Here is a 57,671-nt window from a genome sequence, read left to right on the forward strand (position 1 = left end):
GATGTTATTTTTTGATTTAAAATCTCTTCAAAAAAATAAACAATTTTAACATATCTTGATAAACCACCATTGATTCTATGATAGTTAATTAAATTATCTACATCATTTTTTTTATAAGCTTTAAAAATTTCTCGGAATCCAAAATCTCTTACTTTCATGGAGTCTAATATAACTCCATCAAAATCCCATAAAATTGTTCTCATTTTTTTCCTTCTAGCTTTAATAATTCCTCTTCTACTTTTTTAACATCTTCAATAACATCAACAGCATATGAACTACCCGAAGTTTCTACCATTTTAATAGGAATATTCAAATCAAAAAACCTTAATATCTCAATATCTTCAAAATTCTCATAAACAGCCTTTTGTTCTGTTCTACCGAAAGCCGCTAATTCAATCTTATTAAACCCGTAAATACAAACTTGTTTCTTAAAAACCCTATCTTTAGCTATGGCGGGGCTTTTAGATCCAGGAATTGCTAACCTAGACATGTATATTAAAGTATTGCTTTTATTAACTAAAACCTTAGGAATATTAACATTATCTGGGTTTTCGTCTTCTGATATATCACACATTCCATTAATAACACATTCAAAATGATCTTTCTTTACATTAACTATTTTTAATATATCAAGATAGTTCAGGAGTGGCTCATCCCCTTGTATGTTTATGTAAATGTCTGCATCAATTTTTTTTGAAAAATCATAAACTCTATCGGTGCCTGTTAAGCAACTTTCTGAGGTCATAATAGCATTATAACCATACGATTCTACTAAATCCTTTATTTGATTATCATCCGTAGCAACATACGTGTTTTCTTTACCTAATGCTTTTTCAACAATTCGAACAACCCTAATAATCATTGGGACACCGTTCAATCGAATTAATGGTTTCCCTGGAAATCTTGATGATTTATATCTAGCTGGTATTACGCCTACAACTCTCATTTTAACATGTTATAAATTGAAGTTACTTTTATATTTTTATACTTTGTTGGTGTTATAGCTTGAACAGAAATATCTTTTACTTTTATAATATCATTAAGTATATTTTGATTCTCTTGAGCTAATGCAAATTGAGCTTGGTCAATTTCTGTATCATAACCATCAAACCCTGATAATAGAATTTTAGAGACCCCTAAATCTATAGCTAATTGAAGTGATATGGCTAAAAGTGAATCAGAAGATACCGCTGTAAAGTTAATAGCTTCTAACTCCTTTGAAAGATGCTTAATTGAGTCCGGAATAATGGTGCCCATGGCCCTAGGAAAAGGTGGAAATACACATGTGTTTTTCAACTTAGAAACATCACTTCCTATATTTGTCAACAATTTTTCACTTTCAAAACCTACCAAAGTATAATACTGTTCCGATTTTATGTTTAGGTACTCTAAAACATTTCTTCCTCCAGCATGAATAACACATGTTGTATCATCGGAATCTGCGACCTTCATTATAGCTTCGCTATGATTTAAAGCAGATTTGCCGCCACCTAAAATTAAAGCTGTTTTGAAATTAGACTCTTTACTTAAACTAGGCAGTTTTATATTATCTGCAATATCGTCTTTTTGATTATTCAAAGCTGTAATTATTGAACTTATTGGATACCTATTCTTCCCAACCCATTCCATTACTTGCTTTTGTGGCAATGAATATGCTCCAGAAAACATATATGGAAGATTTGTACCCCAATTATATGTTTTTTTAAGACTCTCAAAATCTGATACAACATTTCCTAATAACGAATAATTTATATTAAACTTTTCCTTACTATTCAGATAAATTAATAATAGTTCGGTACGTAAATTGCCAGCCCCTCTGCCCATACCTGTTATTGTGCTATCCACAATACTACATCCTTTTTTAATAGAGGTAATTGTATTTATTAAAGCCATTTCTAAATTATTATGACCATGAAAACCTAACGGCACATTTGTTTTAGATTTTACTAAGTCTATAATATTAATAACCTCATCAGGACTCAGCCCCCCAAAGGAATCTACCATATAAAAATAATCAATGACCTCATCTAACCCTGTAAGTAATTCTAAAAAAGATGAATCCTCTAGCCATTCCGACATATACATTACATTAAAACCAACTTCAAAACCCATTGATTTAACAGCTTTTGCCAATATAATTGCTCTTTCAAAATTTTTAGGGTCTATAGCTATCCTCACTAACTTGATGTAAGATTTGCATGGCGCTAAAACTTCTTCCAAATGTTCTGGTCTTATATCTTTTTCGTTAAGTATAATAACAAGTTTTTTAGAGGGCATTAGCTCCTTTAAATCTTTAAGTATATATACTGGACAATAGAAATATTTCCCTAAATAACCTTTTAAAGGAATGCTACGGTAACCTACTTCAATATAATCTATAGGTAATGTTTCCATTAGTTTACAATAATTACCTACTAATTCTTTATCGAAATCCCAATTAGTATAGTAACCCCCGTCTCTTAACGTACAATCTAATATTTTTGTGTTGTTTATCATTTAATAATTTTAATTGATACTTTTCAAAATCCCTATTAGTTATAGTTGAACAATCTTCTAAAGATTGATAGCATTATAACCATTTTATTTAACAAAACCCTTTATTTAAATATCATTTGATCTGATACTAGATACATATTCATGATACAAATAATTTTTCGGGTGTTTGGTTCAATATAGTAATAATTAGTAAAACATTTGCATTGGTCTATTTGGAAAACTTAAAAATTTAAATTTCGATAACTTCTATTAAAGTTCACATTTTAACAAACTATAAATAAAGTCTTTCTTCAATTAATAAACTTGAAGGAATAATGTTTACATCACACAGAGTTTTCGTATTTCCTTCCCATTCCCAAATGTCCTTTTCTATAGAGGTTGCTCCTAAAATAATTCTTACATTATCTGCAGCAACCTCTGCACTTATTGCACATTTATACCAATCGCCAGATAATTTTTCTATGGTTGCCAATGGTTTTTCAAAATCTTGAGATATTTTATAATCAACTATTATTCCTTGCTCTAAATCGAAAATAGCATCCACTCTATCTGGATAGTTTCCCTGAATTCTTAAACCCAAACGACTTCCCTTACTTCCTTTCTTTGCAAATACACTTACCCTATATTCACTTGCATAAATTACTGGAATTAATTGTGAAGCTAAATAAGCTGGTTCTGTAGTTGTTGCTCTTACAACATTATAAACTTGATTTCCATTCTCGAACTCTTCTGTTGCAGCTAAATCTACTTTTACTTTTGAAATCGTTAGAAAATCGGTATCAGAAAATTGCTTACCCACTTTAAATTGTTTTTCAACAACTTGAAGCTCTTTAATTGTTTTCACCTTTTTCTCGTCCTTACAAGAAAACGTTACTACCAAAATTAAAAGCAAGGTTATTCTATTCATCACATTTATATATTTACTGTTATATATTTTGTTTATCTAAATACCAGTCGTAAGCCTTTTTTATGCCATCTTCTAGCTCTAAATTATGTTTCCAGCCCAAGCCATGTAATTTAGACACATCGGTTAATTTTCGCATGGTGCCATCTGGCTTATCTGTATTAAACACTAAATTGCCTTTAAAACCGATGGTGTTTTTAATAGTTTCTGCCAATTCTTTTATGGATACATCTTTACCTGTACCAATATTTATATGTGTATTTCTAATATCTTTATCACCTTTGTTATAAGTGTCTGAGAAATCTCTGTTTTCCATGATAAACACACAAGCATCTGCCATGTCTTTACTCCATAAAAACTCACGCTTTGGTTTTCCAGACCCCCAAATTTCAACACTATTTTCATTAACCCCAAAACCTTTTAAATAGGTTTTAGCCTCTTCAATACTACCAACCTTTAAATTACTTACCACTTCATTAAACTTTGATTCTGATAATAATTTAGCCAGATGAATTTTTCTAATAAGCGCGGGTAATACATGCGATTTTTCTAAATCGAAATTATCATTCGGGCCATACAAATTAGTTGGCATTACCGAAATGAAGTTTGTGCCGTATTGTAAATTATAGCTCTCGCACATTTTTATGCCTGCAATTTTAGCTATAGCATAAGGCTCGTTGGTATACTCTAATGTATCGGTTAATAAACTATCCTCTTTCATTGGTTGAGGTGCATTTTTAGGATAAATACAGGTGCTTCCTAAAAATAATAGCTTTGTTACCTTATTTAAATAACTTTGATGAATCACATTATTTTGAATCATCATGTTTTCATAAATAAAATCTGCTCTATAAACATTATTAGCAATAATCCCTCCCACTTTAGCAGCTGCTAAAAACACATATTCCGGTTTTTCTTCACTAAAAAAATTAGCAACGTCTAACTGGTTTGCTAAATCTAATTCTTTGTGCGTTCGTGTAATAATATTAGTGTACCCTTTACTCTTTAGGTTTTCTAATATGGCACTTCCCACTAAACCTCTATGTCCTGCTAGATAGATTTTAGAATTTTTATTCATGACATTTATTCGAAGTAATTCATAATTTTATAGCCTCCTTCTTTAAGGAAATGATCTTTTTCCATCAACTTTATATCGCTAGACATCATATCTTCAACCAAGGCTTTTAAATCATATTTAGGAACCCAACCTAGCTTCTCTTTAGCCTTAGTAGCATCACCAATTAGTAACTCCACTTCGGTTGGCCTAAAGTACTTAGGATCTACTGCTACAACTTCTTTTCCAATCTCTAATTGATATTTAGGGTTATTACAGCTTTTAACAAATCCTTTTTCTTCCTCGCCACTGCCTTTAAATTCTAATTCTACCCCAACATGAGCGAAACACATTTTAACAAAATCTCTAACAGTAGTTGTTTTATTAGTTGCAATTACCCAATCTTCTGGCTCATCAGCCTGAAGTATCATCCACATCATTCTAATATAATCTTTAGCATGTCCCCAATCTCTTTGAGCATCTAGGTTACCTAAGTATATTTTTTCTTGTAAACCCATGGCTATTTTTGAAGTTGCTCTGGTAATTTTTCGAGTTACAAAAGTTTCTCCACGTATTGGCGACTCATGGTTAAATAAAATTCCATTACAAGCAAACATGCCATAAGCTTCTCTGTAATTAACCGTAATCCAATAGGCATACATTTTTGCTACAGCATAGGGACTTCTTGGATAAAATGGCGTAGTCTCCGTTTGCGGAACCTCTTGTACTTTACCATATAATTCTGAAGTTGAAGCTTGGTATATTCTTGTTTTCTTTTCCAAACCAAGGAGTCTTAAAGCTTCAAGCAGTCTTAAAGTCCCAATTCCATCGGCATTTGCCGTGTATTCTGGCATTTCAAAAGACACGTGTACATGACTCATGGCTGCCAAATTATAAATTTCGTCTGGCTGAACCTCTTGAATAATCCTAGTTAGGTTAGTGCTATCGGTTAAATCGCCATAATGCAAAAAGAAGTTCTGATTATCAACATGAGGATCTTGATATAAATGATCTATTCTATCGGTATTAAATAATGAAGAACGTCTTTTAACACCATGAACTTCGTATCCTTTTTTAAGTAGAAACTCACTTAAATAAGCACCGTCTTGTCCGGTAACTCCTGTTATTAATGCTACTTTTTTCTCCATATTAATTGATCCTGTTTTAATTAACATTTATGTGCGAATTCTTTAAAACCGAACTCTTTGGTCGCCGTGCAAAAGTACGATAATTGTTTACTTTAACAAGATATATATTATTAGACAGGTTGTTTTCTATAAGTATTTGTTCAGCAAAATCATACCAAGTCATTACTTTGTCATCACAGAAGTGAATAACACCATAAGCTTGATTGTCTTCTTGTATTAATTTAAAAATGAATTTTGATAAATTAACCGTATCTGTTGGACAACCTTTCTGTTCGGTAGTAATTGTAAGTTGTTTTTCTGTTTTTGCTTTTTCTAGAATAGTTTTATAAAAATTTTTTCCATACTTTTTACTATATAACCAAGACGTTCTAACTATAAAGTACTTGGTTAAGGTATTTTTAATGTGATTTTCTCCTTCTAATTTAGATTTCCCATATGCATTAATAGGATTTGTTTTATCATTAACCGTATAAGCCGCTTCTTTTTCACCATCAAAAACATAATCGGTGGAGATATGAATCAAAATAACATTATTTTTTTCGCATATAATAGACAGGTTTTCAACGCCTTCTGTATTAATTTTATAAGCTAATTTAGGTGTTTTTTCTGCCTGTTCAACATTAGTATATGCTGCACAATTAATACAATAATCAAAATTAAAGTCTTTAAAATAACTATGAAGGTTATCTTTATTCGAAATATCTAATTTCGCTTTATTCGCAAATACAAAATCTAACCCAAAGTTATTTTTAAGGTATAATTCCTCTATCGTTTTTCCTAACTGACCACCAGCTCCTGTAACCAAAACTTTTTTTTTCATTGAAATAGATTTTTAAAGGTTACTAGGTTTTTGTCTTTTTCAGACACGATTATTTCTTCCTCCGGAACCCCCCAATCTATGCCTATAGTTTTATCATTAAAAATTATCCCAGATTCTGAAGCTTTATTATAATAATTATCACATTTATATGAAAAAATAGTATCGTTTTCTAGCACTATAAAACCATGAGCAAACCCTCGTGGAACATACAGTTGCTTTTTATTTAATCCATCTAATTGTATAGAAAAATGCTTTCCAAAGGTTGGTGAATCTTTTCTAATATCGACACACACATCCAAAACACTACCTACAATTACTTGAACTAATTTAGCTTGCGCAGAAGCTCCTTTTTGAAAATGAAGCCCTCTCAACACGCCTTTTGATGACTTTGATAAATTATCTTGAACAAAATTGGTTTGTATTCCGGTTTCTTTTGAAAATACTTTCTCATTAAAGGTTTCTAAAAAATAACCTCTTTCATCTTTAAATACTTTAGGAGTAATAACAAAGCACCCTTTTAAATATGTTTCTTCAACTTTCATTTTGTTTAACTTAATTGTTGAAGATAATCGCCATAACCACTCTTTAGAAGTGGCTGCGCTAAGTTATGCAATTGAGCCTTGTTTATATAGCCCATTTTATAAGCCACCTCTTCTATGCATCCTATTTTTTGGCCTTGGCGTTCTTCAATAACCTGAACAAACTGAGACGCTTGCATTAATGAGGTAAAAGTACCGGTATCTAACCATGCTGTACCTTTATCTAAAATCTGAACATTTAGCACACCATTATTTAAATACATCCTGTTTATATCTGTAATTTCCAATTCCCCACGCTTGCTTGGTTTTATTTTTTTCGCTATTTCAATTACAGAATTATCGTAAAAATAAATACCTGGCACAGCAAAATTTGATTTTGGTTCATCCGGTTTTTCTTCTATAGAAATGGCCTTATTATTTTTATTAAATTCAACAACACCATAGCGTTGAGGATCTTGTACATGATAAGCAAAAATAACACCGCCTTTAGGGTCAACATTTGCTTGTAAAGTTTTATCTAACCCCGAACCATAAAAGATATTATCGCCTAATATTAAAGCTACACTATCATTACCAATAAATGCTTCACCAATTAAAAATGCTTCTGCTAATCCTTTTGGTTCTTCTTGCACAGCATATTCAAACGTGCAACCATAATCCTTTCCATTACCTAAAAGCGCTTTAAAATTAGGTAAGTCTTTTGAGGTTGAAATAATTAAAACCTCTCTAATTCCTGCTGATAAAAGTGTGGTTAATGGATAATAAATCATAGGTTTATCATACACTGGCATAAGTTGTTTACTTACTACTTTAGTAAGCGGATACAGTCTTGTGCCTGAGCCTCCAGCTAATATAATACCTTTCATTATCCCTGATATTTCTTAATATACCAATCTATGGTTTTTCTTATTCCTGTTTCAAAATTTTCTTGAGCCTTCCAACCTAATTCACTTTCAATTTTAGAAGCATCAATAGCATATCTATAATCATGCCCTGGCCTATCTTTTACAAAAGAAATTTGTGTTTTATAAGATGTACTTTTTGGCAAAACATTATCTAATATTTCACATATTGTGTTTGCAATATATAAATTATTTCGTTCATTTTTTCCGCCAATGTTATAGGTTTCTCCTGCCATACCATTATTAAAAGCTAAATCTATACCTTTACAATGGTCTTCAACATACAACCAATCTCTAATATTTTTACCATCTCCATAAATAGGAATATTATCACCTTTTAAAGCTTTTCTAATTATAGTTGGAATTAATTTTTCATCATGCTGTTTTGGCCCATAATTATTAGAGCAATTTGTTGTAACCACATTTAATCCATAGGTATGAAAATAGCTTCTAGCAATGAAATCTGATGATGCTTTAGAGGCACTATAAGGACTATTTGGTGCATAAGGTGTTTGTTCTGTAAACAGGCCTTCTTCCCCTAAAGTTCCATAAACCTCATCTGTTGATATATGAAGAAACCTAGATTCTAAATGATTTTTTTTAAATTCATTTGGAGAAGTCATCCAATGGTTTTTGGCTACATCAAGCAGGTTAAAGGTTCCTAAAACATTTGTATTAATAAACTCATTAGGTGATTTTATCGAATTATCTACATGTGATTCTGCAGCAAAATGAATAACGCCACTAAAATTGTATTCTTTAAACAAGTTTTCAATTAGGAGTCGATCACAAATATCACCTTTTACAAAAGTATAGTTCTTGTATCCTTCTACTTCTTTTAAATTAGAAAGCTCACCTGCATAAGTGAGCTTATCTATATTTACAATGTTAATAAGCGGATGCTTCCTAAGAAGAAATAGAATAAAATTTGAGCCAATAAAACCAGCCCCACCGGTTACTAATATATTTTTAATCCTCATAATTATTTACAAACCTAATCAATCTATTAAACAAGAAAACCAATGTAAGTAACACAAAGGCAACCAAAGGAAAGATTAGAGAGTATTTAGACCAAATATGATTATCCTCCGAACCAACATCTTGGAAACTTGAAAGCGTATCAAAAAACACATCTTCTTCAACTTTTTCAGATTCTAATACAGCTAACTGCTGTCTTAACTCCAATTCCTTGTCCAATAATTCATACTCCCTGGTATCTACACGTTCCTGAACAAGAGACATGCCATCTTTTAGTGTTATTGTTCCAGCATTTTTAGAGCTTGACTCCTCTTGTAATACTTTGATGTATACCTTTTGAAGAGAATCTACTTGTTTTAAAGATTTCAAAATACGACTTTTATCAATCGCTATTAATGAATCCCGCTTTTCCATTTTCTTAACAGAATATGTGTTGGTAAAAGTAGAATTTAACCCTTCTTCTAAAGATCTAAAAATATCTTTTTTAAATGACCTTACAGCAATCTCATATAAAGTTCCTGAATATATACTTCTGTTTTCAATAAAATCTTTAAAATAAATTTCTGTAGCTCTTGTACTATCCACTTGTTTGATAAACTCTTCGTATTCTAAAATTCTATCATTTTCTGTTTCAGGCCCAGGGCTTATTTTAAACTCAATAATGTCTTCAGCAAAATCTTCTTCTATATCAAAAAGACTACTTAATTGTTTAAAATCTTTATCTTCAATTAGTGCATTGTAGTAATTTATATTAGTAACTAATTGAAACTTAGAATCAAAATAAGGTTTAACAAGCATACTTGAAGTATATACTGGTTGTTTGGCTTTCTCTAATCCAAAACCTATAGCACCAGCCACAACCATGGAGATAAATATTAATTTAAAATTTTTAATTAAAGCTTTAAGAATGTAAATGATTACGGAAAATATTGAGGTAAAAATATTGCTTACAAACTGAAAAAACCTATCGAAAGCATTTCCTATTAATTTAAACAATTGACCTAAATCCACTTCTTCAGACTGCTGTGGTTGTTGTATATCTTTACTCATTTTTAATTTAATTTAATATTTGTTCTAATATAGTTCTTGTAATTAAATAGGTTGGCCTAACTCCAGAAGTTCCTAAACCACCCGATGCTAATGTTGCCCCTGTTTCTAAAGGGTTATCACTAGCATAATACGCGTATCTAACTTTTACATCTGTACTTATGCTACCGCGTACTTTCGATGCCGCTTGAATCGCTTTTTGGTAATGGGCGCCTTCCATTTCTAAGCCAATGACATTCCAAGTTGAGTTGTAAAAGAATTTTAAAATATCTTTATTTTGAAGCGATGTACCTAAAACGGTAATCATAGCCCCTTCGTAAACATTAACGCCTTGTCCTTCTAGATCTTCTCTTTTTAATTCGTTTTTAAAAGGGTAATTATCGGCTGTACCTTCAAATATATGTGCCGATGGAATCATAATATCTCCTTTTCCACCTTCTAAAATACCTGCTTTACCCATTATAGAAACCGACTCCACATTTAAATGTGTTTTTTTGCCCTTTTGTTTATAGGGTTTTAACAACTCATCAATAGTCTCGTAAGCCTGTTCTCCAAAAGCATAATCCATAACCAATATAACAGGTTTTTTTTGTCTTAAACCTGCCTCGTCTATTTTTATATCTGCTCTTGACGTATCAAACTTAGCTGTATCAAATATTTGCACATCAATATTAGCTCCAGATGAATCTTTAATATAAATCATACCCTTCTGCAACGCTTCCTTTGTCACTTTATTACGAAGGTCATTATTATCTTTTTTACTTAAAGCCTCGTAAACTTGAAAAATATCCTTTTTAGCAACTATAGATTTTAATGCGCTTGGGGTAAAAAGGGTGTTCATAACACTGTGCATATTAGCACTAATGATATGAATAGGACGCTCTAACAAATTATTATTAGCCAAAATATCCTTTATGGTATCTGCCCAAATCTCGCCATGTATATGGTGCCCTATGCGCTCTCTTAAAACAGGGCTAAAAGTTACTGTACGTTTGTTATTATTTACTACTTCTTCGATAGCTAACTTACCTAACCAATATACAATATGCAATAAGCGTTCAGGTTGCGTTGGGGTTGCAAACTCATTATAAACACTAGTTAACTCGTTAAAGGTTCTCCCTAAAATATTAGCAATATGAGTAATAGTTACCTCGCGCTCCTCTAGTGTAAGTTTCTTTTTGGCTAATACTGCTTTTTCAAGTTTTATCCAATCTCTAGTTGTTGCTCCATCTTCATTAATTAATACACGTTTACTAATTTTATGAGACTCAACAAAAAGAAAAGTAAGGTGGGTTAAAATATCATAAATCTCAGATCGCCCACGGGTAATTTCAATGTTCATCTGTTCGTCATCTATTCGATAACAATTACGCCGTCGCTTTTCTGGAATTATAGGTTTAAAATGTGAGGTAGAGTAACCTTCATCGCTTGTTAAATTAATAAACATGCACTCCTCAATACCTTGAGGCAATCTATCTATTACATAAAGCAAGCCTTCTAATTCGGCTTTTTCATCACCAATAGACCCGTAAATTTCTGGTCGTAAAAGCAATAATGATTGTATTAAAGTTTCTCCAGAAATGCCCATCGGCTTATAAAAACCTCTATTAAACAGGTGGCGCATAGTGACATACATGCGCTCAATTGCATTCGAGCTTTCTTGAGCCCGGGTTCTAGCATGATGTTTTTTATTGCTCATAGTATAATTTGGTCGCGCAAATATAACACTATTTGTATTAATTTTTATACGCTAAAATTTATCCGCAATTTTGCGGTCGTTTGACAATCTTGGAAGTTTATTTTGTCCTCCCAACTTTCCTACAGACTTCATATAATCTTGAAATCCATCTTTTTTAACTTTTGTAATCTTTAACGGTTGTAAAACTTTACCTTGAATTAAATCAAAATAATATGAGTTTTGTTTTTGCAGAGAAGCATCTAGTTTTTTCGCTAAAGCGGACAAATCTTCTGGTTCATTTTCAAATTCTATAAACCATTCATGAAAAGGCAGTCCCTCTTTAGGATTTATTTGAGGCGCCACCGTAAACTCCGAAACTCTAATATTTGTTTCCGCTGTTGCTTCTTGCATCGCTTGTTCTACTTCTTTCCCAATAACATGTTCACCAAAAGCCGAAATAAAATGTTTAATTCTACCAGAAACAATTACACGATAAGGTTTAGTTGATGTAAACATAATGGTATCGCCAATGTTATAAGCCCATAAACCAGCATTTGTAGAAATTATCATTACATAATTTACTCCAACTTCAACATCTTTTATGGTAATTCGTTTAGGTTGGTCCTCAAAAAATTCATCGGCATTAATAAACTCGTAGAAAATGCCCGAATTAAGCTGAAGCAACATTCCTTTTTCCTTTTGTTTATCCTGAAATGCAAAAAAGCCTTCACTTGCCGGATACAGCTCTATACTGTCTACCTTTCGTCCTATTAAATTTTCGAATTTACTACGGTAAGGTTCATAATTAACTCCTCCAAAAATGAATAAATTGAAGTTTTTAAATATATCACCTACCTTTTTTCCTGTTTTTTCTTGAAGCCTTTCAAAATACATTTGTACCCAAGATGGAATTCCAGAAATTATAGTCATGTTTTCTGGTAAAGTTTCTTCAACTATAGCATCTACTTTTGTTTCCCAATCGTCAATACAATTGGTTTCCCAAGACGGCAATCTATTTTTTTGCAAATATTTAGGAACATAATGCGCCACAATACCAGATAAACGGCCCAATTGAATACCGTTTTGCTCATTTAATATTGGGCTACCTTGTAAAAAAATCATTTTACCGTCTACAAATTTAGCATTACCGGTTTCATGGATATACAATAAAATAGCATTTCTAGCTGCTTCAACATGACTTGGCATACTCTCTTTTGTAATAGGAATGTATTTTGAACCAGAAGTCGTACCAGATGTTTTAGCAAAGTATAAAGGCTTTCCTTTCCAAAGTATATCTTCTTTTCCTGCAACAACCTTTTCAACATAAGGCTTTAGTGCTTCGTAATCTCGAACAGGTACACGTTTAATAAAATCGTTATGATTATGAATATTTATAAAATCATGATCCTTTCCAAATTCGGTGTTTACAGCTTGTGTAATCAACTCCTGAAACACTTTTTCTTGTGTTTCAACAGGGTTATTCGCCCATTTTTGGACTTTCTTATAAATAAGCTTCGCAAAAGGTTTCGCTAAAACAGATTTTAATGATAGCATTTATTTTTAATGTGTTTTAAACCAGTTAATAATTAAATTATCGCTATTGTTTTTAACATTTTACAAGATATGATTTTAAGTCTTAAAATTTACTAGATTTTAGAGTCATTCAAAATCTATAAAATTTGTTGGGTTAATTGGGAACCCATCATTCCAAAGTTCGAAATGTAAATGCGGACCAGTAGACAATTCTCCTGTACTTCCCACAGTTGCAATAACCTCTCCAGATTTAACTAAATCACCCTGCGATTTAGTTAAAGAAGCATTGTGTTTATAAACAGAAATAAGGCCATGACTATGCTCAATGATAATAACATTACCTGTGTTTGCAGTCCACTCTGCAAAAATAACAATACCATCGGCAGCCGCTTTAACCGGTGTATCCTTGGCAACAACAACATCGATAGCATAGTGTTTCTCCTTTGCATTATAGGGCTCGCTAATTGTGCCACTTACAGGAGGAAATAATACAAAATTGGTGGTAGATGTTGCCGATTCAAATAAATTATACTTATCCTCTTTATCTACTTTTTCTCTTAGTAAGGAATCTTCTGCAATTGGATTTAAGTCGACCTCACTCACTTCTAATTTAACCGCTTGAATAATAGAATCTTTATTAAAATCTACGGTATTTACATCGCCTTTTAAAACCTTCTTTATAGATTCGTAATAGCGATCGTTTAAACGAATAACACGTTGCAAGGAATCGGTTTTATAACTTAATTCGGTAGCTTTCTTTTTTAATGCGGTTGATGAATAACCAGGAATATACTCACGAAGTGGCGTAAAGGCAATTAACAAATACGTTAATGTAATTAGAAAAATAGCCAATAAAGACATAAACACAAATACGTTTAATCGCGTTAACTTAAAGGATAAACGCTCTTCAAAAGTGTTCTCATTAAGTACCATTAAACGATACTTATCGAGTAATTTTCGTTTTATCCTTTTAGGTTTCTTTTTTTTGTCTGCCATGTTAAAACAAAAATAAATAAATTTATCACAAGACTTTACTATCAGTATGCTAAAGTTATGTTTAAAACGTTTTTATTGAACTTTAATTATTAACTTTGTACTTTAAAATCACTATTATGAACTTATACATGTTACCATTAGCAATAGGACCTTGGCAAATAGCATTAATTGTTCTAGCTGTTTTACTTTTATTTGGAGGTAAAAAGATACCAGAATTAATGCGTGGATTAGGTAGCGGAATTAAAGAATTTAAAGACGCTAGTAAAGAAGAAGAAACTACTGAAGATAAAAAAGGATAATTTAAAACGTATCTTAAAATAAAAAAACCAGCCTTTAGGGCTGGTTTTTTTATTTTATCACATCGTATATTACTATTCTATTTTTACCGATTTTATAACAGACTCCAGCTCTAGCATATAATTTCTTTTCTCTACCGATGGTGCAAAAATAAAGCCTTCAACTACAACCCATCTTTTATTCACCTTGTCTTCAATCATATAATTTATAAACGGGCCACCCATAAAGTCGTTTGTTAATTCCCATAATCCTTTAGTTACCAAAGCAGGTTTATTATCCAAAATAGTTTCCCCAAAAAATGGTGTGTAAGCCGACTCTGTTACCATAAAAGAACTTATCGTATCGCCATTGGCTTTTACTGTACCGTCTAATCGCCCTTTAAAATATGCTTGCCCTATAGAATCTCGAATCTTAATTATTTGCCCCACAGTGCTATCATTTCTTGATATAGCGTCTAAAGGCAGCTCATAAAGCATAATATGCGAATGTCCTGTGGTAATGTCTTTTCTAAACCAAAAGAATTTACCTTCTTGCTTTGCCTGTTCGTAAATTGAAGAAAACTTAACCGTTAAGCCTAACTTTTCCTTTATAGTGCCAAAACTATGTGGCGACTTTGCCATTTGGCGTTGCCTCTCATCCAACTCCGAATTTCTAAATGTTTCAATAATTTTGGCTTCATTGTCCTTAACCACTTCAATAATCTCTTCTTTCGTTTTACCAGAAACCACAATTACTTTTTGAGGTTTTGCATATACATCTTCAGAAAATGTTATGCCTGCTGGTTTATTGGTTTCAATTTTTAAAACCGTTCTGTTTTTAGTAACAAACCCCGAAAAAACAGATGGCGGAATTTGGCTTATTGTAAACATAGGCTCATCTTGCGGTAACCCATAAATTGGTTTTGCAAGTACATGCCTTATTGTCTCACCAACACGACCATCCCAATAATCGTTTTCTGTAACAACAGATACATTGTTAATGGCACCAGAAGCATCTGGCAAAAACTTTTCAGTTTTTTCTTTATTATCAACACAAGACATATAAAGTGTTAACGTAAGTAATGAAAATAGAAAATATCGCATAATATTTTTTAAGTTTATTTAAAATTTAAATCTTAGCTATTTTAAGAATCATTCCTGGTTTTAATTTATTACCACTAATACCATTCCAATCTTTAATATTTTGAACAGAAACTCCAGGAAATTTTTGAGATATACTCCATAAGGAGTCTCCGCCTTTAACTTTATAGTTAATAGTTTCGCCTTTAATAGGCACTGGTTTTACGGCCTCTTTCGCAGAAGACGTCGCATTTACATTAGGTTTACGGGGAAAAATAGTTAAACGCTGCCCTATTTTTAAATTGTTGCTTCGTAACCCATTCCATTTTTTAATGTCGCTAACCCTAACACCATATAATCTTGAAATTTTACCTAAATAATCACCAGATTTTACTCTGTATGTAGTCTTAGAATCTGCATTAGAAAATTTCGGCATTGGTTTTTCGCGTTTATCAAATTCTGCTTTAGCAAACGCATAGATTCTATCCTCGTTATTTACAAATGTACCAACCACATCTCGCGGTAATCGCAACACATAATTTTCACCCTTTATAAACGGAATTATATCTAACTTATAGGATGGATTTAAAAACTGAAGCTCTTCTATTGGCGTTCCAGTAGCCTCTGACACCTGGTCGAGAGTTATCATTTGCTTAACCCTAACCGTATCGGTTTCAAAGTATGCAAATTCGGGCTTATAATTTTTAAAACCATGTTCTTTAGCGTATTCAAAAATATACATATTAGCTAAAAATGCAGGCAAATACCCCGCTGTTTCCCGTGGTAAGTTATGACGAATATTCCAGTAATTTCTGTAACCACCAGAACGACGAATGGCCTTACCTACATTACCAGGACCAGAATTATAAGCCGCTAAAGCCAAATCCCAATCACCAAAAATTTTATATAAACGTGCTAAATACTTTGCTGCAGCTTCGGTCGATTTTATAGGGTCGCTACGTTCATCAACATAACTACTAACATCCAATCCATATTCTTTTCCGGTACCAAACATAAATTGCCATAATCCGGTGGCACCTACCCTCGATCGCGCTCTTGGTTTTAATGCCGATTCTACAATGGCTAGATATTTAACTTCTAATGGAATATCGTATAAATCTAATTCGCGCTCAAACATAGGGAAGTAAAACTGACTTAATGTTATAAGCTTTTGGATGGATTTACGCCTGTGTTTCAAATACGATTTAATAACACTTTCTAACGATGGGTTATACTCCACATTAAAAGGCGTTCTAGCATCCAATTCCTTTAAACGCGCCTTAAGTGTATCGGTATGTAATTCTGGGTAATCAACGAGCTTGAAATCAAGCTCTGTAACGGTTTTATAAATGGTGTCGTACAAGCGGTTGCTATACAACTCATCATACCAAGCTTCGTCTAACCTTAAAACGTATTCGTCGTCTTTTAAATTAGTTATAGATATGCTATCTATTGTAGCCTCAATAGTTTTTACCGTAAACGTATTGTCGGTAACAACAGAATCTTTCAGTATTACCGTTGCCCCCGAAATAGTATCTAAAACAGTGCTTTTCTGAAGAACTAAAGTATCTTTAATTTTAATATTCTGAATAGAAATTGTGTCTTGAGTTTGCGCAAAACAAGATGGAAAACAGAAAATATATACTACCACAAAAAATCGAAAAGCCATAAAATCTATTCATTAATGAATGATGTTATGGCTAAAATCGTATTTATTTTACTAAGAACAAAATATATTAAGACCTGCGAAGTTTTAAATCTACCGTAGGCCCGTAGTTTTATTCTAATATAGCAGCAATTCCAGGAAGTGTTTTTCCTTCTAAACTTTCTAACATAGCGCCACCACCTGTACTTACATAGCTCACTTTATTTTCGAAACCAAATTGCTTAACAGCCGCAACAGAATCGCCACCACCAACTAATGAAAACGCTCCGTTTTTAGTCGCTTCGGCAATCGAATTTCCTAATTCGATCGTGCCTTGAGCAAAACTTTCCATTTCAAAAACACCTAATGGTCCATTCCAAAGGATAGTTTTACATTGCATAACCACATCATGAAATAAGGCTCTAGATTTTGGCCCAGCATCTACACCTTCCCAACCATCAGGAATTGCATTAATATCAAGCGTTTGTGTATTAGCATCGTTACTAAAATCGTCTGCAGCAACAGTATCAACAGGTATATGAATTTGAACGTTTTTTTCTTTTGCTTGCTTTAAAATATCTAAAGCTAAAGGCATTTTATCGTCTTCGCAGATAGAATTTCCAATTTTTCCACCTTGTGCTTTTACAAACGTAAATGCCATACCACCACCAATAATTAAGTGATCGACCTTATCAAGTATGTTTTCAATAATCGTAATTTTAGAAGATACTTTAGCACCACCCAGAATAGCTAAAACAGGTTTTTCTCCAGTTTCCATTACCTTATTAATACTTTCAATTTCTTGAGCTAGTAAACTTCCAAAACATTTTTTGTTTTCGAAAAACTGAGCCACAATTGTAGTAGACGCATGCGCTCTGTGAGCTGTTCCAAAAGCATCATTTACATAAATATCTCCTAGCTTAGATAATTTTTCAGCAAAGTCTTTATCACCAGCAGTTTCTTCTTTGTAAAAACGTAAGTTTTCTAATAACAAAACTTCTCCTGGTTGTAAAGCTGCCGCTGCTTCTTCCGCTTTAGCCCCTATACAATCTGTAACAAACTTAACTTCAACACCTAAAACATCCGATACTTTAGCTGCTATATGCTTTAATGAAAACTCATCTTGAAATCCTTTAGGGCGCCCTAAATGCGACATTAAAATACAGCTTCCGCCATCTTCTAAAATTTTAATAATTGTAGGTTTTGCTGATACAATTCTAGTTGCATCGGTAACTTCAAATTTATCATTTAAAGGCACATTAAAATCTACTCGTATTAATGCTTTTTTATCTTCGAAATTAAAATCGTTAAGCGTTTTCATGTATATATGGTTTTATTTTTTAACTATTTGAAACACAAATGTAACTAATTAAAAAGCGATAAAAAATGACTTTTTTAACGAAAACGATATAGCTTGAAAAGATTTCATTAAAATTATTGACATTGGACTTTCACCTTTATCTTTCGTTTGGTTAAAACTTATTAATTACTCCAAAACAAATAAAGTTACTTAACTAAAGTTTTAAAACGTATTGGTTTGTCTTTTGGATTTGCAGAAAATTTCGACTATTTTAGTTAAGCTTTGGAAGTAAAATACACGCGCTGAACTTAATTCAGTATTGAAAACAATTTTTAAATCTTGAAACATCAGTATTCTCATTAAATGAAACTCGATTCTATTAATATTGCTCAGATAAATAAGGAAACAACCTTGAAGCATCACAATAATGATTTTGCTATTTGTTGGATAAAAAACGAGGTTCAAGGCATTGAAATAAACCGCGTTTTATATAAAAATATTTCGAATTCCATTTTCTTTCTTCACCCTAAATATGAATGGAAGATATTCAAAAAAAACGATTCTACTTCTTCTGGATATATTTTGTACGTAGCAAATGAGGTTTTAAATAACCCTATATTAAGCAACCTTCATATTAATGAAGTAAGGTTTTTAAATTCGGGCGAAATCCCGTTAATTAAATTAAGCCCAGGAATTGAAAAAAGAACACAAGCAATTTTGGAAATGATTGATGAGCTTTTAGGTTCTCACCTTAACCATAAAGACGATGCTATACTATCTCTATTAAACACATTTTTTGTTTACTGTGATGGACAATGCAATATTAAATCTATAGTTTCAAACAATAACTCCAAAACTAACATCGTCTATAATTTCAAAAAACTAGTTGACAAACACGTATTAAAAAATCATGAAGTAACCTACTATGCAAACCTTCTTAACGTATCTCCAAAATACTTGAATGAATGTGTACAAGAAGTATTGAATGTAAGTTCAAAAAGTATCATTATCGAACAATTACTCATGAGATCTAGACATGAATTAAAATTTTCAAACAAATCCATAAAAGAAATAGGTTTTGAATTAGGCTTTTCTTCTCCTGACTATTTTAGTTACTTTTTTAAAACCCATACAGGAGTTACACCGACAGCCCTAAGAATAAAATAAATTAACTTTTCCAAAAATCTAAGAATTTACCGTGATTTTCACATTGTAACAACCTAACTTATAAGGTATTTTGCAATAAAACTTAATCATGGATAGAAAACAATTTATACAAACTTCAGGAATTGGTTTAGGAAGTGCATTCATCCCCGGAATACTTCGAGGCCAAAACTCAAAAACCGATAAGGTTCACTCAAAAAATATTCAACCAAAAATCATTAAAGATTCAGAAGGCGATGTTTTAAATGTAATTGGGGATATCCAAACTCATAAACTGATTGGTAGTGAAACGGGAAACCAGCTAGTTGAATGGGTAGACAATGTTGAACCAGGAGTTGGAATTCCTCCACACATTCACACCAAAGAAGATGAAATATTTAGAGTAATTAAAGGTCAGGTTGAAATCATGATTGATGGAAAAAGCACCATTTTAAATGAAGGAGACGTAGCTTTTGCACCAAAAGAAATACCTCACTCGTGGAAAGTTGTTGGATCAGAAAAAGCTAAAATGATTACGTCTGCTTTCCCTGCTGGAATAGAACACATGTTTACAGAATTATCAAAACTACCAGCAGGTCCACCTAATTTTGAAAAGGTTTCTGAAATTTGTGCAAAACACGGTATTAGGTTTATCTAACCATTAAACACAATCTAAAAACTTAATCCTCAGAGTGTTATATACATTATTTTCAAAAAAACACATGTGAAATTTCCTTGTATTCTTTTCATTTTTCTAAATGATTACTATAACAAAACAACCTACCGAATATCAACGATAAACGAAACTTGTACCAAAAATAAAACCGCTTCAGTATTAAAACCAAACCCTGCAAACAACCGCAATAGCGATTGCAGTGAAGCAGTTATGTGCATGAATCCATTAATGAGTAATAGAGAAGCATGAATAAAAGCCAACAGCCCGACCAAGGTACTTCGCATACTTATAGGCAAAACCCTATTTCTAGTGGTAATGTCAATACAAAAATCTATAAAATTTTACTGGTTTGTTAATGTTTAACATCTGATAAAATTCATTTACTTTTGCCTTTATGCTTTTTAAAGATATTTTAGGACAAGATCATATTAAAAACCACCTCACGCAGAGTGTTGATAACGGCAGATTGCCACATGCCCAATTGTTTGTTGGTAAAGAAGGCTCTGGCACTTTACCCATGGCACTAGCCTATGCGCAGTACATTTTATGTTCAAATTCTGGTGGTGAAAATACTACCGGAAACGAATCTTGTAATTTAAAGTTTAATAACTTTTCGCACCCCGATTTGCATTTTGCTTTTCCGGTAACTACTAGCGATAAGGTTAAAAGCAAACCGGTGTCTAGTTTCTACATGGAAGAGTGGCGCCAGCTTTTAGACCAACAACCTTACGGAAACCTTTTTGACTGGTATAAATTACTTGGTGTTGATAATAAACAGGGGCAAATTGGTGTTGAGGAAGCGCATGAAATCGTAAAATCACTTACACTAAAATCATACGAAGGCGGCTATAAGGTGATGCTCATTTGGATGGCCGAAAAAATGAATACTTCTTGTGCCAATAAACTTTTAAAACTAATTGAAGAGCCACCAAATAAAACTATCTTTTTACTTATTGCAGAAGACGAAGAGCAAATAATAAACACCATTAAATCGCGTTGCCAGATATTACATTTTCCGCCGTTGGCTGAAGATGTTATTAAAACAGCTTTAATTAAAGAATACAATCTAAATGCAAGTGATGCCACAAAGATTGCACATCAGTCGAACGGAAATTATAATAAAGCTTGCGATTTGGTGTATCAGGATACCGAAGACGCACAATTTGAAACTTGGTTTATTTTCTGGATTCGTAGCGCTTTTAAAGCCAAAGGCAATAAGGCAGCCATACACGATTTAATTTCTTGGAGCGAGGATATTGCTAGAACAGGACGAGAAACCCAAAAGCAGTTTTTAAACTTTTGTATAGACTTTTTTCGTCAGGCTTTATTGATGAATTATAACGCCACAGATTTGGTGTTTTTTGAACCTAAAACCGAGAAGTTTAAGCTTGAAAATTTTGCGCCTTTTGTGCACGGCAATAACATTATGGATATTAGCAACGAACTACAAGATGCTATTTACCATATTGAACGTAATGGAAATTCTAAAATTATATTGACCGATTTATCTATTAAATTAACTAGGTTATTACATAAGAAACCGGAGTAAACAAAAAGCCCTATTAAATAATTTAATAGGGCTTTTTGTTATTTGTTAGTCTTAATACACTACTCTTTTTTATAATCTGCATTTAACGCTTCTAATATAGTTTGTGTTAAATCACTTTCCTCAGCACCATACATTACTGTAGCTGCAGCATCACTAGTTCCTAAGATGTAGTTATAACCATTCTTTTTTCCGTAATCTTTTACAAAATCTTTTACATGAACAATAACCGAATCAATTTCTTCTTGAAATTCTTTGGTTAATTGCTGTTGCTCCATTTGCATTTGCTGTTGCAATTGTTGTTGCTTTTGTTGTAAGCCGCCCATTAATTCTTCAGCTTTCTTTCTATTACTTCTAGCTAAACGTTGTGCTTCCGCTTGTCCCTTTTGCGCTTCTGCTTGAAAGGCTTGACTAATACTATCTGCTCTTTTTCTAAAAGCATCATCTTTTATCTGAAATGCTGCTTCTACATCTTTCTTTTCTTGAAAATCGTTAATTAAAGTTCCGTTATCTATAAAGGCAATTTTATTTGGTTTTTCACAAGATGCTAAAACAAGCATCGCTAAGGCAACATAAATTATGTTTTTCATTTTCTTATTAAATTAGTTAATTGTTGGTTAATTTTAAATCCGAACAAATGTAATAAAGTAGCTTTTAAAATAAAGCGAATTTATTTTCAATTTAACATATAAGGAATCTTTATGGTAAAAAGAAATTAAAATAAAAACTTTCTATTGGTTTTAAGGGCAAATAAAGCGTTTTAAGCGCTTTTTAGAAAATCGACTAGTATTTGGATATTCACACGGCCAACAATAGGCTGAAGCAACTAAGAATTGATTTTAGCTGTTTTTTATGATATAAATTAACGATGAAGCTTCTTTTGTTCCTAAGGCTTTTAAATTTGATCGCAATCCTATCCAAAAACCTTTAACCGGATTCATGCTTCCTGTTTTATATTTTTCTGAAAGCATACTCACATAAAACGAATCAAACCACATAGGCTTAACTTGATCTACTTTAAAAGATTGTTTTGAAATTAAATTTGAAACCGATGTTTTATTAAAATGCCAAAGATGCCTAGGCACATCATAAGCAGCCCAAAACGCTTTATAATATTGAGCGTCGTAACTTTTATAATTAGGAACCGCAATTATTAAAGTACCCTTTGGTTTTAATAGTTTTTTAAAGGTAGCAATCTGCTCCTCTAAATTTGGTAAATGTTCTAACACATGCCAAAGCGTAATAACATCAAAACTGTTTGTGTTGAATTTTAATAATTGATCAAGATTAAAAACAGATCCATTTGTTTTTCTATTAGCAATTCCTCTTGCTTGTGGATTGGGTTCAATTCCTGAAACGACCCAATTGTTTTGTTGTGCTATTTGTAAAAAATCGCCTGTTCCACACCCAATGTCTAAAAGTTTTTTTTCTTCGGAAGCGAATGAATTGATTAAATTTAATTTCTTTTTTAATGAAAACGATCGAACTAAATGATATGCTTTTTCGAACAGATTTCTTTTAGAATCTGTATGCGAAATATAATCTTCGCTTTCATAATAATCAGACAATGTATTTGAAGATGGTTGTGGAGTTGTTTCCAAAAAACCATATTCTGAATTCTGAATAAGCTCGAATACTTCTCCAGAAACAGAGTAGTCTTTTACCTTTAAATTTTCTTTAGTCACGAATACTCGAATGGTTTAGTAATTAGTTTTTTTTTAAAATAAATAAAGCTTTGGCGACCTTAATCTATTTCCTTTAATAGAATCCTGCCTTGGCAAATATGATAAAAAAACCACTTAAAACTTTAAACGTTCCACGTGGAACGTTTAAAAAAAATTAAATTATTCATTATAAAATTTCAATATACACATGAAATTAACGCCCCATGTAAACCAGCAAAACAGATATGTCATTAGGAGACACACCGCTAATTCTTGATGCCTGAGAAACCGTTGCTGGTTGGATTTTTTTAAGCTTTTCACGCGCCTCAAAACTCATAGACTTAATTTGCGAGTAGTCAAAATTCTCAGGTATTTTAACATACTCTAACCGTGTTAATTTATCTGCGTTGTTTTTTTCTTTAGCAATATAACCCGCATATTTAACTTGAATTTCTGCCTGCTCTATCACTTCCCTATCCAAGTTATTTTCCTGTATATAAGACTCAACACTTTCTACTTTTCTAATATCTTCCATTTCAATATTAGGCCTTGCAAACACCTTAAAAAGCTTTCCAGATTGTTTGACAACCGCGGAATTTTTAGACTCCAAAATAGGGTTTATAATCTCCGGCTTAACGCTTTGATTTTCGAAAAAGCTAACGAACTTTTCTGCTGCATCATGTTTTTCCTCCATTCGTTTTAAACGTTTCTCAGAAGCTAATCCTAATTCGAAACCTTTTGGTGTTAATCGAATATCTGCATTATCTTGTCTTAGAAGCGTTCTATATTCTGCTCTTGATGTAAACATACGATAAGGCTCTTCTGTACCTTTTGTAATTAAATCGTCCACCAAAACACCTATATAAGCCTCGTCTCTTTTTAAAGTAAAAGACTCTTTCTCTTGTACTTTTAAAGCCGCATTTATTCCTGCCATTAAACCTTGAGATGCGGCTTCTTCATATCCAGTTGTTCCATTAATTTGGCCAGCAAAAAACAAACCTTCAACCAACTTAGTTTCTAATGTATGCTTCAATTGTGTAGGCGGAAAATAATCATATTCAATAGCATAACCCGGTCTAAAGAACTTCACATTTTCAAAACCAACAACAGAACGCAATGCTTTAAATTGAACATCTTCTGGTAACGATGTTGAGAAGCCATTTACATAAACCTCGCAGGTATTCCAACCCTCCGGTTCAATAAACAATTGATGACTATCCTTATCTGCAAAACGATTAATCTTATCTTCTATAGACGGACAATAACGCGGACCCAAACTTTTAATTCGACCATTAAACATTGGCGATCTATCAAAACCTTCTCGAAGTAAATCATGCACCTCAAGACTTGTATAGGTCATGTAACAAGAACGCTGTTTTTCTAATGGTTTTGTAATATCTAAATACGAGAACTTTTCAGGATTAGCATCCCCAGGTTGTTCCACCATTTTTGAATAATCCAGACTTCTACCATCCACACGTGGAGGTGTTCCTGTTTTCATTCTTCCCGATTCAAATCCTAATTGAACAAGTTGTTCTGTAATTCCTGTAGCTGCTCTTTCACCTGCTCTACCACCACCAAAATTTTTATCACCAATATGAATTAAGCCATTTAAAAAAGTTCCGTTTGTTAAGACTACAGACTTCGCTTTTATTGAAATTCCTAATGACGTTTTTACACCAACAACTTTATGATTTTCCACTAACAATCCAGAAACCATATCCTGATAAAAATCTAGATTAGGAGTTCCCTCAAGTAGCATTCTCCAATCTTCAGCAAAACGCATTCTATCACTTTGAACTCTTGGACTCCACATGGCAGGTCCTTTAGATTTGTTCAGCATTTTAAATTGAATAGCAGATGTATCAGAAACAATTCCGCTATATCCACCTAGGGCATCAATCTCTCTCACAATTTGCCCTTTAGCAATTCCACCCATAGCAGGATTACAAGACATTTGAGCAATGTTTTGCAGGTTCATTGTAATAAGCAGTGTTTTACTACCCATATTAGCAGCAGACGCAGCAGCTTCGCTTCCTGCATGTCCTGCTCCAACAACTATAACATCGTAAACTTCGTTAAACATGATCTCTCTTTTATATAATCATTAAATACACATGTTCCACGTGGAACACATCCATCAAATAAGTTTGCAAATATACTCTGAATTATTTATTTGGTAGCCAATCGTTCTAAATACAAATTCTCTTTATCCCGCATTACCTTCGCGTCATCATCCGTTTTATCTTTATAACCACAATAATGAAGTACACCATGAATGATAACTCGCTTTAACTCCTCATCAAACGAAACTCCAAAATCCCTGGCATTATCCGCAACGCGTTCTACGGAAATAAAAATATCACCTTGTATAATTTTTCCAACGGAATAATCAAAACTAATAATGTCTGTTAAAGTATCATGATTAAGGAATTCTACATTTAATTTATGTAAATACTCATCATCACAAAACACATAATTTATTTCCTCTAACTTATAATCTTCAGCTGAAATAGTATCTATAATCCAACTCGAAATTGGCGCTTCATTTTCTAATTTAAAATCCGTTTCGTAATTAAAATTAATCATTCTCTTTTTTGAAATATTCTTGAACCTTCTTTTTGTAAACTTGCTGCAAAGGTAAAGCTTGTCGGTTTAATATTTCGGTAGTTTGAAAATATTGTTTTGCCGTAGGTATTTGATTGTTAGAATTATTATCGAAATTATTTTTATTAGTTTCAGATTCTCGCTTGTTATCTTCACCTTGCTGAAAGGTTGCGTTTTCCAACTTCAATAACTGGTGTTTTAATTCCATCATTTTTTGAAGCGTTTGCTGAGTAAAACCTTTATTTAAAAGCTCTAATTCTATATCCTCCATTTTTCTAACTAGAGCATTACCATTTCCACTTTTACCTTCCTTAGCCAATTGTTCTTGCAATGATTGTCGTAACTGCCGTTGTTTTTGATAGATTTCGAAAAGGAGCCTGCTTTCATCCCTGCTATCTCCTTCACCGTCTCCTCCATTTTGTTCACCATTTTCACCTCTATCTTTGCCTTTACCCTTACCTTCTTTTCCCTTATCACCTTCCTTACCTTTGTCGCCCTCTTTTCCTTCTTCTCCATCTTTCTTGCCTTCTCCATCTTTAGGTGAACCTTTATCACCTTTCTTCATACCTTCTTCCATCATTTTATTCAGTTCCTCCTGACTCATAATAATATCAGGTAATTGCATGTCGCCTTGACCTCCTTTTCCAGCCGACATATTCATACTCTCCTCCATATTATCCAAAACATCGCTTAAAAAGTTTGCTAAATTATTAGCAGCCGTAACTACGAATTGTTGACTAGCCACACCCTGATATAATTGATTTTCGGCCAACAAAGCTAAAGCCTTATCAATATTATAATAAACTTCTGTAATTTCTTTATTCACTTCTTCAGATAATTTTGGCTGACGAAGCGATAAAGCAAACAAACTATCATCCACATGTTCAAAATGCTCTCTTAAATTTTGTTGCTTTTTTAAATACGACGCAAACTTATTATTATTAGATTCAATACTTCTAAATTGATCCATAACAGCTTCCTGATCAAAAGAAAACAATACCAAGTTATCTAAAATCTGACGAAGCATTTCTGCATCTTCCTGAATTTGATCGTCACTTCCTCCTTGCATAGCACTTTGCATTTGCATGCTCATTTGTTTCATTTTTTGAGCTGCCTTTTTTTGACTCTTCTTAGCTTTTTCAGAACTAGATTCTTTCTTGCCAGAAGGATTATTTTTTTCATTTGCACCTTCTTTAGCATCCTCTTCTGCTTCTTGCTTTTCCCATTCTTTTTTCTCTAAAGCATCAGATGCCTTTTGTTGTTCATCTTCCACTTCTTGCTCATCTAATTTATCTCGAGGAATATCAATTGGTTTCTTCAAATCTTTAGCTTGTTTTTCTAAATCCTCAATTTCCTCTTGATAAGCATCAAACTTTTTGTTTAACTTATCCTGATTTTCCTTTGTGTTATCTTCCTCAGATTTTTCTGACAACTCTTCTTGCTTATCCGCTAATTTGGATAAATCGTCATTAAGTTTTTCCAACTTTTTTTCCACATAAAAACGTTTGGTTAATTCTAGGAGCTGTTCCAAACTTCGCTTTTTATTTTTATTTTGTTTCGCTAGCTCATCTAGTTTTTTAATTAAATCTTCGTTATTTATTTTTTCGTGCAGTTTTTCAATTTCATCTAATAACCTTTCATCTTCCTTAAGCTTCTCTTCATTTTGCTTTAAGCGTTCTTTTAAATCTTCTTTAAACTGATCTTCCTTTGGGTTTTCATTTTGAAATTCCTCCAAATTATCTTTTAATTTCTTATTGAACTTTTGCATCATTTGATCTTGTTCTTTCTGACGCTTAAAAAAGTTTTCTAATTTCTTTTTATCATTAAAATTTAAATCGGACTTTTCCTTTTGGGTATTTGTTAATTCTTCTAACTTTTTTTCTTGCTCATCAAATTTCTTTAACGACTTATTTAAATCCTTAATAGTTTCCCCTTGTTCCTCCAACTTCTTGTCGGCTTCCTCGGCCTCGGTACGTTTACGATATGAAAACACACTACTTTTAACGCTCTTAAACCTATTAACCCTATCATTGTCAAACACTTCAAAATACAATTCATAAACTACACCTTCAGAAACATTTAAATTATTAGGAAATGCGCTAATAAAATCTGAAATATTAGAATTTGAAACCGGAATAACCTCAATCTTTTTATTAGTTTCATTTTCAACAGGATAATATATCAATTGTAATTTACTAAAGCCATAATCGTCACTAACTTGACCGTAGAAATACAGCGATTGTAAATCCAAACTATCTTTTTCTACCTTAATATCTATTTCTGGATATTCATCTTTTACTACATCAATGTTAAAAGCTAAATTCTCGTAATTTTTTAAGTCTTTATTGCTTGTGCTGAGTGTGTAGTCAAAATTTGAAAATAAACGTTTAGAAACCTCAAAAACCCCTTTAGATATTGAATCAAACTGAATGGTATCTTTGGAAAACAACTGAACATTATCTGTGGATTTTGTATTAAGTTGCCATTTTATTTGAGTACCTTCAGGAACCAAAGCATTACCCGTACTTTTAAAAATTTCGTCTTGCTTTCTGGTATAATTCGGATAATCCAAAACCATTTGAAAACTTAATAAAGATGGCGTTTCTACAACCTCTATAGCGTACGGTTTTGAGGTTACATCAGTAGCCATTAATTGAAAGGTAACCCCCTCCTTAGGCTGCGTAAACACATACTCAAACTCTCCAATACCTTTTTGCTGTAAAAAATAAGTTTCATTATTGTAACTAATTTGAACACTTTCTGGAGTAACATCGCCCGCAGTTTTAACTAGCAATTTAAAATCGGTATTTTCTACAGCTTTTAAATTCTCATTAACAACATAAAACTGAAAAGGCGCAGGAGGTTCATAAGCCGTTTTGTAATGCACTACACGATTATAACTGTCACTAAACCAATTAAAATTTCCAGTAAAAAAAGTGAGTAATAAAATAACCATAGGAATTGCAGCATATTTTAAATAACTCAAATTCTTTTTAAAATTAACGGCCATTTTAAAAGGCACAGGCTTAAGTTCGGAAGCTTTTTGCTCGATACTTGCTAATAACAACTCCGATTTAGAATCGGTTTCATTAAGCTGCAATACATTTAACAACTTATCATTAACCTCCGGAAAATGAGTACCAATAATTTTGGAAGCCGCATGGTAATCTATCCCTTTTTGTAACTTAAATAATTTTGCCAACGGAATAAAAATAAACTTAATAAGCAAGCCTAGTTCCACCACGATAAACAACCAAAACAAAATTGTTCTTGCCGTGGTGCTTAACCACAACACATACTCAACAAATAGCGTAAACAAAAAATAAAGTAAACCTATGGCAAAAAACAGAATGACACCCTTAAGCAATTCATTGGTGTAATATCGCTTAATAAATGCTTCTAACTTGTTCTGTATGGTATTAAAATTACTCATGGTTTGGGGTAAAACATTGACAAATTATAGTGTTTCAACTTACTAAACTACAATATTATTTTTTACGGTATTTATAATTATGTGTTAATAAAGGGGTTCTAGCTAAAAAAACAAAAAACTTCTGTATTCGGGCTTCTGTCTTCTTTCTTAATACATATCTTTGCCACAAATTTACAAAACATGACCAAAAACGTTCGTGTGCGTTTTGCACCTAGCCCAACAGGACCATTACATATAGGCGGAGTTCGTACCGCATTATTCAATTATTTATTTGCAAAAAAAAATAACGGAACCTTTATTTTAAGAATTGAGGATACCGACCAAAACAGATATGTTGAAGGCGCAGAACAATACATTATTGACGCCTTAAATTGGTGTGGAATGCCTTTTGATGAAGGTCCAGGAACCAACGAAAAATTTGGTCCATACAGACAAAGCGAGCGTAAACCACTTTATAAAGCTTACGCTGAAGAATTAATACATTCTGGTAATGCATACTATGCTTTTGATACTGCAGAAGAGCTAAACGGCCACAGAAAAGACCATGAAGCCAACGGAAAAACTTTTATTTACAATTGGCACAACAGACTAAAACTAAGTAATTCTTTATCGCTAAGTGCGGAAGACGTAAAAGCTAAATTAGACGCTGGGGAAGACTACGTAATTCGTTTTAAAAGTCCACAAGATGAAACTTTACATTTAACGGATATCATTCGTGGCGATATTAAAATTGATACTAATATTTTAGATGACAAAGTATTATTTAAAAGTGATGGTATGCCAACTTACCATTTAGCGAATATTGTGGACGACCATTTAATGGAAATCTCGCATGTTATTCGAGGTGAAGAATGGTTACCTAGTTTGGCCTTACACTTTCAACTCTACAAAGCTTTTGGTTGGGATGCGCCAGAATTTGCACATTTACCACTTATTTTAAAACCTACAGGAAAAGGAAAATTAAGCAAGCGCGATGGCGACAAATTAGGTTTCCCAGTGTTCCCCTTACAATGGACAGATCCAAAAACAAACGATATTTCAAGAGGCTATAAAGAAGATGGTTATTTCGCCGATGCCATGGTAAATTTCCTTGCTTTCTTAGGTTGGAACCCAGGAACAGAACAAGAAATTTTTACACTAGAAGAATTGGTAGCTGCTTTCGATTTGAAAAAAGTAAACAAATCTGGTGCACGATTCGATCCAGATAAAACGAAATGGTTTAACCACCATTACATGCAAGAGCAGAATAATTATGAATTAGCTGAAGCATTTAAAAACTCCAATGCTAACTTAGGCGACACGGATATTAATTACATTGAAATGGTAGTCGCTTTAATAAAAGAACGCGCCACTTTTGTCTCAGATTTTTGGGATTTAAGTCATTTCTTTTTCATTGCCCCTACTGCTTACGATGAAAAAGCCTCTAAAAAAGCTTTAAAAGAGGGTACAGCAGATATAATGAACCAATTAATAGCCGTTTTAAACGCTAATACAGACTTTACTGTAGAAACACTTACAACAGAGATAAAAGGCTGGATAACAAGTAACGAAATCGGTTTTGGAAAAGTAATGATGCCTTTACGTTTAGCCCTTGTTGGAGCCTTACAAGGCCCTGATGTATTTGATATTATGTATATGATTGGCAAAACGGAAACAATAAAGCGAATTGAGGGCGTGATCACTGCTTTATAAAAGCAGTGCTAAAAACTTTAGGGTAAAAACTAAAAGCACTCGAGTTAATTAAAACCTAAAAATAGACAGACTTGTCTATTTTTAGGTTTTTTTATTATATATTTGCAATATGAAACACGCCGAGGTAAAAAATAGAATTACTGAAACTGCATCTTTTTTGTTTTATAAAAATGGTTATAACTCTACAGGAATAAATCAAATTATTGCTGAAGCTGGCATTGCTAAAGCAACGTTATACAATCATTTTAAATCTAAAGAAGATATTTGCCTTGCGTATTTAAAGCATAAAAACATTAATTTTTTAGATGATTTTAAAACCTTCACCACATCTAAACCAGAAGGTAAAGATCAAATATTAGCCATCTTCGATTTTCTTAAACTCTTTTATCAAGACAAGGATTTTAATGGATGTTGGTGTATTAAAACCGTTTCAGAAATACCAAAAGACAATGAAATAATTAGAAATGAAATTCAAACACAAAAAAAAGATTTCATCTCACTTATTGAACATTTAATAACAAATAATTTAACTAAAATACCCCACCATCAAGTAACTAAACTCGCTAGACAAATTTATTTGCTTTATGAAAGTGCAGTTGCCGAAAGTCATTTACACCAAGAAGATTGGCCTATTATTGAAGCCAAAAACTTGTGTGATAACATAATAACATAAAAAAATTTAAACACTAAAAGACAGACTTGTCTGTCTATGATTAATAATTAAATAAAAGAAAAATGGAAAATTTTGAAAACAAAGTAGCCTTAGTTATAGGAGGAACAAGCGGAATTGGTAATGCCACAACTAATGCCTTATTAAAAGGTGGAGCTACAGTACATGTGGTTGGTAGAAACACAAATAAAATTGAAGATGCACCTAACCTAGTTAAACATACAGCAAACATATCGAGCACTAGTGACGTAGAGTCTTTAATTGCCAAAATTGATGATTTGGATAATTTAGACTACCTCGTTAATGCTTCTGGTATTTTTGGACCTAAACCTTTTTTAGATCACACTATGGAAGATTATAACTCATATTTAGACTTAAATAGAGGCTTCTTTTTTATTACTCAAACTGCGGCTAAAAAAATGAAAGCCACTAATGGTGGTTCTATTGTAAATGTAGGTTCTATGTGGGCAAAACAAGCAGTAAAAGCAACACCATCTTCCGCATATTCAATGCAAAAAGCAGGTTTACATTCGTTAACACAACATTTAGCCATGGAATTGGCAGATAATAACATACGAGTAAACGCAGTGTCTCCTGCACTAGTAAATACACCAGTTTATCACGGCGTTTTTGGGGGTGAAGAAGCTGCAAAAGAAGCCTTGGTTGGGTTTAATGGATTTCATCCTATAGGACGTTTTGGTGAATCAGAAGATATTGCAAACAGTATTGTGTTCTTATTATCAGACAAAGCTGCGTGGGTTACAGGCGCCATTTGGGATACCGATGGTGGTGTTATGGCCGGTAGAAACTAAAAACACATTTCTTCAAAGAACAAATAGCGGTTATAGTACCAACTCTAATCGCTATTTGTTATTATAACCATTCAACATGAATACCCAAAATATTTTAATGAAAAAACTACTCATATTTACACTCTCATTGTTAACGTTATTAGGTTGTAACCATCCCAAAGAGGGAACCCCTAAAGACCAGGAAAAAATTTACTTTTTACCGCCTGCAACAAGCTATAACCATATAGCCATTGATAGTGTAAAACTCTTTTATAGAGAAGCAGGAAATAAAAACAACACAACCATTGTTTTGTTACATGGTTATCCATCAACTTCACATTCATACAGAAACCTAATTCCTATGTTGGCTTCACATTACCATGTGATTGCGCCAGATAATTTAGGCTCTGGCTACAGTACACATTTAGATCCTGAAACTACAACTTACACGTTTGATTTATTGGCTAGTTATACCGAAAAGCTAATAAACGCGCTTAAAATTGATAATTACGTATTGTACATGCAAGATTTTGGCGCGCCAGTTGGTTACCGCTTAATGATGCATAATCCAAAGCGCATAGAAGCTTTAATAATACAAAATGCAAATGCTTATTTAGATGGTTTAACGCCTAAACGTCAAGAGTTTTTTAGAACAGCCCAAACCGACACATCACAAGAAAAACACGATTTTTTATTCAATTTAACAAGTAAGGATGCGATAATCAATAAGCAATATTTATTTGACTTAGACAGTACAAATATCCATTTTCAAAGTCCTGATGCTTGGACCTACGATCTGGCATTTCTAAATTCTGAAAAAGATAGAGAAATTCAAGTTCAACTTTTTAAAGATTATAATACCAATTTAATACGTTATCCAAAATGGCAACATATGCTTAAAGAAAACCAGCCAAAAACATTAATTGCTTGGGGTAAAAAAGATTTAAAATTTAATTACAAAGGAGCTGAAGCTTATTTAAGAGATTTACCAAATGCCAAATTACACTTACTCGATGCTGGTCATTTTGCTGCTGAAGAAAAAACAAGAGACATTGCAAAACTAATTTTAGACTTTTTAGCTAGTAATAAAATAAATTAAATTTCATAAACACTAAAAAGGTCCCTAAACAGTTTTAAAACTACTAAGAGACCTTTTTTTATTTCCTTTTTAATGCTTTAACGGAATAACCATATTCCATGTATTTTCAAATTTCCAAGCTTCTGGCCCACTGCCTACAGCTGCAAATAAATGTGTAGGTTTTCCATCTTCAATTAAAACAAAAGGCCGTTCAAAATGATTCTGGTGCGAAGTGGTTCCATCATCCCATAATACATCGCGACTGTAAGCCTTTACATTTTCGAACAAATTCCATTTTACACCATCTTTAGACCACACATGAATACCTCCGCCTTCTTCACCACAAATTTCTCCAGAACGATCTTTTATTACGGCTTCATAACGATCGCCCGCCCACCAAATGTATGGGTCTTCAACATCAATATGATCATTCCCTGGAGTTTCAAAACGGAATACAGGATCCTCACTCAATCGTTTGTATTCACCTCTTGGGCTAGACGCCATAGAAACCCCTAATAATAATGGCGGTTTTCTATCAACAGAAGACTTATACATTAGTAATATTTTTCCTGTTTTAGGATCTACGGCTGGTGCAGGATTAGATGTTATAGAGGCATCCCAATGCCCTGGGCGGGGTTCTATCACAGGTTTATCTAAACGCTCCCAAGGTCCGAAAATAGAATCACTAATAGCCAAACCAATACGCTTATTCATCCAAGCTTTATCCCAATCTCCTGGTGCCAAATCTGGATGTTCTTTTGAAGGCTGCGGAAAATCATAAGTCGTTCCAAAATGATATAATAAATATTTGTCTTTATACTTTATAATCCTCGGGTTATGTGTGCACATGCCATCAAAAAACTCTGGACCACGAACAGGAAGCACTACTTCTTGAAACACATAAGGCCCAACCGGGGTATCGGCTACTGCACGTACTACTTCAGAGTTTGTAACCCATTTACCAAAACCAACATCTTTAGACCATCTAGAGGCAAACATATGGTATTTACCATCTTCACCTTTTATTACAGAGGAACCCCAAATCCAGTAATCATCATCACGAAAACCACCACCTACTGGTGCTGGTAAAATACGATCAATAAAAGCAGTGGGCTGACTTGCCGACATACAAGACAATAAGGATGCTGAGGCTAAAGCAGCTGAGCCTAATAAAGTTGTTTCAATAAATGTTCTTCTTTTCATACTCTAAAATTAATCCATAAAATTATTAAAATGATACCATAGCCCCAAATAATAACATGGACATATTCCCTTTAAAACGAGAATAACCACCAGACGTATCTATATCTTCACTTTCAAGCTTTTTTAGTAGATTAGTAGCACCATAAATATAATGTGCTCTAAGTTTCACAAACTTAAAACCTGCCGTAATACCAACTGTTCCATCCAAATTAAATTGAGAAATATTGCTAATATCGGTTACCAATAAATTATCGTAATTATTAATAAAATACCCTTCTTGGTCCTGATTTTCCAATTCTAAACGACTATTGTATTGCAACATGGGTCCTACATCTAAAGTCACATAGCTGCCTACCAGTTTAACGTGCATCATTAGCGCCAATTGCGCAGCAAAAAGCTTATAATCTACAAACTCGTTTATAGGACTAGTAGCTGTTGGTCTTCCCAAAATACTAACGGTGCTTCCGGAAAAATGCAAGCCATAACTCATATTATACCACTTAAAAGGAATTTCTGCCGTGGTACTTAATCCACCAATAAAACCATCACCTTCTTTCGTTATAAAATTATCGGTAATAAGATCAACTTTAGTAACACCCCCAAAAAGACCAATTCCGTTTACAATATCATAATGCCCATGTTGAGAAAAACTTTTTGTAACAAAACATATAGACAATGCTACTAATAGGTAAAGTTGTACTTTTTTCATGCCAATTTAGTGTTAAGTGAACAAATATAACTTAATTTAGTAATTCTTATTTTTTAATCCTTTTAATAAAAACATTATGAGCTTCGTATTTATCCCATTTATAATTATTGGACTATTTGTTTTAATCTCGTCCTTTTTTGTTGTTAAACAACAAACTGCCGCCATTATAGAACGATTTGGAAAGTTTCAAAGTATACGTCAATCCGGATTACAACTTAAAATTCCATTAGTAGATAGAATCGCTGGACGATTAAGTTTAAAAATTCAGCAACTAGATGTTATTATAGAAACTAAAACTTTGGATGATGTGTTTGTGCGCCTTAAAGTGTCTGTGCAATACAAAGTAATTAGCCAAAAAGTGTACGATGCTTTTTATAAGTTGGATTATCCGCACGATCAAATTACAAGTTATGTGTTTGATGTGGTACGTGCCGAGGTTCCTAAAATGAAATTAGATGATGTATTTGTTAAAAAAGACGATATCGCTTTAGCGGTAAAAGCAGAACTTAATGACGCCATGTCTGATTATGGTTTTGATATTATTAAAACCTTAGTAACAGATATCGATCCAGACGCTCAAGTAAAAGAGGCTATGAATAGAATTAATGCTTCTGAACGTGAAAAAATAGCAGCACAATTTGAAGGTGATGCAGCACGTATTTTAATAGTTGAAAAAGCAAAAGCTGAAGCAGAAAGCAAGCGTTTACAAGGGCAAGGTATTGCAGACCAACGTCGTGAAATTGCTCGTGGTTTAGAGGAGTCTGTAGAGGTTTTAAATCGTGTTGGTATAAACAGTCAAGAAGCTTCTGCGTTAATCGTTGTAACCCAGCATTATGATACTTTACAATCCTTAGGAGAAGAAACAAATAGTAATTTAATTTTACTTCCTAATGCACCACAAGCAGGAAGTAATATGCTAAATGATATGGTTGCAAGTTTTGCTGCAAGTAATCAAATTGGTGAAGCCATGAAAGAAGCTAGAGCAAAGAAAAAAGAATAAACTTACAACATCGGGTTCAGTTGAAAAGATTAAGTTTTTTAACTGGACCCAAATTATATTTACTTTTTATTTTTATCGTAGTTCTGTATTAAATCTTTTAAAGTATCTCTATAATTTTCTAACGCTTTATTATCAATTGAGCCTTTTAAATTACCTTGAGGTAAAGTACTTCTACCTTCATCTAAATATTTTTGGAGTTCAGGAAATTGCTCTTCAATAACTCTAGTAAGGATAGATATTTCGCTAAGAATATTGGTGTTTTCTGGTTTCATACGTATTATATTTTGCTATTTAAAATATAATAAAAAGGAACTAATTATTCTCTTAAAGAAGTATTAAATTATTTAAAAGGATTCCTTTCCTCCCACTTCTGAATAGGATTCATATACTTTACAATGCATTTTAAAACCGTATTTGCAATAAAACTGTTAGTGTGGTTTAAATAAATATGCATGGTATGCGGCTTTGCGCCTATAGAACTTTTAATTTCCATAGCAGTTCTTGCGAATACAATAGTCTCAAATTGGTTTTCAATACCATAAAAAGCCATATTAAACAACATATTTAAATACATTTGATACCGCTTTTGAAGCACTTTATTATACCCCAGAAAATAGGTTTCTAAAACTGTATCATTAATAATAAGCGAATAAAACCCCACTAAGTCTTCATTTAAAAAAACCCCAAAAACCTTGAAGTTATCCTTTAAATGGAGTTTTAGCTGATAAAAATGATCTTCTTGTAGTTTAAAAGAATTAACACCTGCATTATCCGAAACGGTTTCATATAAGCTAAAAACAGCCTTAGAATTCGTTTTTAGGTAATTACTATCAAGTTCTCTGTACTCTAAATTAATCGCCTTTTTTCTAGCCGTATTATACCGCCTTCTATACTTTTTATTAAAGGCAGAAATGTAATCATTGATGGTTTTCCAGGTTTCACTTTTAAAAACCATATTGGGTTGCACCTGCACCTTATATAAATTGTTGGATTTAAAAAAGTTTACGGCTTCATGTATGTTATCAGTTTCGAAATAATCCTTAAAAACAATTATTCTTATTTTTTTGTTGAATTTCGTCTTAATTTCAACCGTTACTTCTTCTAAAACTTTTTCTAACTCCCTTAAAAATTCACTTTGCGAAATTTTAAGTGCATCAAAGTAAATACCATGTTGTCCGGTATGTAAAAGGTTTCCAACAACCAATGCGTTTCCTTTTACAATTTTAGAAACTATTTGCTTACCTATCTGTTTTAATCTGCTTGTACTGCTTTTTCTAAAAATATCGTCAGCATACATTTCAACACGCTGCACAACAGCAATACCAACTAAATTTTCATCTTTAAAAACACCAACATAGTACCCAGAAATATTAGTTGGCATAGATTTTTCTAGGCCACTTAAAAAGTCCGATTTTAAAAAAATGTCGGCAACAGGAAGCGCATCCCATGCTTTAGGAAGTTCACTTACGTTTCTATATATTTTATTGTTTATCAAAAGAAAAAGACTGAAAATTAAACATCCTCAGTCTTTAAATATGTTAAAAGTTTACAAAAAGATTATAGGCCGCAAAGAATTGAGCCCATAACTGCGAGTGTTACAATCCAATAACCTGCATTAATAAAAATATACTTGGCGCTTTTACGTTCAAATAAAGCATTGGTACCAATTATTGGAAGTGCTACAAAAATTCCGGCCATTGTGCCGTGAAATGCACCGTGTTTAAAAGTTCTATACGCTGTTCCATAATCATTCATAAAACCTTCGAAAGATGGTAAAGCGGTTGTAGGGTCTCCTCCTACCATTCCCATGGCTCCCCATTGGTGATTTGTCATTTGCATAAGTTGTACAGCTAATAACAATGCAAAAACTAAAGCAAGACCAAATATTTTAGCCATATTCCCTCCTTTAATTTTTTCTTCTGTCATGCCTGCAGCTTCCATCCAAGCTTTTCCAAATACTTTTGGATTGTACCATATAAATCCAACCAATAAGGCTGCAACTGCAGCAATAGGTATTGCAATAGGGTTAATTGGCATTTCCATATTTAGTTATTTATTGGTTAGTGCACTAAATGTACAAAAAAAAACCTGAGTTTGAAGCCTCAGGTTTTTCATTTAAAACTATACATGTTACTAAAGCTGTTTCGCTTCTTCAACCAACAACGCATTCTTATCCTCCAAAGCTTTAGCAATAAAAGCATTTATAGCTTCATTTTTTTCTAAGCCATTTTTTAACAAAACACCAAGGGTAATCATTGTTATTATACGTGTTCCAGACTTTTTAACCGATGTATTAAATAGCGGTTCAACTTCATCATAACTCACACTTTTAGCAAGTTCTTGAATTGCCGACTTTGCTGCAGCTTGTTTATCTTCTGGTAATCTATCGTACTTTTTACCAAAGGATTTTATTTGCTCAATAGCCGGTCTATTATTTTGTTGTGGTTGTTTTTGCTGATTTTGATTTGTGTTTTGTTGTGGCTTAACTTTAGCCCAAGTATCTCGTAAACCAACAGTTTTATTAAACACTAATTTATCTGAAGCCGAATCGTTATCCACATTAAAATAACCTAGACGTTGAAACTGAAACCTGTCTCCTTCATGAGCTTCTGTTAAACTAGGCTCCACAAAAGCTTCTATAATTTTTAAAGAATTAGGATTAATAAAATCCATAAAATCTTTGTCTTGATGACTATCTGGCGCTTCGTCGCTAAACAGTCTGTCATATTCTCTAACCTCTGCTTTTACAGCATGAGCTATGGACACCCAATGTAATGTGCCTTTTATTCTGCGCTCGGTATCTTCAGAATAGGTACAATGGATTTCTGTAACCTCACCATTAGCATCTTTTACAACGCTTTCAGCCTTTATTATGTATGCGTTTTTAAGTCGAACTTCGCCGCCTAATTTTAGTCTAAAAAATTTGTTTCCAGCCTCTTCTTTAAAATCGTCTTTTTCGATGTACAACTCACGAGAAAAAGGTACTTTTCTAAAGCCAGCACTTTTATCCTCCTGATTATTTTCTGCATCAAACCACTCTACTTTATCCTCCGGATAGTTGGTAATAACCAATTTAACAGGATTTAAAACAGCCATAACACGTGGTGCCGTTTTGTTTAAATCTTCACGAATGCAGAACTCCAAAAGCGACACATCAATAATATTTTCGCGTTTTGCCACTCCAACAGTTTCTACAAACTTTCTAATAGCATTTGGTGTATAGCCTCTTCGACGTAATCCAGAAATAGTTGGCATTCTAGGATCGTCCCAACCGTTTACAACACCATCTTCAACCAATTTAAGCAACTTACGCTTACTCATAATGGTGTAACTTAGGTTTAAACGGGCAAATTCGCGTTGCTTAGGCCTTAGTTTGTTTGGATCGACAACTTGGTCTAGGAACCAATCGTAAAGCTCTCTATGAGGCTTAAATTCTAAAGAGCAAAGCGAATGCGATACCTGCTCTAAATAATCACTTTCACCATGTGTCCAATCGTACATTGGGTAAATACACCAATCGTTCGCAGTTCTATGGTGATGCTTCTTTAGAATACGATACATTATTGGGTCGCGCATTAACATATTAACATGTTGCATGTCAATTTTTGCTCGTAAAATATGTTCGCCTGCATTAAATTCGCCTGCTTTCATACGCTCGAATAAATCCAAGTTTTCTGCAACAGATCTATTTCTATATGGGCCATCAACACCTGGTTGTGTTGGCGTTCCTTTTTGTTCTGCCATAGCTTCGCTAGATTGCGAATCGACATATGCTTTACCTTCTTTTATTAAATAAACAGCCCAATCATACAATTGCTGAAAATAATCGGAAGAAAATAATTCCTTATCCCACTTATAACCTAACCAAGCTACATCTTCTTTTATAGCATCTACATACTCCTGCTCTTCTTTCGCTGGATTAGTATCGTCAAAACGCAGGTTTACAGGTGCGTTGTAATATTCGCCCAAACCAAAACTAATTCCAATGGCTTTGGTGTGACCAATATGTAAATATCCATTTGGCTCTGGTGGAAAACGGAATCGAAGACTGGTTTTAGGCATTCCGTTGGCTAAATCTTCTTCTATAATTTGCTCAATAAAATTGAGTGATTTTCTTTCTTCAGACATAAAACATGTAACTGTTTGAGTTTTGCTCGATAAAAACAAACCCATTAAACAAAAATATTGTACAAAATTAGGTAATTTTGACGACTTAAATTGTGTGACAATGGGAATTATAAAAGTTGAAAATATTCGTGTATTTGCTTATCATGGTTGTTTAAAAGAAGAAACCAAAATTGGTAGCGATTATCGTGTTGATTTAGAGGTTAAAGCAAATTTACAAGAATCTGCCAAAACTGATAAACTTAGTGATACCGTTGATTACGTATTTTTAAACCGCGTTATAAAGGAAGAAATGGACCAACCATCTCATCTTCTTGAAACCGTTGCAAAACGAATTTTAAATCGTATCTTTGCTGAGGACAACTTGGTAAAAAAAGCTACGGTTTGGGTGAGTAAACTAAACCCTCCTATAGGCGGAGATGTGGCAAAAGTGACTATAAAAATGTCGGAAAAACGTTAAATATCATTTTAACTATTGAAAACTCACTTTTTTTTTTACTTTTGCATCAGATTTTGCAGAAATGTAAAATACTACTTTATAAAAGTTAGTAAAATTCTTTCTTAAAGTTAAAATATAATGGCGTCGTGGCCGAGTGGCTAGGCAGAGGTCTGCAAAACCTTGTACAGCGGTTCGAATCCGCTCGACGCCTCCAAAAACCTTCAAGTTTTACTTGGAGGTTTTTTTTGTACCTAATAATAAGTATGCTTACAGCATGTGAATTTTAATTTACTGCGTTAGGGAGTGAATGGTATGTTTGAGCTCCCCGACCTTAGGAGAGAGCACCTAGTGAAATATTTATATTCATAAGTTCTGTTATTTAAAATAGAAACTAACGAGTATAGCCGGATCCCTGTGGTGACACCCTAATAAAAATTATGGAAGTTGCTCTTTTATAGGGTTTATATTTTCTAATTTCTCTTTATTTTTCTCGTAAGCCTCTGGGAAAAGCCCTTGAACAAATAATAATACTCCAAAAGCAAGTATAACTATAGCAATAACTTTTTTGGTTTTAAAAATAAGCCGAGGTGTTAATTTTGCTTTCAACCGTTTTGCAATTACTATTTTCACTAAATCTGCTACAAAATAAGATGCTAGCATGGAAACAATAAAAATAATATCGCCATGTTTAGAAGTTGTTAAGGAATCTCCTAAAACTATAAAACCTAACCAACCAAGTAGCACCCCAATATTAATGAAGTTAAGCAAGAAACCTTTAACAAAAAGCTTTCCGTAGTCTTTTTGAATTTCTACTTTATGATATTCCTTAACTATAGCACGAAAAGATTTTGAAGTTTTTATAAATGAAATAACACCATAAACTGTTAATAAAACACCGCCAAATATTAAAAAATTAGGATCGTTTCCTATTTTTCCTCTAAGATTGTTAGTGCTATAAAATGCTATGATAATAAAAATAATATCGGCTAGAATAACTCCTAAATCGAAAATTAGTGCACTACGAAAACCTTTTGTTGCACTAGTTTCTAGTAGCACAAAAAATACTGGGCCAATGGTAAAGGCTAATATAATACCAAAAGGAATGGCTGTTAAAATATCGTCGAACATAAAAATGTAAAGCTTTTACACAAAGTAAAGAAAAATTTAAAACTATTGCGCTTAATTAGCTTAGAACTCATCTAGACTTTTTTAAGCAAAACAAGGAGTGGTGCTTATAAGCACCACTCCTTGTTAAACAAATACAAAAAAACTAAACTAATTCTTTATAAGTTTTATATTACCAATACCAGACTCTGTTTTAATTATTACAAAATATAACCCTGGAGTTAATACTGAGCCATTTACTATAGCTTTGCTTGCATTAGGCGTAAATGCTAATACCTGTTTCCCTACTACATTGTAAACTGTAATGGATTGAATTTGCCCTTTTTGAGATTCAATGTTCCAATTTTGTTGTGATGGATTTGGAAAAAGTTTGAACGACGATGTAGATAAATCATTAACACTAAGGTTTGCTTTACTGAAATATAAATTATCAAGGAAAACCGTACCGTTACCTTCCACTTTAAACTGATTGGCATCTGATATATCGACACCTAAATTACTAAAGTAAGAAAGTGGAATATCTACACTATTCCATTGATCTGCAGTAACTGTAAACACAAACTCCTTTTCCACATTAGTTGGATAAACCCCACTTATTAAATAGATTCCTAAATCGGAAGAATCATGGGACCAAAAATCGATATGTAAATAATTATACTCTGAAAGATCTAATGAGTTGGCTGTCCAATCTGTACCTTGATAATTAAGGTTTTCGTACTTTAAAGTATTATTAGAAGCCACACTATAATCAACCGTAACAGCAGTAGATTGTCCCCAATTAGGGTTATAATCTACACCGGAAGTAGTTGTGTAAGCATCGCTGTAAATAGAAATAACATCCATAGCCGCTGTGGTAGGTGTTGGCGGGGCGTCTGTTGGCTCGATTACTGGACAAGCAGCACAACTAGAACCCCCACAATCTACACCAGTTTCATCGCCATTTTTAATTCCATCTGTACAAGTAGCTTCGGGTACCGTACTAAAGGAAATATCATCGATGTATATGATATGATCTGCTGTTCTATCTGAATGGTCTGGGAATAGGATAATTTGATCTGGATCGCCACCCGCACCTCCAATCCATTCGGACATATCAAAAGACACTTCTACCCAGGTATCTGCAGTAGAAACCGGCGCAAAAACTTCTCCAATAGCCCAACCAGAACTGGTTGCGTATTTAAGTGCTACTTGCGAAGCAAATCCCACTTGATACACTTTCATGGTCACGTAAGAGTTTGCTGCTGAAGGTGTCCAAGTTCCTATATCTGAACCATGCATAGACTCGCAACCCGCCCAATTCATACCAGCATCTAAAGCTGTAAATTTCATAACTGTTGCCGACGTGTTAATCCCTACAGGTACTGGATTAGCAATAATTTCGACAGCAGGATTAGCGCCGTTTTCAAAAACAGACCAGGTCCATGAGGCACCGTGCCCTCCTGTTTCAAAATCAATTGGAGCGTTTTGAGAGAATCCAAACGATATTGCAAGTAAGGAAAATAATAACGTAATTTTATTCATAATAAATGGATTTAATTAATATTAAGTCACCTTTATTTGGTGATTAATAAAAAAGCCATATTATAAAGAGCTAATATGGCCTTAGTGATATTTGAAAAATAATTTAATTCAAGCTATTTCTTAAGAAGTTTTATGCTTTGAATTCCTGAAGTTGAATTAATCTTTGCGAAGTATATTCCTGAAGGTAAAATAGATGCATCAATTTCAACTTTATTAGTTTTAGGATTTAAAGACAAAACATTTTTACCTAAAAAATCGAATACACTAACAGAGATAATTTCTTGGTTTTGAGCTACAATGTTCCAACTATCCAGAGTAGGATTAGGGTATGTTTTAAAGCTGCTTATTTTGAATTCTGAATTGCTTAAAGTTGATTCTGTTAGACACCCTCCCCAATCACCATTACCATCAGCGGTTGATAAGACTGATATTGATAACTCCAAATCACTAGTTACCGTAGAAAAGCTATAATTACTTCCTGCAACTCCACCACAAGAAGGTTCGGTTGGTCCTGTTTGTACACCCCAACCACTCCAACCATCAGTAGCACCTGTTCCTGCAAGAACAAACTCGTAGCTACTATTCTGAGCAATATCCCGAGAGCCAGTCCAAATGCCATCGCCAGCAGTTGCGTCATCACCTGTTCCATCATCAACTAAAGCAATTCCCCAGCCCCACCATTCTTCTCCTGGTGCAAAAGTGCCATTTAAACACAGGTTAGTATAATTAGCATCCGGATATAATCCAGGAGCAGAAGCGTCAACGATTATTTTAACGTTTACTGTTTGAGCAGAAAAGGTTATCGTACTTAATAAAAAAAGTAAAAGAGTAATTTTTTTCATAATAAATAATTTAAATAGATTAAAAGTTTTAATTTTAGTTATCTATAAAATTACTTCTTGTTTATTATTAAATCCTTAAAGAACACCACTACAAAAAACATACATCGCAAAAAAAACAAACAATTACTAAGGTTTTCTTTAAAAACCCTTAATAACACAGACTTCAAGTAAATTATGTTTTTTTCTTAAAAACGGCATATAATAAAGAAGAAACAATACATGTTGTGGTAATGTTGTGGTAAAAAAAACGTCATTTATTTGACTATACATTAAATCCACAATTTTATAAAACTACGGTACACTAAATAAAGATTGAAAATAGCATTTAAAACTAAAAAAGCCTGCTTAAAAGCAGGCCATAGAAATCATATAATCACTTACTATTTAACTAATTACATTTTTATTTTACCCTTTAAAGGACAATGCTTTGGTGTAAAATTTTAGCTTTTCGTTTTTATCCCATAAGCCCCAATATGCACCAACATCACCTTCGGTATCAACTTTCCAAGATTCATCAAACGATGAGAAATAAAACATGTCTATATTATCTTCTTTTGCCCATTCTTGTGCATTAATAAAATACTTCATAGCGTTTTCATGTGAAGGTTTGGCTCCTAATAAGCCCAGGCCTTGACTAGGCCATCCTGTTTCTGTTATAATCACCTTTTTGCCATTACCCGCCTTAACGGCTCTAGCGAACATATCTTTCATATAAATTAAAGAATATTCCATACTGCATCCTTCCCAATACGGGTAACAATTAGCTAAAACAACATCGCAAGCCTCCGTAATTTTAGGGCGCTTTGCAAACTCGTAATAGGCATCCACATAACCCATTGGAATATTTGGAATCGCTTTTTTTACTTGATACATGAAACCTAAAAGCTCGTCTTCGGATAAATCGCCTCTATACATCACTTCATTACCAACTGCGGCTATATCCACAAAACCATTAGTTGCAAGATCTATTAACCCTTCAACTTCTTTTTTATTTATTTCGGCATCACTACCTAACCAAGCTCCAACTAAAGTTTTAATACCAAATTCCTTTGCTATTTTTGGAATAAGCTCATTACCATCGGTACAAGAAAATGTGCGAACCCATTTAGTATAGGGCTTTATAATTTTCATGCGTCTTCTAATTTGTTTTTCAGTTAGTTGGTCGCCTGTTTTTTGTCCTTCTTCATAGGCACTAAAACATAACCCATGCATGCCGCCTTTTAACACTCTACGAAATGTGTTTTTTAGACCCTTTTCAGTTTTACTCTCTAGGTGTCCCCCTGTTAAAGACAGTATTTTATCCGCTCTGTATGACATCTTTTATGGTTTTAAAAACTTATAATTCTCCTCTACGTTTGATTAACTCTTCCTTAATTTCTTTTGCTCGTTTTTCGTTTAAACTATAGTTCCACATAATCCAAATAGCAATTGATGCGGTTAATGCCGGTATAATTATATCTGCTATTCGTAAGCGTAACATTGACTCGGCTGTTTGAGACACAGCGCCTTCATCGAATCCAACTAAGTTTAATATAGCACCACCAAGTACCAAAGAAATGGCTTGACCTAATTTAACCATCCACCAATAAATAGCACCAAAAGTGCCTTCTTTTCTAGGCATTCCATTTTCTAGTTCATCAAGGTCGCAAACATCAGCCGTCATACTCATCATTAACGTAAATAACCCCCCTAAACCAAAAGCCATAAAAGGAATTGGTAAAAACATTAACCAAGGACCTCCTTGACCCACATCTATACTAAACCAAGACATACCAATACTATCTAGAAAAGGATTTATAGCTTCAAATATTAAGCCTACAAAATTATTTAAGCCTTGTCCAACTGTTGATTGGTTGAAGGTTGCATTTAAAGCATTATCAAAACCCCACCATTTAAGGCAATAGCCAATTATAGAAATGACTGTAGAAATAATAAAAGCTTGTCGCTTTCCCCATTTATTTGATATTCGAGAAATAATAGGTATAACAGCAAAGGCTGTTACTAATGCCGTAAACGAGGCAAACCAAGCAGGCCAAGTGCCGGCATTACCGTAGTCACCATTGTAAATGTAGAATACAATAATAAAAAAACTAAAGGATGCAACCATTTGAAAACCATTAAACACTAAAAACGTAGCACCACACAATTTCATAAATGGCTTATTTTGAAAAACATCTTTGATGCCTTGAAATAAATCTTTAAAGCTTGACGACAAGGTTTTTAAACTTATTCTTTTTCTGTTTTCCATTTTACCAGCATCGATTCCTTTACAAAATAAGGCAGGTAAAATTCCAAGACCAGCACACCCTATACCAACAAGAATAGACAATTTACGTACTCCTGTAGCTTGTAATTTTTCGTTAGTAATCTTTAGTAAATCATCACCAGAAAGCCCCATTTCGCCAATAGTTCTTAAAGTTTCATCGCTTAAAGGAAAAACTGTAGGGTCTGCTATTACAACCCAAAACCATGGCACTAGCATCCAAGCAATTTGCCCTACAGTATTAGCAAAGGCCATTAGTCGTGTACGCTCATTATAATCTGAAGTCATTTCGTATCCTAAACCAACTAAGGGTGTAGCATACATAGTATTCCCGACAAGAAACAATAAAGACATAAGTAAGAAATACCAGAAATTGAACATCACTGAATTATCCTCACTCATCTGAAAAAGAAGTGCGAACAATATGCCACTTAAAATAGCCCCAACGAATATATATGGTCGTCGTCGTCCCCATCTAGACTTCGTATTATCCGAAATAAAGCCCATTATTGGGTCGGTAAGCGCATCGAATATTCTTGGCAATCCTCCTAATAAACCAGCTAAAAATGGATCCATTCCAAAAGCTGTTACCAAAAAGAACATGAAAACAGCTAAAGCACCAGGTAATAAATTAAGTACAAGGTGTCCAGATCCGAATGCCATTTTCTGGCCTATAGGCACTTTATCTTTTAACGGGGTTACAGTGTGATTCATATTATTTCGGTTTAGATTAGTTAGACAATATCTTACTGTTTACTGGGTATTAATACGGTTTGAAGCGCCTGTGAATCAATAGAGAACGAAACTGTTTTTTCATTAAGCGTTAAACGTATAGATTTTGGTGTTTCAAATTCGTTAAAAAGAACTACCGCAATTGAGCCATCTGGATTCTGTGCCGCAGTTACCATAAGCTCATCATCAGAATTCTCAAGAGCAATCACCTTAGCATTTGGTCTTATATACTTACTAAAATGTGCCATGGTGTAATACAATGGAGTGAAATAAACTTCGTCTTTTTCTGGATCGACAATTACAGGGGCAACACACCAGTTTTCAAACCAATTTGGACCACCTTGCCTGTCTAAAACCATATTCCAATCTACCCAACCGTCAACCCAATTATTTAGGCAGCCAATAATATCTCTTGCGTAACGATTTACTGGTGCATATTTAGGGTGTAAATGTTTTTGTTCTTCTGGTGCCCAGTCCCATCCCCAATCGGTAGCTTCTTTTTTCCAATACCAAGCATCATCTTGCCACACAGGAACCTGAGAATCTATACAACCCTCAGTTTCTATTAAGTATTTATTTGGCGCCTTATTATGCGCATATTGTAAAGCTTCAGGAAAATAATCATAGGTGCTTTCATACCAATGAATTGCTGTTCCATCAAAATATTTAGATGATGCTTCATCTCTATACATTTCATCTACCCATTCTTTTAAACCTGCTCTATTTTGATCGTATCCTAAAATAATTTTATCGCCAAAGCCATCTGCCTCCAATTTTGGACCTAAATGAAACTCTACAAAATCGGTCATTTCCTTTGGTGAAAAATGCATACTTTCCCAGTTATTGCCATTTCCATGAGGTTCGTTTTCTACTGTAAAACCCCAAATTTCAATTCCTTCGGCTTTGTAAGCCTCTAGATATTTAGAAAAGAATAGTGCCCAAGTATCATAATATTCTGGTAGTAATTTACCGCCAACCCAGTTATTGTTATCCTTCATCCAAGGTGCTGCAGTCCATGGAGAAGCGAAAATATTAAACCCATCTTCTGAAACTGCTAAAGCATCTTTAATCATAGGAATTAAATCATCTTTATCTTCCTCAATGGTGAAGTGTTCTAGATTTTTATCGCCTTCAACGGGTGAATAAGAATAATTGGTTAATGAAAAATCACAAGAATTCATGTGTGTTCTTGTAAGCGAGTAATTAGCACCATCTTTAGCGAAATACGCCTGAATGATAGTATCTCTGTTTTTCTTACTTAATCTATTTAATAAATACGCTGAAGATTCTGTAAACGCCCCTCCAAAACCCGAAATAGTTTGAAATGTTTCTTCTGGGTTTAAAGTAATATTTACCGAGTTTTCATGAGACTTAAATGCTGAAACCTTAGTTAATTTATTTCCACTTTCCGATGTTTCAAATACTTCAAAATTCATCTGTTCCTGTTTATTATCACAACTTAATATTAAAAGCGTAGTTAATAAAACTACTATGTAATTCACGTTTTTCATTAATTCAAGGTTTTTACTGCGTTGTATTTATTTTTAATAATATAGAATGTTTCTTTTTTGTTTCTATCAATATCGACCATACCCCAAAACTCTTCATTTGGAGAGCCATCATAAGGAATACCAGAACTATTTGGTGCCCATCCACCAATGTCTTGTTTATCTGGGTTTCCTGCTTTCCACCAACCATCTGTAAATGAAAACATAGTAACTCCGGAACAGATATTTTGGTTTTCAAATACTTTATCTAAGATTTTTGAATTTGCCTGTGCCTGGGCTTTTTGATTTTCTCCTTTTTCAAAACCTTCCTTGGTTATAGTCATGTAGCTATCGCCTCCAGCTTCTGATAAATACATTGGTTTTATACTAACTTTTTCCCATTGCGAAAAGATCTCCTCTGGGTTATCCCATCGGTATACATTCATACCCCAAACATCAATATTAGGACAGGAGGAAAGTGCTAAAGCGTCTGGTAATTCGCCATGAGCAGTTGATACAAGATGTGTGTTATCAATTTGATGAATACTATTGGCTGCAGTATTTAATACCGTATACCAATTTTTAATATCGCCATTAAACCAATCTGGGTGATAATTATATTCATTACCCAGTTCCCACATTAAAATAGCACTATGGTTTTTATAACTTTTAACATAATTAAGGTAGTTTCCAGAAACAATATTGAATTTATCGTTTGCATCGTTGTATCCAAAACCCATAATTATTTTTATTCCAGAAGCATCAATTTCATCTAAAACTGTTTTATCATCAATAGGCTCATAAACACGAATAGTATTAATACCTGCCTCTTTCATAAGGGCAAGATCTTGGTATAAATTTGAAAAATCTCTTTTTGTACTACCTTTAGGAACAGGATGATAGCAAATACCTTTTATATAATAGGGTTTGTTATTGACATAAATATACCTTTCTGATTCTAAAACTGAAATTGTTGTTTTGTCCTTTTTACAAGACCAACAGAAACAAATAACTAAACATGTAAAAACAAACTTTTTCATAGGATTAAGCGTACTTATTTTTGAGTTATTAATTGATTTTCACTTGGAATTAAAACAGAAGACATAAGTGCTTTTTTATTTCCATTATACGTTTTTGTAATAGGGTTTCCATTTCTTGTTAGTCCTTTAAAAACATTAGAATCTACAGCATCCCAAAGCGCATATTTTGCTTTGCCATCGACAGTAAATAAACCAAAATGATTTTCTGAACCTTCAGGGTTTTTAGCGTCTTTCCAACTTTCATCGAAGGCTTCAAAATAAAAACAAGACATATTCGAATTGTTTGTCCAGTCTCGCATATGTTTGTAATACAATGCTTGTTTATACTCGTCTGTAGCTCTAGAACCGTGATTGCCGTAAAGCGCGTTTGAATGACTTGCCCAACCTGTTTCGCCTATGTGTATTGGTTTATTAGCGCCTATACTTATCATATAATTAAACACACTATTGTACTGAGAAACGGCATAAGATTTAGCTCTTAACATAACAACATCTAGCTTTTCTAAATCTGTTAACGTAGAATCTTTATCCTCTACACCCCAAAATACTGGATGATAATGCGTATCGTGCATAGGGTAGGTATGCATTGATATATAATCGACAGCATGAACTAATTTTTCTAAATCCTTAACATGATACTCGCTACCACCTCCGCCCCAAGAAGCGAAATTATCGGAACTTGTAATCCATAAATCCTTTGATAATTCACCAGAAGCTTTTAAATTTTGCAAATGATTTACCCATTTTAAAATAACTCCAGGTTGAACATAATAACTAGTTGCCCACTTTACCATAGCTTCATTACCCACAGCAATTACTTTAACAATATCTGGATATTGTTTTGCAAGTTTTACAGCTTTGTTGATTTCGGCTTCATTATTCTCAAAATCTTCAACATTATGGTTTGGCGCTTTATCTGTCCAAGCATTTTGGCAATCTATCCAAACACCAAGCATAACGTACATTTCAAAATTTGAATCCTCTTCCTTTAATTCACTAATAGCTTTTAATAAATTTGGTGCTTGTTGAAATTGCAAATTGTAGGTTCGTAAAATTTTTACGCCCATAGAAAACAACAGCCTCATATCTTCTTTTAATTCTAGTATGGTAGGTTGAATATCTCTTGTGTTTTGTCGATATCCACCATAGGAGATTGCTAGGTATTCTGGATTACCTAAAATATCAGCTGCTGTTAACTGCTGGTTTGCTTTTGGGTTTTCATTACATCCTAACATCATTAATATTATTGAAATTGATATATAATTTTTAAACCTTAACATGGTTTTGATTTCTATTTACTTAATAAAACTACAATTTGATTGACTGCTCCTTTTCTTTGAAATAATGATTCTGAGGTTTCTAAATCGAGACTCATTCCATCTAATTCAACGGTTTTACCATTGTTGTAAATAACTTTAATGCCTGTTTGGTTTGAAAGTTTATATATAACAGGAACTTTACAGTAGGTAAAACAAAGTGAATTCGATTCTATATTTAATTCTTGTTCTTCTTTATTTACATTGGTAAAACGGAAGGTTGATGCTGTACTTAAAAATTCCTTTTTTTGTAATAATTTAGGGTTAAATACAACTTTTCCTTTTTCAACAAAAACACCAAGTTCTCCAAATCTTGTTAAGACATCTTCTTTAACTTGCCCTGTCATACCCGGTTGTTGCGCGCCTTTGGTTGCTGGTGTGTGCGAATATGGATCGGTTGGAAAAGCACCATATAATTCTGGCGACTTATGCACCCCAATACCTGCGTTTATTTCATAATAGTGGTCTAATAACCGACCAATAACGGCATCGTCAGCATTTGTTCGAATTGCTATTAAACAATTCTCTTGAACAGCTAATGATAATTTAGAAACCATGTGCCAATAAATAGACCCTAAGCCTTCGTACCCAAAAAATGTTCCTGAACGCCCTGTAAAAGATTTATGATCGAAAATAGATTCGAAGGTTTGCAACAATTGATCTGTATCGCTTTCAACTAACAATTTATAAGAACTATCCAAATTATTTAAGGCAGATTTTAAGCTGTTTGCATTGTTAAAATTGCCATTAAAATGGTAATTACCGAGTACGTCTTGCTCTATAATTTGTCTGTTTCCATCAGCCACCAATTGCTTTAATAAAGGAGATTGCTCTACTTTATTAGAAGGAATATTGTTTTTCTTCTCAAACCTTGGTAATTCTTTATTTGGGTATAAAATATAGCTGTATTGATCTTCTCTAAACAGTGCACTATTTTTTAAACCATCTAATAAGTTTAAAGATTGAATAGGAGAGAGGTAACCCGAACTTAATGCCGCTACCTGACCCTCTAACATTTCTGATAGATAAGAAATTGACACCTCGGTATCGTTTTCAATAGTCATTAAATTATAAGCATGATACATATTATCATCTCGCTTATTGGCATTTATACTATGCTCTAAATATGCCTTGGTCACTTCAATAAAACTAGAAACATCCTCTAGTTTTAATTCTATTTTTTCATTTGAAAAACCTGCATTATAAATTAATTCTCTATAATTACTACCTGCGTTTCCTAAACCATCTAGAACCGTCTTTCTGTCTTTATCAGAAATTTGTCCGGCTAAAATATTGGCGTTTTCTTGAAGCGTTTTTACAACTCCGTTAAAAAATGTATTTAGTTCTTTAGAAATTTCTACTTGTTTAACCTCAGATTTAGAAACCAGCTTATCAAAAAAGTCTAAAAATCTATATAAATAATTGAGTGTTACCATAGACACGCCATTTCCTACTAAAGCGTTGTTTGCATCATTCCACTCGGGGCGTTGCGTATTTAACCAAATACCACCTTCGGGTATAAAGTTTGACATTTTAGCCAAAACGGTAGCCAATAATTTTTCGATTAAATTAACGTGATAAATAGTTGCATTTTTATCCCTTAATAGCGCACCATCGGCACCCAAAACCTCTCGTCTATTATCAATTTCACGATTTAAATCGTAATCAAAATCAATAGTATCTTTCGGGTTTTTTAAGGTATCATCGTAACTCTTTATAACGTATGGTACATTAGCGTACACGAAAATATTTTCTGAAAAACGTTTTTCTAGTTGATTTGGATAATAATCTTCAATAAACTCTAAAAATTTTAAAAGGTATATTATTTGATGATCACCCCAATAACCAATGTAAGACCACGGATCGTGTTCTTCAATAACCTCCCAATCAAAACCACCTTTGGTAACTCGGTAAGGATTGTAACCTTCAAAAGTAGTAGCGTTTAAAAACTTATGAATCATCCCTTCTATAAACTCAGGATACGAATGTGCAAGGGCTTCCCAATTTTGGAAAATATCTCGCCAGTTCCCTTCGTAATCTAAAACTTTAGAACCATCAACTTCATTTTGAGTATTAATAGAAAATTTGTTCCAAGGTCTACTTGGGTCGCCATGTCTTCTACTAAATTTTAAAGGTAGATACTCTAAACACAATCTTTTAAAATCGCTGTTTGTACTCTTTTCGCAAAAACTTTTTATATCATTTAGTGAAAATAAGTCTGGCAAAGCCTTTAAAGTGCTTTCTTTTTTACTAAAAACGTCTTTATTCGCTTTTTTTATATACTTTAAAAAATCGGCTTTTTCTATTTTATAATCATCATCGAAAATACCACCACGCATAATATTAAATAGCGTATTAGCAAAATGTCTTGTATTTGTAAGTCGATCTTCGGTAAGTTGTAAACCGTCTGCATTTCCTGTTATTTTTATAAGGTTTTCTGTTCCTAAATCTATATCCTTTTTAACACGTTCCGCAATGTTATTATCCGTCTTAATACTTTCGGAGATTTTAATGACATTAGTAATGGATTGATTTACATTAGCAACAAACATCCAACTTTTTTCAGCGTATGAATCTAGATTAATATCTGATGAAATAAAGTAAGCTCCCTTTTCTGCTTTTATATCAACCTCTTCATGGATGGGTTGACATTTTCTAAACTTATTAAGTTGTATTGAGGATAATAAATGTTTTGGATTATCCAAGCCAAGCGACCAAACGGTATTAGCTTTTAAGGCTTCGCTAGGCTCTGCTTTATCTACAATTACAGCACTTAAGGCAAAAATACCTAGTCCAGAATCCTTTTGTAATTCGCTTTTTTTGTAAGCATCAACAAGGTTACTTCTGCTATTTTGTAATTCTGAAGATACATTACTAGGAACAATATTTTGTAATCCATCTAAAACCGTTAAATTAATTTTTTTACTTGAATTGTTAATTAGTGTTGATTCTTTTACAAAACCAAATTGGTTACTAGAACTCCATTGGTAGCGGAAAGTAAGTCGTAAATCTTTATTAATTTCTTCAAAAACAACTTTATTACCGTAACTGCTTTTATATAAATTTCTAGTTGTATTATACAGCCCTGTTTGCCTTTCAGAAAACGGTTCCCACAGATAAGATTTCCCTTTTAAATGAATTTGAAAAATAGATTTACTTCCGGTAATATCGGCTAATTCGGTAATTTTATCATCTGTATAATAAGGAAATAACGCATATTCAGCATTTTTTCTTCCTGCCGTTAAACCGCCATTACTTGAGATAAACATCCAATGGTTAGAATCGCTAACGATGCTCATAAAAAATGGACGCATGTTATCACTATTAGAAATCTTAAAAAAAGTTTCACCATTAAGGGTTACTATTTCTGAAGCGATCTTTCCTGTTTCAGAAGAAATATATTTACTGTTTTCTGTGTAAGTTGTAGTGCTCATTAATTCAAATTATATTAATTCGGATACTTTAAAAAAACTCGAAGAGTTATAATTATACTTATTAGCCCTGTAAAATAAACCATGGCTCATTTTAAAATCTAATTAGTAATAAAGGGAATAAAAAAGGTCGATTACATTAACATAACCGACCTTTTTGTTATGTTTAAATTTATTGTTGACTATTGATAAACTCTTACGTAGTCAATTTCCATGGTGTCTTGAGTAAACTCTGAGTCTATTGTACCACCTAAAGTACCACCCATTGCTATATTTAAAATCAAGAAGAAATCCTTGTCGTAAAACGGTAAATCGGCGTTGTTATCCATGGATACAACCGCTACATTATCTAATAAAACGGTTAGTTTTTCTGGGGTCCATTCCAAACCATATAAATGGAATTCTGAAGACGCATTAGCAACAGACAATGTTTCTCCATAACTTGCATTAGCATTAGTACCTGTATCAAACCAATGATACGTACCAAGCGATGTGTTTTTGTCCCAACCTGTTTGTTCCATAATATCAATTTCACCACATGCAGGCCATCCCACATCTGGAAAATTAGCGCCCAACATCCAAATAGCAGGCCAAGTACCTTCAGCTCCAGGAAGTTTAGCACTTACCTCAACACGACCATACTTAAACTCGTATAAATCAATCGATTTTAGTCTTGCAGATGTGTAATTATTACCATCCTTTATTGCTGTAATTTTAAGCATACCATCTTCAACAATAACATTACTAGCATCGTTAGTATAAGTTTGTACTTCTTGGTTTCCCCAACCACCAGCACCTAAATCGTAGGTCCAGTTAGCAGTATCAGGAGCACCTGGATTATCAAATTCATCAGACCAAGCTAGTGTATTGAACTCAGATTCAAATACTGCTTCACCTTGAGTTGGCTTAACAGATGTAAACAATTGGTACCAAACATTAACATTACCGGCTTCAACATATCTTACATAAAGTTCATCATTGGTAACCGAAATAATATCATAACTACTTGCACCTGCATACCATCCCATAAATCCGCCATCAGATATTTCAAAGCTTGTACCTCTATAAGGTGCATCATTATACGAGCCTTCTAAGGCAGCTTTGGATGAAGAAGGTAAAAACGATACATCTTTAAGGCCAAACATGGTAGTTACTACAGATTCATCATGGCAAGTATCTCCATCTACTCCAATAACACCAGCATAAGTTCCTGGTACAAAAGCAGGACCAACAGTTTGTTCGAAAGTAAGACCTTCTTCTAATCTTGTAAATACAAATTCGTTAGTGTACATACATGATTTTTCTTCATCCCAAGGGCCAATTGTATTCCACCATGCAGGCCATGCAAATTCACCATTTCCATAATCATCTTCAAATGGACCTAAACCAACATGAGTTGGTAAATTAGCTGCCCAATACCATGTTTTGGAACCTCCAATTGTTTTTCCTGCCATCATATCAACAGCTTCAAGATCAGAGAATGAACTAAACACATCAACTTCCATAGAGGTACTCGATTTAACCCCACCTGCACCTATGGCACTAACAACAACAGTATATGTATTTACTCCTGTGGTTGTATACCTATGGGTAACATTTCCTGAAGGTGCTATTTCAGATTTACCATCACCAAAATCATATTTGTAACTAATTTCATTAGCCGCTGTTGCAGAAAATTTCACAAATCCAGTACCGTCTCCATTAGGATTATCGGCATCTACACCTTGAATTTCTGCAGTAATCGTTACACCTGTTGGGGAAATAATATCACCAACAGAAATATCATCTTCTTGACAACTAGTACTTACTAAAGCTAGCATCAAAAATAATCCGATATAATATTTTATATTTTTCATGTTTTTCATTTTATTGTTTAACCATTTTAAAGTACCACGTTTCTGTACCACCTGTACCACCATATCCTACAATTCTAAGTTCCATAGTGCTTCCTCCATCGGATAACACATAGTCATAAGTAATTGTGTTACCAACTGGTGCTCCATCTTCTCCCGAATTATGAACCTTTGGAATTCCTAAATAAGCCCCTAAACCAGATACTGTTACTGTTGTATCTGTACTCGACCAAGTAGCGGGGTTAGTCCCATCATGTGGGGCTATTGGTGTACCGCATGTCTCAGGATTGGCTCCTTGCCATGGTTCTAACCAAGTATCGGCACCTAAAACATTCATAAAGGTTCCATCCCCGTTAAATACGTACTCGTCATCAATCCAACATGCTCTTGTTGTAACATCATCTCCAAATTGGCCTAAAAACCACCAGCTAAGATCATCAGGAGCTGGTCCTACGGCTATAGCTCCATTTTCTGGTGCAATCTTCCATGTTCCTTCCAATGGTGAGGATGATTCTTTCTTAATCATTTTAAAATACCAGGTTTCTGTACCACCTGTACCACCATAACCTACAATTCTAAGTTCCATAGTGTTTCCTCCATCGGATAACACATAGTCATAGGTAATTGTGTTACCAACTGGCGCTCCATCTTCTCCTGAATTATGAACCTTTGGAATTCCTAAATAAGCTCCTAAACCAGTTACTGTTACTGTTGTATCTGTACTCGACCAAGTAGCGGGGTTAGTCCCATCATGTGGGGCTATTGGAGTCCCGCATGTCTCAGGATTAGCTCCTTGCCATGGTTCTAACCAAGTATCGGCACCTAAAACATTCATAAAGGTTCCATCCCCGTTAAATACGTACTCGTCATCAATCCAACATGCTCTTGTT

General features: G+C 33.4%; 49 protein-coding genes and 1 tRNA gene (2 of these 50 running past the window's edge). 11 read left to right on the forward strand and 39 right to left on the reverse strand.

Annotated features, from left to right (window positions below):
• The 14 genes from ABJM36_RS07025 to ABJM36_RS07090 form a co-directional block, all read right to left on the reverse strand.
• A protein-coding gene (locus tag ABJM36_RS07025) for an HAD family hydrolase (protein WP_348450601.1) crosses the window boundary here: on the reverse strand, window positions 1-203 show its 5' end (the start). Its footprint begins 415 nt before the window's first position; 203 of the gene's 618 nt are visible here — the first part of the coding sequence; it begins with the start codon at window positions 201-203; the stop codon falls past the left edge of the window.
• Window positions 200-946, reverse strand: a complete 747-nt coding sequence (locus tag ABJM36_RS07030; protein WP_348450603.1) for a 3-deoxy-manno-octulosonate cytidylyltransferase — start codon at window positions 944-946, stop codon at window positions 200-202. The genes ABJM36_RS07025 and ABJM36_RS07030 overlap by 4 nt, the downstream gene beginning before the upstream one ends.
• Window positions 943-2,496 (reverse strand): aldolase catalytic domain-containing protein, encoded by a 1,554-nt coding sequence (locus ABJM36_RS07035; protein ID WP_348450605.1) that lies wholly within the window; start codon window positions 2,494-2,496, stop codon window positions 943-945. Before ABJM36_RS07035 ends, ABJM36_RS07030 begins: the two co-directional genes overlap by 4 nt.
• Window positions 2,497-2,767: 271 nt before the next feature.
• Window positions 2,768-3,403, reverse strand: coding sequence for a hypothetical protein (locus ABJM36_RS07040; protein ID WP_348450607.1), 636 nt, complete (start codon window positions 3,401-3,403; stop codon window positions 2,768-2,770).
• 19 nt (window positions 3,404-3,422) lie between these two features.
• Entirely contained in the window at window positions 3,423-4,478 is a 1,056-nt protein-coding gene (locus ABJM36_RS07045; RefSeq protein ID WP_348450609.1) for a GDP-L-fucose synthase, read from the reverse strand.
• 5 nt (window positions 4,479-4,483) lie between these two features.
• Window positions 4,484-5,602, reverse strand: coding sequence for a GDP-mannose 4,6-dehydratase (gene gmd / locus ABJM36_RS07050; protein ID WP_348450611.1), 1,119 nt, complete (start codon window positions 5,600-5,602; stop codon window positions 4,484-4,486).
• Between the two features lie 16 nt (window positions 5,603-5,618).
• A complete protein-coding gene (rfbD, locus tag ABJM36_RS07055; RefSeq protein ID WP_348450613.1) occupies window positions 5,619-6,422 on the reverse strand; it encodes a dTDP-4-dehydrorhamnose reductase in 804 nt (267 codons plus the stop codon).
• Window positions 6,419-6,964: a dTDP-4-dehydrorhamnose 3,5-epimerase gene (gene rfbC / locus ABJM36_RS07060; protein WP_348450615.1), complete on the reverse strand. Its 546-nt coding sequence runs from the start codon at window positions 6,962-6,964 to the stop codon at window positions 6,419-6,421. Before rfbC ends, rfbD begins: the two co-directional genes overlap by 4 nt.
• Window positions 6,965-6,969: 5 nt before the next feature.
• Window positions 6,970-7,827 carry a glucose-1-phosphate thymidylyltransferase RfbA gene (gene rfbA / locus ABJM36_RS07065; protein ID WP_348450617.1) on the reverse strand — a complete coding sequence of 286 codons (858 nt, stop codon included), beginning with the start codon at window positions 7,825-7,827 and terminating at the stop codon, window positions 6,970-6,972.
• Complete coding sequence (gene rfbB / locus ABJM36_RS07070; RefSeq protein WP_348450913.1) at window positions 7,827-8,837, reverse strand: dTDP-glucose 4,6-dehydratase; 1,011 nt, start codon at window positions 8,835-8,837, stop codon at window positions 7,827-7,829. Before rfbB ends, rfbA begins: the two co-directional genes overlap by 1 nt.
• On the reverse strand, window positions 8,833-9,891 hold the full coding sequence (locus ABJM36_RS07075; protein WP_348450619.1) for a Wzz/FepE/Etk N-terminal domain-containing protein: 1,059 nt from the start codon (window positions 9,889-9,891) through the stop codon (window positions 8,833-8,835). The genes rfbB and ABJM36_RS07075 overlap by 5 nt, the downstream gene beginning before the upstream one ends.
• A gap of 7 nt (window positions 9,892-9,898) precedes the next feature.
• On the reverse strand, window positions 9,899-11,587 hold the full coding sequence (locus ABJM36_RS07080; protein ID WP_348450621.1) for a hypothetical protein: 1,689 nt from the start codon (window positions 11,585-11,587) through the stop codon (window positions 9,899-9,901).
• Window positions 11,588-11,638: 51 nt separating this feature from the next.
• Entirely contained in the window at window positions 11,639-13,120 is a 1,482-nt protein-coding gene (locus ABJM36_RS07085; RefSeq protein WP_348450623.1) for a GH3 auxin-responsive promoter family protein, read from the reverse strand.
• Between the two features lie 105 nt (window positions 13,121-13,225).
• Window positions 13,226-14,095: a M23 family metallopeptidase gene (locus tag ABJM36_RS07090; RefSeq protein WP_348450625.1), complete on the reverse strand. Its 870-nt coding sequence runs from the start codon at window positions 14,093-14,095 to the stop codon at window positions 13,226-13,228.
• Between the two features lie 116 nt (window positions 14,096-14,211).
• Here ABJM36_RS07090 and ABJM36_RS07095 point away from each other — a divergent pair, with 116 nt between their 5' ends.
• Window positions 14,212-14,394, forward strand: a complete 183-nt coding sequence (locus tag ABJM36_RS07095; protein WP_092849366.1) for a twin-arginine translocase TatA/TatE family subunit — start codon at window positions 14,212-14,214, stop codon at window positions 14,392-14,394.
• 72 nt (window positions 14,395-14,466) lie between these two features.
• Here the strand turns inward: ABJM36_RS07095 and ABJM36_RS07100 are convergent, their stop codons facing one another.
• From ABJM36_RS07100 to ABJM36_RS07110, 3 genes are all read right to left on the reverse strand, one after another.
• On the reverse strand, window positions 14,467-15,474 hold the full coding sequence (locus ABJM36_RS07100) for a DUF4837 family protein (RefSeq protein WP_348450627.1): 1,008 nt from the start codon (window positions 15,472-15,474) through the stop codon (window positions 14,467-14,469).
• A gap of 25 nt (window positions 15,475-15,499) precedes the next feature.
• Window positions 15,500-17,119 (reverse strand): LysM peptidoglycan-binding domain-containing protein, encoded by a 1,620-nt coding sequence (locus ABJM36_RS07105; RefSeq protein WP_348450629.1) that lies wholly within the window; start codon window positions 17,117-17,119, stop codon window positions 15,500-15,502.
• A 109-nt stretch (window positions 17,120-17,228) separates the two neighbouring features.
• Window positions 17,229-18,416, reverse strand: coding sequence for a phosphoglycerate kinase (locus tag ABJM36_RS07110; protein WP_348450631.1), 1,188 nt, complete (start codon window positions 18,414-18,416; stop codon window positions 17,229-17,231).
• Window positions 18,417-18,758: 342 nt separating this feature from the next.
• Between ABJM36_RS07110 and ABJM36_RS07115 the strand changes: the two genes are divergently transcribed.
• From ABJM36_RS07115 to ABJM36_RS07125, 3 genes are all read left to right on the forward strand, one after another.
• The gene (locus ABJM36_RS07115; protein ID WP_348450633.1) at window positions 18,759-19,562 is read left to right on the forward strand and encodes a helix-turn-helix domain-containing protein; all 804 of its coding nucleotides are present in this window, start codon (window positions 18,759-18,761) and stop codon (window positions 19,560-19,562) included.
• A gap of 88 nt (window positions 19,563-19,650) precedes the next feature.
• Window positions 19,651-20,196 carry a cupin domain-containing protein gene (locus ABJM36_RS07120; RefSeq protein WP_348450635.1) on the forward strand — a complete coding sequence of 182 codons (546 nt, stop codon included), beginning with the start codon at window positions 19,651-19,653 and terminating at the stop codon, window positions 20,194-20,196.
• Window positions 20,197-20,608: 412 nt separating this feature from the next.
• Entirely contained in the window at window positions 20,609-21,763 is a 1,155-nt protein-coding gene (locus ABJM36_RS07125) for a DNA polymerase III subunit delta' (protein ID WP_348450637.1), read from the forward strand.
• Window positions 21,764-21,822: 59 nt separating this feature from the next.
• Here ABJM36_RS07125 and ABJM36_RS07130 read toward each other — a convergent pair whose 3' ends face one another.
• From ABJM36_RS07130 to ABJM36_RS07150, 5 genes are all read right to left on the reverse strand, one after another.
• A complete protein-coding gene (locus ABJM36_RS07130; RefSeq protein WP_348450639.1) occupies window positions 21,823-22,350 on the reverse strand; it encodes an OmpH family outer membrane protein in 528 nt (175 codons plus the stop codon).
• 249 nt (window positions 22,351-22,599) lie between these two features.
• Window positions 22,600-23,445, reverse strand: a complete 846-nt coding sequence (locus tag ABJM36_RS07135) for a class I SAM-dependent methyltransferase (protein ID WP_348450641.1) — start codon at window positions 23,443-23,445, stop codon at window positions 22,600-22,602.
• Between the two features lie 193 nt (window positions 23,446-23,638).
• Complete coding sequence (gene mnmG, locus ABJM36_RS07140; protein ID WP_348450643.1) at window positions 23,639-25,510, reverse strand: tRNA uridine-5-carboxymethylaminomethyl(34) synthesis enzyme MnmG; 1,872 nt, start codon at window positions 25,508-25,510, stop codon at window positions 23,639-23,641.
• 86 nt (window positions 25,511-25,596) lie between these two features.
• Window positions 25,597-26,013, reverse strand: coding sequence for an rRNA maturation RNase YbeY (gene ybeY, locus ABJM36_RS07145; protein ID WP_348450645.1), 417 nt, complete (start codon window positions 26,011-26,013; stop codon window positions 25,597-25,599).
• Window positions 26,006-29,464, reverse strand: a complete 3,459-nt coding sequence (locus ABJM36_RS07150; protein WP_348450647.1) for a hypothetical protein — start codon at window positions 29,462-29,464, stop codon at window positions 26,006-26,008. Before ABJM36_RS07150 ends, ybeY begins: the two co-directional genes overlap by 8 nt.
• A gap of 180 nt (window positions 29,465-29,644) precedes the next feature.
• Here ABJM36_RS07150 and gltX point away from each other — a divergent pair, with 180 nt between their 5' ends.
• From gltX to ABJM36_RS07170, 4 genes are all read left to right on the forward strand, one after another.
• Window positions 29,645-31,156, forward strand: a complete 1,512-nt coding sequence (gltX, locus tag ABJM36_RS07155; protein WP_348450649.1) for a glutamate--tRNA ligase — start codon at window positions 29,645-29,647, stop codon at window positions 31,154-31,156.
• Between the two features lie 109 nt (window positions 31,157-31,265).
• Window positions 31,266-31,829, forward strand: coding sequence for a TetR/AcrR family transcriptional regulator (locus ABJM36_RS07160; protein ID WP_348450651.1), 564 nt, complete (start codon window positions 31,266-31,268; stop codon window positions 31,827-31,829).
• 62 nt (window positions 31,830-31,891) lie between these two features.
• On the forward strand, window positions 31,892-32,638 hold the full coding sequence (locus tag ABJM36_RS07165; RefSeq protein ID WP_348450653.1) for an SDR family oxidoreductase: 747 nt from the start codon (window positions 31,892-31,894) through the stop codon (window positions 32,636-32,638).
• A gap of 97 nt (window positions 32,639-32,735) precedes the next feature.
• Complete coding sequence (locus ABJM36_RS07170) at window positions 32,736-33,716, forward strand: alpha/beta hydrolase (protein ID WP_348450655.1); 981 nt, start codon at window positions 32,736-32,738, stop codon at window positions 33,714-33,716.
• A gap of 69 nt (window positions 33,717-33,785) precedes the next feature.
• Here the strand turns inward: ABJM36_RS07170 and ABJM36_RS07175 are convergent, their stop codons facing one another.
• Together ABJM36_RS07175 and ABJM36_RS07180 are read right to left on the reverse strand one after the other, a co-directional pair.
• Window positions 33,786-34,898 carry a glycoside hydrolase family protein gene (locus ABJM36_RS07175; RefSeq protein WP_348450657.1) on the reverse strand — a complete coding sequence of 371 codons (1,113 nt, stop codon included), beginning with the start codon at window positions 34,896-34,898 and terminating at the stop codon, window positions 33,786-33,788.
• A 25-nt stretch (window positions 34,899-34,923) separates the two neighbouring features.
• On the reverse strand, window positions 34,924-35,607 hold the full coding sequence (locus ABJM36_RS07180; protein WP_348450659.1) for a hypothetical protein: 684 nt from the start codon (window positions 35,605-35,607) through the stop codon (window positions 34,924-34,926).
• Window positions 35,608-35,683: 76 nt separating this feature from the next.
• Between ABJM36_RS07180 and ABJM36_RS07185 the strand changes: the two genes are divergently transcribed.
• Complete coding sequence (locus tag ABJM36_RS07185; protein WP_348450661.1) at window positions 35,684-36,607, forward strand: SPFH domain-containing protein; 924 nt, start codon at window positions 35,684-35,686, stop codon at window positions 36,605-36,607.
• Between the two features lie 59 nt (window positions 36,608-36,666).
• Here the strand turns inward: ABJM36_RS07185 and ABJM36_RS07190 are convergent, their stop codons facing one another.
• From ABJM36_RS07190 to ABJM36_RS07205, 4 genes are all read right to left on the reverse strand, one after another.
• Window positions 36,667-36,879, reverse strand: a complete 213-nt coding sequence (locus tag ABJM36_RS07190; protein ID WP_348450663.1) for a hypothetical protein — start codon at window positions 36,877-36,879, stop codon at window positions 36,667-36,669.
• 68 nt (window positions 36,880-36,947) lie between these two features.
• Window positions 36,948-38,102 carry a GNAT family N-acetyltransferase gene (locus ABJM36_RS07195; protein ID WP_348450665.1) on the reverse strand — a complete coding sequence of 385 codons (1,155 nt, stop codon included), beginning with the start codon at window positions 38,100-38,102 and terminating at the stop codon, window positions 36,948-36,950.
• A 62-nt stretch (window positions 38,103-38,164) separates the two neighbouring features.
• Window positions 38,165-38,650 (reverse strand): DUF1761 domain-containing protein, encoded by a 486-nt coding sequence (locus tag ABJM36_RS07200; RefSeq protein ID WP_348450667.1) that lies wholly within the window; start codon window positions 38,648-38,650, stop codon window positions 38,165-38,167.
• Window positions 38,651-38,740: 90 nt separating this feature from the next.
• Window positions 38,741-40,735, reverse strand: coding sequence for a glutamine--tRNA ligase/YqeY domain fusion protein (locus ABJM36_RS07205; protein WP_348450669.1), 1,995 nt, complete (start codon window positions 40,733-40,735; stop codon window positions 38,741-38,743).
• Between the two features lie 100 nt (window positions 40,736-40,835).
• On the opposite strand from ABJM36_RS07205, the gene folB reads away from it, so the two are divergent.
• Window positions 40,836-41,192: a dihydroneopterin aldolase gene (folB, locus tag ABJM36_RS07210; protein ID WP_348450671.1), complete on the forward strand. Its 357-nt coding sequence runs from the start codon at window positions 40,836-40,838 to the stop codon at window positions 41,190-41,192.
• 119 nt (window positions 41,193-41,311) lie between these two features.
• Window positions 41,312-41,385, forward strand: a tRNA-Cys gene (locus ABJM36_RS07215).
• Between the two features lie 221 nt (window positions 41,386-41,606).
• Here ABJM36_RS07215 and ABJM36_RS07220 read toward each other — a convergent pair.
• The 11 genes from ABJM36_RS07220 to ABJM36_RS07270 all read right to left on the reverse strand — a co-directional run.
• Window positions 41,607-42,299 (reverse strand): LysE family transporter, encoded by a 693-nt coding sequence (locus ABJM36_RS07220; RefSeq protein ID WP_348450673.1) that lies wholly within the window; start codon window positions 42,297-42,299, stop codon window positions 41,607-41,609.
• A 147-nt stretch (window positions 42,300-42,446) separates the two neighbouring features.
• Window positions 42,447-43,817, reverse strand: coding sequence for a T9SS type A sorting domain-containing protein (locus tag ABJM36_RS07225; RefSeq protein WP_348450675.1), 1,371 nt, complete (start codon window positions 43,815-43,817; stop codon window positions 42,447-42,449).
• Window positions 43,818-43,930: 113 nt separating this feature from the next.
• A complete protein-coding gene (locus ABJM36_RS07230; protein WP_348450677.1) occupies window positions 43,931-44,659 on the reverse strand; it encodes a T9SS type A sorting domain-containing protein in 729 nt (242 codons plus the stop codon).
• 405 nt (window positions 44,660-45,064) lie between these two features.
• Window positions 45,065-45,976 (reverse strand): glycosyl hydrolase family 17 protein, encoded by a 912-nt coding sequence (locus ABJM36_RS07235; protein WP_348450679.1) that lies wholly within the window; start codon window positions 45,974-45,976, stop codon window positions 45,065-45,067.
• A gap of 19 nt (window positions 45,977-45,995) precedes the next feature.
• The gene (locus ABJM36_RS07240; RefSeq protein WP_348450681.1) at window positions 45,996-47,636 is read right to left on the reverse strand and encodes an MFS transporter; all 1,641 of its coding nucleotides are present in this window, start codon (window positions 47,634-47,636) and stop codon (window positions 45,996-45,998) included.
• 32 nt (window positions 47,637-47,668) lie between these two features.
• Complete coding sequence (locus ABJM36_RS07245; RefSeq protein ID WP_348450683.1) at window positions 47,669-49,090, reverse strand: glycoside hydrolase family 30 protein; 1,422 nt, start codon at window positions 49,088-49,090, stop codon at window positions 47,669-47,671.
• A 74-nt stretch (window positions 49,091-49,164) separates the two neighbouring features.
• A complete protein-coding gene (locus ABJM36_RS07250; protein ID WP_348450685.1) occupies window positions 49,165-50,181 on the reverse strand; it encodes a glycoside hydrolase family 2 TIM barrel-domain containing protein in 1,017 nt (338 codons plus the stop codon).
• A gap of 14 nt (window positions 50,182-50,195) precedes the next feature.
• Window positions 50,196-51,419: a glycosyl hydrolase family 17 protein gene (locus tag ABJM36_RS07255; RefSeq protein WP_348450687.1), complete on the reverse strand. Its 1,224-nt coding sequence runs from the start codon at window positions 51,417-51,419 to the stop codon at window positions 50,196-50,198.
• Between the two features lie 53 nt (window positions 51,420-51,472).
• Window positions 51,473-54,931: a hypothetical protein gene (locus tag ABJM36_RS07260; RefSeq protein WP_348450689.1), complete on the reverse strand. Its 3,459-nt coding sequence runs from the start codon at window positions 54,929-54,931 to the stop codon at window positions 51,473-51,475.
• Between the two features lie 179 nt (window positions 54,932-55,110).
• Window positions 55,111-56,784 (reverse strand): family 16 glycosylhydrolase, encoded by a 1,674-nt coding sequence (locus ABJM36_RS07265; RefSeq protein ID WP_348450691.1) that lies wholly within the window; start codon window positions 56,782-56,784, stop codon window positions 55,111-55,113.
• Window positions 56,785-56,794: 10 nt separating this feature from the next.
• Window positions 56,795-57,671, reverse strand: the final stretch of a protein-coding gene (locus ABJM36_RS07270) for a hypothetical protein (RefSeq protein ID WP_348450693.1). The gene runs 1,226 nt beyond the window's last position; only the last 877 of its 2,103 coding nucleotides appear in the window; its start codon lies beyond the right edge, outside the window; the stop codon is at window positions 56,795-56,797.

Origin of the sequence: Algibacter sp., from assembly GCF_039977455.1 — a bacterium.
GTDB lineage: Bacteria > Bacteroidota > Bacteroidia > Flavobacteriales > Flavobacteriaceae > Algibacter_B.

What these genes read in the sequence shown, in the direction of transcription:
- ybeY (WP_348450645.1), bottom strand. Translation starts at nt 26,013, where the DNA reads ATGATTAATTTTAATTACGAAACGGATTTTAAATTAGAAAATGAAGCG.
- ABJM36_RS07035 (WP_348450605.1), bottom strand. Translation starts at nt 2,496, where the DNA reads ATGATAAACAACACAAAAATATTAGATTGTACGTTAAGAGACGGGGGT.
- folB (WP_348450671.1), top strand. Translation starts at nt 40,836, where the DNA reads ATGGGAATTATAAAAGTTGAAAATATTCGTGTATTTGCTTATCATGGT.
- ABJM36_RS07235 (WP_348450679.1), bottom strand. Translation starts at nt 45,976, where the DNA reads ATGTCATACAGAGCGGATAAAATACTGTCTTTAACAGGGGGACACCTA.
- ABJM36_RS07265 (WP_348450691.1), bottom strand. Translation starts at nt 56,784, where the DNA reads ATGAAAAATATAAAATATTATATCGGATTATTTTTGATGCTAGCTTTA.
- ABJM36_RS07150 (WP_348450647.1), bottom strand. Translation starts at nt 29,464, where the DNA reads ATGAGTAATTTTAATACCATACAGAACAAGTTAGAAGCATTTATTAAG.
- ABJM36_RS07170 (WP_348450655.1), top strand. Translation starts at nt 32,736, where the DNA reads ATGAAAAAACTACTCATATTTACACTCTCATTGTTAACGTTATTAGGT.
- ABJM36_RS07185 (WP_348450661.1), top strand. Translation starts at nt 35,684, where the DNA reads ATGAGCTTCGTATTTATCCCATTTATAATTATTGGACTATTTGTTTTA.
- ABJM36_RS07040 (WP_348450607.1), bottom strand. Translation starts at nt 3,403, where the DNA reads ATGAATAGAATAACCTTGCTTTTAATTTTGGTAGTAACGTTTTCTTGT.
- rfbC (WP_348450615.1), bottom strand. Translation starts at nt 6,964, where the DNA reads ATGAAAGTTGAAGAAACATATTTAAAAGGGTGCTTTGTTATTACTCCT.
- ABJM36_RS07225 (WP_348450675.1), bottom strand. Translation starts at nt 43,817, where the DNA reads ATGAATAAAATTACGTTATTATTTTCCTTACTTGCAATATCGTTTGGA.
- rfbA (WP_348450617.1), bottom strand. Translation starts at nt 7,827, where the DNA reads ATGAAAGGTATTATATTAGCTGGAGGCTCAGGCACAAGACTGTATCCG.
- ABJM36_RS07230 (WP_348450677.1), bottom strand. Translation starts at nt 44,659, where the DNA reads ATGAAAAAAATTACTCTTTTACTTTTTTTATTAAGTACGATAACCTTT.
- ABJM36_RS07200 (WP_348450667.1), bottom strand. Translation starts at nt 38,650, where the DNA reads ATGGAAATGCCAATTAACCCTATTGCAATACCTATTGCTGCAGTTGCA.
- ABJM36_RS07115 (WP_348450633.1), top strand. Translation starts at nt 18,759, where the DNA reads ATGAAACTCGATTCTATTAATATTGCTCAGATAAATAAGGAAACAACC.
- ABJM36_RS07245 (WP_348450683.1), bottom strand. Translation starts at nt 49,090, where the DNA reads ATGAATTTTGAAGTATTTGAAACATCGGAAAGTGGAAATAAATTAACT.
- ABJM36_RS07090 (WP_348450625.1), bottom strand. Translation starts at nt 14,095, where the DNA reads ATGGCAGACAAAAAAAAGAAACCTAAAAGGATAAAACGAAAATTACTC.
- ABJM36_RS07085 (WP_348450623.1), bottom strand. Translation starts at nt 13,120, where the DNA reads ATGCTATCATTAAAATCTGTTTTAGCGAAACCTTTTGCGAAGCTTATT.
- ABJM36_RS07105 (WP_348450629.1), bottom strand. Translation starts at nt 17,119, where the DNA reads ATGGCTTTTCGATTTTTTGTGGTAGTATATATTTTCTGTTTTCCATCT.
- gmd (WP_348450611.1), bottom strand. Translation starts at nt 5,602, where the DNA reads ATGGAGAAAAAAGTAGCATTAATAACAGGAGTTACCGGACAAGACGGT.
- ABJM36_RS07165 (WP_348450653.1), top strand. Translation starts at nt 31,892, where the DNA reads ATGGAAAATTTTGAAAACAAAGTAGCCTTAGTTATAGGAGGAACAAGC.
- ABJM36_RS07080 (WP_348450621.1), bottom strand. Translation starts at nt 11,587, where the DNA reads ATGAGCAATAAAAAACATCATGCTAGAACCCGGGCTCAAGAAAGCTCG.
- ABJM36_RS07120 (WP_348450635.1), top strand. Translation starts at nt 19,651, where the DNA reads ATGGATAGAAAACAATTTATACAAACTTCAGGAATTGGTTTAGGAAGT.
- ABJM36_RS07130 (WP_348450639.1), bottom strand. Translation starts at nt 22,350, where the DNA reads ATGAAAAACATAATTTATGTTGCCTTAGCGATGCTTGTTTTAGCATCT.
- ABJM36_RS07175 (WP_348450657.1), bottom strand. Translation starts at nt 34,898, where the DNA reads ATGAAAAGAAGAACATTTATTGAAACAACTTTATTAGGCTCAGCTGCT.
- ABJM36_RS07125 (WP_348450637.1), top strand. Translation starts at nt 20,609, where the DNA reads ATGCTTTTTAAAGATATTTTAGGACAAGATCATATTAAAAACCACCTC.
- ABJM36_RS07100 (WP_348450627.1), bottom strand. Translation starts at nt 15,474, where the DNA reads ATGCGATATTTTCTATTTTCATTACTTACGTTAACACTTTATATGTCT.
- ABJM36_RS07045 (WP_348450609.1), bottom strand. Translation starts at nt 4,478, where the DNA reads ATGAATAAAAATTCTAAAATCTATCTAGCAGGACATAGAGGTTTAGTG.
- ABJM36_RS07250 (WP_348450685.1), bottom strand. Translation starts at nt 50,181, where the DNA reads ATGAAAAAGTTTGTTTTTACATGTTTAGTTATTTGTTTCTGTTGGTCT.
- mnmG (WP_348450643.1), bottom strand. Translation starts at nt 25,510, where the DNA reads ATGTTTAACGAAGTTTACGATGTTATAGTTGTTGGAGCAGGACATGCA.
- ABJM36_RS07205 (WP_348450669.1), bottom strand. Translation starts at nt 40,735, where the DNA reads ATGTCTGAAGAAAGAAAATCACTCAATTTTATTGAGCAAATTATAGAA.
- ABJM36_RS07255 (WP_348450687.1), bottom strand. Translation starts at nt 51,419, where the DNA reads ATGATGTTAGGATGTAATGAAAACCCAAAAGCAAACCAGCAGTTAACA.
- ABJM36_RS07160 (WP_348450651.1), top strand. Translation starts at nt 31,266, where the DNA reads ATGAAACACGCCGAGGTAAAAAATAGAATTACTGAAACTGCATCTTTT.
- ABJM36_RS07260 (WP_348450689.1), bottom strand. Translation starts at nt 54,931, where the DNA reads ATGAGCACTACAACTTACACAGAAAACAGTAAATATATTTCTTCTGAA.
- rfbD (WP_348450613.1), bottom strand. Translation starts at nt 6,422, where the DNA reads ATGAAAAAAAAAGTTTTGGTTACAGGAGCTGGTGGTCAGTTAGGAAAA.
- ABJM36_RS07240 (WP_348450681.1), bottom strand. Translation starts at nt 47,636, where the DNA reads ATGAATCACACTGTAACCCCGTTAAAAGATAAAGTGCCTATAGGCCAG.
- ABJM36_RS07110 (WP_348450631.1), bottom strand. Translation starts at nt 18,416, where the DNA reads ATGAAAACGCTTAACGATTTTAATTTCGAAGATAAAAAAGCATTAATA.
- ABJM36_RS07075 (WP_348450619.1), bottom strand. Translation starts at nt 9,891, where the DNA reads ATGAGTAAAGATATACAACAACCACAGCAGTCTGAAGAAGTGGATTTA.
- ABJM36_RS07095 (WP_092849366.1), top strand. Translation starts at nt 14,212, where the DNA reads ATGAACTTATACATGTTACCATTAGCAATAGGACCTTGGCAAATAGCA.
- ABJM36_RS07180 (WP_348450659.1), bottom strand. Translation starts at nt 35,607, where the DNA reads ATGAAAAAAGTACAACTTTACCTATTAGTAGCATTGTCTATATGTTTT.
- ABJM36_RS07220 (WP_348450673.1), bottom strand. Translation starts at nt 42,299, where the DNA reads ATGTTCGACGATATTTTAACAGCCATTCCTTTTGGTATTATATTAGCC.
- ABJM36_RS07030 (WP_348450603.1), bottom strand. Translation starts at nt 946, where the DNA reads ATGAGAGTTGTAGGCGTAATACCAGCTAGATATAAATCATCAAGATTT.
- ABJM36_RS07190 (WP_348450663.1), bottom strand. Translation starts at nt 36,879, where the DNA reads ATGAAACCAGAAAACACCAATATTCTTAGCGAAATATCTATCCTTACT.
- gltX (WP_348450649.1), top strand. Translation starts at nt 29,645, where the DNA reads ATGACCAAAAACGTTCGTGTGCGTTTTGCACCTAGCCCAACAGGACCA.